Consider the following 51,982-nt stretch of genomic DNA (forward strand, 5'->3'; position numbering starts at 1 on the left):
AGTTTCCAGGGATTTAATTTTATGAAAAATTGGTTGAATAACTAATGGAAAAATTAAATAGTAATTCAACTTTCAAAGAAAAGCTGGAGATGGAAACTAGTTTTCCATCCTTGTACATGTTTAAGTTTATCGTGCCTAACGGCAAAGAAAACGAGATTGGTGCCTTGCTTCCTAATAATGAGATGGTCTTAAAATCATCCTCACAAGGGAAGTATGTTAGCGCTACCATCAAAGCAATGATGCGCGACAGCCAGTCTATTATCGACGTATATGAAAAAGCGTCAAAAATTAAAGGAGTAATCGCACTATAAAAATTACGATTTGTATGTGGAAAGAAGCAAATAATAAATTATCGAGAACCTTTGAATTTAAAGATTTTAGCGAAGCATTTGCCTTTATGACTAGGGTAGCCTTCCTCGCAGAGTCTCAACAGCACCATCCCAATTGGAGCAATGAATACAACAAAGTTCATATTGACCTTGCCACACATGATAAGGGAAACACTGTGACGGAGAAAGACCGTGATTTAGCTCAAGCCATAGACCGTTTAATTTAGTATGTCAATCGCCACAAACATTTGTTTATATTTAGTCCCAACACCAATTGGTAACCTTAAGGACATTACTTTAAGGGCCCTGGAAACCTTGCAGGCGGTTGATGTCATTTTAGCAGAGGATACCAGAACTTCGGGTAAGCTTCTTAAACATTATGAAATCAAGCGTCCCTTAGAAAGCTACCACATCCACAATGAGCACAAAAGTATAAGCAAGCTTATTGAGCGGATGGAGCAAGGAACTGTATTTGCACTCATCACCGATGCTGGTACTCCTGGGATATCTGATCCCGGTTTTCTCTTGGTACGTGAGGCCATAGCAGCCAATATTGAAATATGCAGTTTGCCTGGGGCTACTGCCATCATACCAGGACTTGTTAATTCAGGACTACCTAATGATAGGTTTGTTTTTGAAGGCTTTTTGCCGCATAAGAAAGGTAGGAAAACAAGGATAGAGGCATTGGAGGACGAACGAAGAACGATGGTTTTCTACGAATCCCCTTACAGGCTATTGAAAACCCTTAACCAATTGATGGAGGTCTTTGGTCCAGATAGGACAGCTTGTGTAAGCAGAGAGTTGACCAAACTCCATGAAGAAAATGTAAGGGGTAGCCTTTTGGAGCTTTTAAATTATTATACAGAAAACACCCTTAAAGGTGAAATAGTACTTACAGTAGCCGGAAAAAACTAATATGGAACTACAGGAAATCACCCGAAAAGTAGAAGTGCTTGCCAAGAAAGCAGGCAAATTTATCCGTGAGGAAAGCAAGAACTTTAATCTGGACAAAGTTGAACAAAAAGGTTTCAATGATCTAGTGTCCTATGTAGACAAAGGAGCCGAAGAAATAATAGTCAAGGAGCTTGCAGAGATTGTCCCGGAAGCTGGCTTTATCACAGAGGAAGGAACAAGGTCAGAGAGGGACAAAGAATATACCTGGATTGTAGACCCATTAGATGGTACCACTAACTTCGTTCATGGTATCCCGATGTATGCAGTGTCAATAGCCCTTGCGAGAGGCACAGAGATCGTCGTAGGGGTTGTTTATGAAATTAATCTTGATGAGAGTTTTGCCGCTTATGAAGGATCTCCGTCCACATGTAATGGGGTTCCTATAAAAGTAAGTGGGGTAAGTAAACTTTCCCATAGTTTGGTAGCCGCAGGTTTTCCTTATGATGATGGAGGGAAACTTGAAGAGTATTTACAGCTGTTGAAATATTTTATCAAAAATAGTCATGGTCTTCGAAGACTTGGCTCAGCGGCTGTTGATTTATGCTACGTTGCTTGTGGAAGAGTGGAAGGCTATTTGGAATATAATTTACAATCCTACGATGTAGCAGCCGGTACTCTCATCGTCAAGCAAGCGGGAGGGAAAGTCACTGATTTTAGTGGCGGTCAGGATTTCATTTTTGGCGGGCAAATTTTAGCTTCTAATGAGAAGTTACATGACACCTTTCAAATAGCTTTGTCTGAGAAATTTGTGTTTTAAGGAGATATAATTGTTTCCTATATATTGTGATTAACTACAAAAAACATAATTCAAAAAAATTAATTTCATATGTAAAAAAATAATTTGTATTTTCGCTATAATTGATTAGCTTTCAATCATTTAATAAAACAACCTGTTTTTCGGACTTATCACCCCCCGTTCATCTATTGTTGGGCATCGCGTATTTTACCGAAATGGGCTGTTTACTATTTAACAATTCGAATAAAATGAAAATAGGAATTTTAGGAGGTACGAATTTGGCAACTAACCTTGGCAACAAGTTTATTGCTAGAGGAATGGACGTAGCATTTGGTGTGAGGGAAGGGTTCAGTGCAAGGAAGGTTGAGTGGAAAATTCTTAAAATGCAAAATCACAATGTCTTAAATTACGCCGATGCTATCACTGACTCGGATGTAATTATTATTTGTTGTGAAAATGAATTTCTGCCCATAGTGTGTAATTACCTAAGAGAATTTGGTTCGCCAGACATGTTGTTTATCGATAGCACCAATGGAGTTAACGATGAAAGCGTAACCTGTAATACTACCCTTATTGGACAGGAGACTGGACATGAGCGTGTTTTTAAAGCATTTAACAATCTCGGAATTGATTACCCAAAATCCGATCCTTTAGCACTCATTAAAGAAACCTACTTCTGTGGGGACAATAATAAAGATAAATTGATTGTCAAAAAGCTGATTGAACTTATAGGTTTTAAGGCTATTGATGCAGGGACCATTAAAAATGCTTGCCTGCTAGAGGCTGTATATCACCTTAGTAAAGAAATCTCTACCACCAAATCGGGTGATTGTCACTTCAGACTAATGTCTGTCTAATTCTCTTTATGTTGTTTAATAACCTGTTTTTTTAAGATTCTATTTTTATCGGTATTGTTTTTGTTGTTTATAAATTAATTTGAACGACTTGCGTTTCAAATTATGTTTACCGAATTAGGTGCCCGCTTTTTAATACGTATTGAGATTACTATAAAGTCGGATTTTCGTTGCTATCAACCTGTTGATGGTGTATAACAAATTAAATTTGAATCGATTTATTGTAGCCTTTGTGCGCAATTTGAAGGAAGTAACCTAATTAAGATTTAATTCTTGAATTTTAATTTTTCTTTCAATACATACGCCATGAAAAAAATCGCTTATTTTATTTTTGCCTTTTTTGCTTTAGTCCTTTTGGCTCTGGTGGCAGTGCCCTACTTGTTTAAGGACAAAATCTTTGACAAGCTTGATCAGGAGCTAGCCAAGTCTGTAAATGCTACGGTCTATTATGACCGTGATAAAGTCAGCTTGAGTGTTTTCAGTAATTTCCCCAGCTTATCAGCCGGTCTAGGAGATTTTGGGGTTAAAGGCAATCCACCTTTCCAAAACGATACTTTGGTACATGTGGGAGAATTGCAGGTAGACTTAGATATTTGGTCCGTTATTTTTAGCGATACCCCAAGTTTAAAAGGAATTCGGCTTCAGGATGGCCAGTTTTATATTAAGGTATTAGCGGATGGAAAGGCCAATTATGATATCATGTTTGAAAGTGAGGAAGTTGAGCCTGTCGATACTACTTCTTCAAACTTTCAATTGGGCATAGATTTAATAGAAATAGAAAATCTTGACTTTATATATGACGACAGATCACTTGACTTCTTGATGGTGATGTCAGCCATGGACTTTGTAGGAAGTGGTGATCTGACCCTAGATGTGTATGATCTAATGATTAAAGGTGATGGCAATATTGTTAATGTTGCTTATGAAGGCGTAGAATACCTCTCAAATAAATCCCTTGCGATTGATTCTGAAATTAACGTCGACTTAAAAAACATGAAATTTGGGGTGAATGGAGCTTCCTTGAAGCTTAATGACTTCGGCTTTGGGATTGATGGATTTTTGGCTATGCCTGGTGATGACATAGAGTTGGACGCCAAATTCTATGGGGAAGATAATGACTTCAAAAGTGCGCTTTCTCTAGTTCCAGGAGTATATTCTGCCTCATTTGATGATTTGAAAACATCTGGAGAAATGGATTTTTCCGGCGCGCTCAAAGGAACCTATAGTGAGACTTCATTCCCAGCATTCCAATTTGGGCTTACCATAAACGAAGGGATGTTTCAATATCCGGATCTACCAAGACCCGTTCAGCATGTGAATATGGAATTAAAGGTTGTCAATGAATCAGGTGATTTGAATTATACCGCTATTGATCTGTCCAGGTTTTCTCTTGAGTTCGGAGATCAACCGGTTTCCGGAAGGTTTATGGTTAAGGATCTGATTAATTATGAAATGGATGGTCAGCTAAAAGGGAAGCTTGATCTATTGGAATTAACCTCTATATTCCCAATTGAAGACATGGAGTTGAAAGGGCAGTTGGCCATAGACGCTACCGCAAAAGGGCGATATGACAGTGTAGCCCAAATAATTCCTGTCATAAATGCAAAAATTGAACTGACCAATGGTCATGTTAAAAGTGCAGCCTATCCAGCGCCAATAGACAATATCAATGTTCGGGCGGTAGCGGATAATAAAACTGGGAAGATGAATGATTTTGCAATTAATGTTCCCACATTCGGTTTTGAACTGGAGGGTGAAAAAATCAATGGCTCTTTAAAATTGAATGACTTAACGGCCTTGAATTATGATTTTTCGGTGCATGGGGCTGTAGACTTAGGGAAAATAGCAGCCATCGTACCAATGGAAGATGTTTTGTTGGAGGGTAAGATTAAGGCAGATTTAGATGCCAAAGGAAGTTATGAAGCCATTGAAGCCAATCGTTTCGGGCAACTTGATACCAAAGGCGAATTGCTGGTCAATGATTTTTACTATGCAGATAAAGATTACCCTCAAGGCGTTAGGATTAATGAAGCTTCCGCTAATTTTAGTCCAAAGACCATAAATCTGGTGAAAATGGATGCTCGACTTGGGAAAAGCCCAGTTCAGGCAACTGGTACATTGTCCAATTACATGGCATTCTTACTTAGTGAAGAAGGTAGCAATGACCTTCAGGGGGATTTATCTATTTATTCTAGTAGTTTTGATGTCAATGAATGGATGACAGGGGTAGAAAGCACAAGTGAAGATACTACCGCAATGGAAGTAGTTGCCTTACCTGACAATATTGACTTTACCATGTCGGTAAAAGCGGATAAAATCTATTACGATAACCTTACATTAAACAATGCTTCGGGGAAATTATGGGTTAAAGATGCGGTACTTAAACTAGAAGGTTTTAAAACCGATATGTTGGGAGGCTCATTGGTATTTGACGGTACTTATAATAGCAAGGATGTTTCGAAACCTTCTTTTGACATGGTGCTAGATATCAGTAAGCTAGGAGTTCAGGATGCGTTCAAATCCTTTGTAACGGTCCAAACATTTGCCCCTATAGCCCAGCATGTAACAGGGATTTTTTCCACCAAATTTTCTTTTTCTGGTTTATTGGGTCAGGACATGATGCCAATTTTGTCAAGTCTTGATGGTTCAGGATTGATCCAATTGGCAGAGACAGCCTTAAAGGACAGTCCACTCGTTAAGGGAATTACCAGCCTAACCAAATTAGACGATACAGCTACCATTAGTTTAAAACCTATGAATATCACAGCCAGAATCGAAGACGGCATGTTGAATATTCCTCCCTTTGAATTGAAATTATGGGATTACCCTGCGAAAATTCAAGGAAGCACTGGCTTTGATGGAAGGATCAATTACTTGGTAAACATAGATGTGCCTGCAAGTAAATTTGGTTCAAAAATTAACGGTCTTGTCACAGGTTTGGTTGGAACAGATTTATCTGATACGAATGTTCCCCTGGCCTTTAATATTGGTGGTAGCTACGCCAGGCCGAATGTAGGAATGGCTTCTTCTGAAAGTTTGGAGGCTTATATTTCGAATGCACTGAAAAGCAAAATTTCCGGTCAGAAAGAAGATGTCAAAGAAAAAATTACTGCTGATTTTAAAGCGAAAGAAGACAGTTTAAAACAAGAGTTTAAAGAAAAATCAGAAGTTGCTAAAGACAGTGTCGTACAGGAAGCGACAAAATTGATAGATCAAACCAAAGAGAAAGCAGTGGATGAAGTTAAAAACCTCCTCAAAGGTTTTACCAATAAGAAAAAAACGACTGAAACTGAAAAGCCTACACCTGAATAATTGCAGGTGGTTGTGGTAATCGTATGAATAGTGGGTTTACAAAAACCGAAAAGTTGAAGCTCTTCTCACCTGGCAAGACCATATGGGAAGAGCTTCATTGGTTTTTCGTCTAACGGAAGTATTCTAAAATATAATACCACATTGTAAGTGTAACAACGGAAAGAGGTATGCCTACTCCGACAAGGAGAGAAGCAAGCTTGGGTCTGATGTTATAATTGGTGGCAATAATGGAGGAAGTGATCATGGGCGCCATAGCCGCTTCCATAACACTTACCTTAAAAATGAGATTCTGATCTGGATTGTCAGCTGGGATCCAATGGTAGATGCTATAGATCAATAGTGGGATAAGTAATAATTTATGGGTTAATCCATACCATAGGAAATTGTCCTTTATGTCCTCAAGTCTTATTTTTATTTGTAAGCCTACAGCTATCAACGCAATGGGGGTTAACGTTCCGGCGAAACTCTGAAGGACCTTCTCCGCCACGCCACTAATTTCTACCTTGAAAATATTAAGTAACAGCGCAATAATAAAAAAGATGAAAGGAGGGAAGAATAACATCTGTTTTGAGATGTCTCTTTTTCTCATTTTTTCGGACCCATACAATGAGGCCACAATTATTGCAAGGCTGCTCACTACTAAAAAAGAACCCGTTTGGTCTATCAATACAGCTATTTTTAAACCTTCGCCTCCATAAATCGCTTCGATTACAGGATAGCCTATAAAGCCAGTATTGGAAAGACCGCCACAAATTATCAAACAACCGATTGTTTTTTTGTTCCAACCAAATCGTTTACCCAGGTAGCCAAAGAGTAACCAGGTGATGGTGAAGATGATCCACCCTACCGAGATAGGCAAGAGCAAAGCTGGACCCAATTCCAATCTGGAAATGTGAAGGAGGGAAACGGCAGGTAATACTACATATATCAAATAAGCATTTAACGCCTTTGGTGCTTCAACAGGGAAGTTTTTAACTTTCTGTAAAATGATACCTATCAGGATGGAGGTAATGACGATGAGTATATTGGCCATGATAATAAATTCTTGGGACTAAGGTGATAGCGGACAACAGCATTTCGAAATTTGATTACCGTTTTCTTTAATCAAACGAATCCAAAGTGGTTTCTTTTTTGATCAAAATAATCTTTTAGCTGCGGGTAAAGCGTGCTTTCAGCAACAGGTATGCCCAAAAGGGTTTGGTTAATTGCGCCCATTTCACCTTTCTTTTCTACTTCCATGGATTCTATTAAAAGTATCAATTCCTGCAGTTGTAAAGGGCTTCTACTTTCATCAGGCTTGATGGAATACTCATTTCCATAGAAATCTACAATTTCATAAAGGTTTAATCCGTCAATTGTGGTGGCAAAAATGCAAATCTCCTCACCCCATTGACTTTCAGGGTAAGTAAGCTTTGCTATAAGTGCATTGGCACCTGTTCCATTGAAATACGTCTTTGGTTGATAGTCAAAATTCATATTCAGGCAAATATATGTCATTTAAGCGCTAATTTGAAATTAAAACCAAATCCCTTAAAATGGTATAAATAGTTAATCAAGACTGATGACCTTAAATGGTCTTGACAATGGCCTTTAAATCATCACTACAAACGCTTATAGGGAAGCAACTTCGGGGAAAGGGTATGGCAGTCGCTCCTTTTAGAGGGGTACACCCCATTTCCCCACCCAAATCCCTCTCCAAGCCGAAGTGGAATGATTTTTTAAAGAATTAGATAGTTCTCAAGTCAATAGGTCTCCAGGTAGGATTACCCAATAGAACTGGTTACATTATGAAAATTGACTTGAAATCAGCAAAGTTTAAGACAGCTTCACAATAAGCCAATTTTTGGTGATGGGATATTGCTAATAATTTGCCTTGCTTGTACCCTAATTCGCCCATCTGAGTGGTTGGAGCATCTTCCTTTTAGAAAAGCTACAAATTTATTGAATTTAGCAACAATCAAATTGAAAAGACAATTGGATTATACATTGTTTAAGAGTAATTTTGGCTTTCGAAATAGAAATAAGTCTGATTTCCATTTCTTTTACGTATGTTACGAGGAATGTAAATTCAGAGCAAAGAACAGATCATTACATGAAAAGAGATCAATTAATATTTGACCTGATAGGGAAGGAAGAGGATAGACAGAAAAGAGGGATAGAGCTGATCGCCTCTGAAAATTTCACTAGTAAGCAGGTTATGGAAGCAGCAGGAAGTGTGCTGACTAACAAATATGCCGAAGGTCTACCAAAAAAACGGTATTATGGTGGTTGTGAAGTAGTAGATGAAATTGAGCAAATTGCTATAGATCGCGCCAAAGCACTCTTTGGAGCATCATGGGCAAATGTTCAACCTCACTCTGGAGCACAAGCCAATGCAGCTGTATTTTTAGCTTGTCTAAATGCAGGTGATTCCATTTTAGGTTTTGATCTTTCTCACGGTGGACACCTTACACATGGTTCTCCTGTAAATTTCTCAGGTAAACTTTACGATCCTCACTTTTATGGGGTGGAACAAGAAACTGGTGTGATCGACTACGACAAAGTTGAAGAACAAGCTAAACTAGTTAATCCTAAATTATTGATCTGTGGCGCATCTGCTTACAGTCGTGATTGGGATTATGAAAGATTACGAGCCATTGCAGATGAAGTAGGTGCAATATTGCTTGCAGATATTTCTCATCCATCAGGGCTTATAGCCAGAGGTTTATTGAATGATCCTTTGGAGTTCTGTCATGTGGTTACTACTACAACGCATAAGACGCTTAGAGGTCCTCGAGGAGGGTTGATCCTTATGAGAGATGATTTCGATAATCCATTTGGCTTGAAAAATCCAAAAGGAGAATTGAGAAAAATGTCTGCTTTATTGGATTCTGGGGTTTTTCCTGGAACTCAGGGCGGTCCTTTGGAACACATAATTGCAGCTAAGGCCATAGCTTTTGAAGAAGCACTATCCGACGAATACATGGAATATGTAGTCCAGGTTAAGAAAAATGCGGCTGTAATGGCAGAAGCTTTTGTAGAAAAAGGCTACCAAATCATTTCTGGTGGTACGGACAATCACATGATGCTGATTGACCTTCGAAACAAAGAACTTACTGGCAAAATTGCCGAAAATACGCTTGGAAAAGTGGACATAACCATTAATAAAAACATGGTTCCATTCGATACCAAGTCTCCGTTTGTTACCTCTGGAATGCGTATCGGTACTGCAGCCATCACTACTCGTGGGCTAGTGGAAGCGGATATGTTGAAAATAGTAGAATTGATAGATCAGTCGCTTTCGAGCCATGAGGACGATGCGAAACTGGCAGAAATTAAGGCTACTGTTAACGACTGGATGGTACAATTTCCTTTATATTAAAATAAAAATAAGTGGCACTGGATCAATATAACGAAGAAGAAGAGGAAGAAGAGAATGGCATGTCCTTTCTGGACCATTTAGAACAGTTGAGATGGCATTTACTGCGATCGGTATCGGCTATTCTTGTTTTTATGGTTCTTGCATTTCTTTCCAAAGGATTTGTGTTTGGTCAGGTAATCCTTGGTCCTTCCAAAGTAGATTTTATTACCTATAGACTGCTTTGTCAGCTATCGGATATACTGTCACTTCCAGCCCTTTGCATTGATCAACTCCCTTTTATCATCCAAAGTAGGCAGATGACAGGGCAGTTTTCTATGCACGTCACCTCCAGTTTGGTGGTTGGGTTAATAGTTGCTTTCCCCTATGTCTTTTGGGAAGTGTGGAAATTTATCAGTCCAGGCTTGTACTCTAAGGAACGAAGTGCTGCAAGAGGAGCTGTTTTCTTTGTAAGTTTATTGTTCTTCTTAGGTGCCAGTTTCGGGTATTTTATTTTATCACCGCTTTCCATCAACTTCCTTTCAAACTATCAACTGGATCCGTCCATAGCGAATGAGTTTGATATTACCTCCTATGTTTCAACATTGGTAATGTTGGTTTTGGCTTCGGCAGTGATGTTTCAGCTTCCGGTAGTTATTTATTTCCTAACACAAGCAGGACTTGTTTCCTCTACGATGCTTAAGGCATATAGAAGACACTCAATTGTTGTGATCTTAGTGTTATCGGCAGTAATCACACCACCAGATGTGATCAGTCAGATCTTGATTGCGATGCCTATACTTGTGCTTTATGAAACAGGTATAATGATAGCAAAACGTTTGGAAAGAAAACGTAGAGAAGAAGAACTGGAAGACAAATAATAAATCAAAGGTATGTCAAAAATAATCGCAATAGGAGGAGACCATGCAGGATTCACCTATAAGCAAGAGTTAATAGAAGTGCTGCAGAAGAAAGGTTTCGAAGTAAAGGACTTTGGTCCTTATTCTGAGGGATCAGTTGATTATCCTGATTTTATCCATCCATTGTGTGATGCGATAACTTCTGGAGAAATTGAACGCGGTATAATTATTTGTGGCAGTGGGAATGGTGTTGCCATTACAGCGAATAAGCACCAGGGAATTAGGGCCGCTATTTGCTGGAATGAGGAATTGGCATCACTTTCCAGACAGCACAATGACGCTAACCTAATATCGATACCAGCCAGATTTGTTACTTTCGAGCTAGCAGAAAAAATGGTTGATATTTTCCTTGAAACAGAATTTGAAGGTGGAAGACATGCCCGAAGGGTAGATAAAATCGCCTGTAAATAATTAGAAATATAATTTCTACCAGGTTTATTCCTGTACTCCCCTATATATTAGTCCATTTTCGGATCTGGTATATAGGGGTTTTAATTTTGGTAGATCCTGGATCCAGGAGTCAAAAACAGCTGCTTCATCTATGATTATATCAGGGTTCTCTTTTTTCAAATCCTGATAGAATCTTGTTTTCCATTTCATTTCCCCCATTTTAGCAAAGTAGATTTCTGTAAGCCTAAAATTCAGGTATGGGCTTGCCATTACAGCGTTTTGGTAAGCGCTATGATTGTCCCCCAAAACCATTACTGTTTTGCCTTCGGGTATTTCATTCAGAGCCGTAGTTTCTTGTTTATAATTGTCAAAAGAAGCGTCATTTAACAAATAAAAGGTCCAACTGTACCCGATCAACGGGACAATTAGAAAATAACTGTAGCCGATAACATTTTGTGCCAGTTTATTTTTTGTGATAGTGAAAAAGTGGGTGATGAAATATGCCAATACCGGTATGGTACTTATAAACTGGAAGGGGCTTACCCTGTCCATTAAAAAAAACATGCCTATATTAAAGAGTAAGAAGAGGAAGAAAAGTTGATTTTGCTTTTGCTGGTTTACAGTCATTCTCCTTAGAACATTGTTTTTGAAATAACCTATGATGGCAATTGCAACTGGCAAAGTGAAGAGATAGCTGAGGTCTTTAAAATTGACATGATAGATTTTCTCTAATTTTAAAGCCAAAGTGAAATACATTTCTATGAAATTGGACAACCCGTCTTTCCAGAAATAAAACAAAGCACAAAAGACTACCGGTAAAAGGAATGCCGTAAGTATGAGCGAAAGTTGCTGAAAAGAAAATCCATTGATGAGTAATCCAGAGAAAATCAACAAGGGTAAAAACAATAAGTACGGAAAATGAAAACAAAATGCAATACCTGCAAAAAGCCCCATAAGTAGAATAGATGGAACGGTGTTGGTATTGACGGAAGTTTGGCTTAAAAGTCTTGAGAGTGCCAACAAAACAAAGGTGCTACCCATCAAGGCCGGAGAAAGTGTCATGAAGTCGAAAGACAGTTGAAACAAGACCATCATTACAAAAGCAGGGAGGTAGTTTGAATCATCATATGCATTATTTTGTATGAGCATGTGATTGGTATAAAACACCTGAAAAAATAGGATCAAGAAAGCGATGATTCTGAAGGAAAAAACTGAATTGGAAAACAGCAAGTCATTCACCCAATAGACCATGGCAGAAAATGGACCCGTATTGTCAATAATATCCACGTATAGGAGGTTTCCTTCAGCCATTTGTTGCCCTAAAAGCCTCCAGATTAGTTCTGGTTGCAATAGGGGAACGTGCATTAGATAGTAAGGAATCTGTAGCAGAATGAATAGGAAAAGAATTCCAATCATTCTTAGTGGGTCATTAATTTTGAAAAATTCCAGCAAGGTCTATATTTATTTTATAACTCAATTTACGAAATTAAAGGTTACCCGTATATTTCACTAAATTTGTGAAGATTAAATATTTTAAAATGGAGAGTAAACGACAACAAAAATATTCCAAACTGATCCAAAAGGAGTTGGGTGAAATATTTCAGAAGGAAGGACGAGCGATAGTTGGTCAGGCCATGGTTACAGTTACCAGGGTTTTAATGAGCCCAGATCTGGCCCTTGCAAAAATCAATTTGAGCTTCTTATTAGGCGAAAATACGGTTTTGTTTGATAAAGTTGATAGTAATAAAGGACAGATTCGAAAGTTTCTTGGAAGAAGAATAGGGAAATCTGTAAGGATCATTCCTGAGTTGGCTTTCTTCTTAGATGAATCAGCAGCTTATGCCCAGCATATGGATGGCGTCATTTCCAAACTCAATATCCCTGAGGCTCCTGAGCAAGAGGATGATGATGAGGAAGACGAAGATTAAAATCGAAATATGCAATAGGTGGAAAATTAGGTATCTAAATCCTTTTACGAGTTAGTTAAGGGAAATCCTATTGCATAATCCGAGTTAAACCTTTTAAAGGTTTTATTTAATACTAATTTTATAAAGTTAAAGAATAGCTATTGTATATTTCAGGTTAAGGCTAATTAGACAAAATTGAATCTCTCCTATTTTATAGCATCCAGGTATTTTAGAAGTAAAGCCAAGAAGAATTTTATAACCGTTCTTTCCAGAATATCGATGGTAGGAGTTGCTGTAGGGACAATGGCATTGGTCGTGGTGCTGTCGGTTTTTAATGGTTTGGAAGACTTGATAAAAGGACTGTATGCTTCCTTTGATGCTGACCTTAAAGTAATGCCTTATGAAGGGAAGTCTTTTGAAGTTGATGATGCCTTTTTAGCAGAGATTAACAAACTAGAAGGGATAGAGATTCTGACAGAAGTTATCGAAGATAACGCCTTGGTGAAGTACGGAGATCACCAGGTTGTCGCAACGTTGAAAGGCGTGTCGGGTAATTTCCTCGCTCAAGATAGGTTTAAAGATGGTTATCTCAATGGAGAATTGAGTTTAGGGGAGGAAAACCGGCCTCAGGCATTGATAGGTCGTGGGTTATCTTATTTTTTACTGCTCAACCTTGACAATGAATTTGATTTGATACAAGTTTTTTACCCAAAAGATCCCAAATCAGGAAGCATAGATCCATCAAGCATGTACAATAGGGAAGTCATTCAGCCCGCAGGGATTTTTAGCGTAGAAAAGCAAATTGATGATGAATTTCTTATTGTGCCCTTGGATTTTGCCTCCAAATTGTTGGAATATGGAAACAGAAGAACGGGCCTTGAAATTATGGTAGCGGAAGGGTATAATGTACAAACAGTGAAAGCTGAATTAAGAAGCTTGCTTGGAGAGGCTTTTATCGTTCAAGACAGTGATGAACAACACGCAAGTCTTTTGATGACAATTAGATTAGAGAAATTATTCGTGTTTTTAACGCTTACATTTATTTTGGCGGTTGCTTCCTTCAATATATTTTTCTCTTTAAGTATGCTGGCCATAGAAAAGAAAAAAGACATTGCTGTATTAATCGCTATGGGAGGGACAAAAAAACTAATCCGCTCCATCTATCTAAAGGAAGGTGCCATTATTGCTTTTACTGGTGCTTTGGTTGGTCTGGTTTTGGGTTTTTTGATTTGTTGGACGCAAGACACCTATGGACTTGTTTCACTAGGGGTAAGCTCATCTGTAATAGATGCCTACCCTGTCAAAATGCAATGGACAGATTTTTTATACACTAGTTTAAGTGTGGTAATTATCACAATGATAGCCTCTTATCGTCCTGCATTGATAGCCTCTCGAGTGAACACTACCGATCATTTGTAAGGTTTTAAATGTAGGATTTATTTAATTGTTTTAAATATTTCTGTAATTTGCAAACTGCCAATTTCTTAAAAAAGCACATTTTAGTTTAAATCTTGTTTTAATGAAAGTAGCTTCAGATAAGCCATTTGAAATCGTTTATTCCCTGTTTAACCATGAATTTTTAGGAATTCTATTTGAGTCCTTTGCCGTCCAACTTGACGAAAAGGGAAGATTGTCATTTGCTTATCAGAATATTTCCTATCAAAATGCCCGGGAGTTTGAGGAGAGGTTGGACGATACAGATTTGGAGCTGATCAAATTGATGGACAGCATGCAGCAGGAAGCCATTGTCAAGAAGTACAATGTGAAAAACAACAAACCCAAAGAATTCTTAAGGAAGGTCTTTGATAAAGAGCATTCAATTCAATCCCATAAGGAAGTACAAAAACTAATAGAAGCAAAATTAGAAATTACACGTGCTAAAATATTAGAGAAAATTCAGCAGAAGCGACTTTTTGAAATGGGTAATGATGGCAATCCTGTTTGGAAGGAAATTGCCGTAATGCCTGAAAAAGCCTCTGTTTTATTCCACTTTAGAAGGAATGAAGAAAACACGCATTATTTCCCAACAATTAAGTACCAGGGAGAGAAAATTGAATGGCAGTACAAAGGCAGTTATTTGATTTGTAACCAGCCAGCATGGTTGGTGGTAGACGCTATGCTGGTTAGTTTTGAAAAGGCCGTAGATGGTAAGAAATTATTGCCTTTCTTAAGTAAAAAATTCATCGTTATACCTCGTAAAGTTGAAGATAGCTATTACCGGAAATTTGTTACGCAGTTGGTTGCCTCATTTGATGTTTATGCCAAAGGCTTTGAAATAAAAGTAGCACGGGACAATCCAGAACCTGTACTTTACCTTGGTGAATTGCAAGGAAATCCTTCAGTGGATATGTTCGGCAAAAAGATATCTGCAGATGAAGAAGAGAAAATGGTTTTCGACCTAAGGTTTAAGTATGGCGATTATTCCTTTAAAGCAGATCAAGTCAAACCAACCAATGTAGAACTGGAGAAGATTGGAGATGAATACATCTTTTATAAGGTGGTAAGAGATTTGAAGAAGGAAAGCTTTTATGGCAATTATTTGAAGGAGAATGGTCTTTCAGTACGTACTGGGAGGCAGTCAATGCCCAAAAGAGAGGCCTATGAATGGATTATTAATCACCGGCCTGAATTGGATGATTTGGGCATTAAAATCCAGCAAACAGCTAACGAGAAAGGGAAAAATTACTTTATCGGGGCGGCTAAGATCACAGTTAGAATCAATGAGAAAATCGACTGGTTTGACGTAGAGGCCGTTGTTACATTTGGGGACTTTGAGATTTCTTTCCAAAAGTTCAGGAAATTACTGCTCAAAGGAAAGTCTGAAATAGAATTGCCTAACAAAGAAATAGGGATTATTCCTAAATCATGGTTTGTGAATTATGGTGAAATTTTCTCTTTTATCGAGGAGGAGCAAAATGAAGACGGTAATTTCAAATTAAAGAAGCACCATATTGCTTTGGCTCAAGAATTGGAAAAGGGAAACCTGCTTAAATTGGGGCTTAGCGAAAGGCTTAACAAGCTTAAAGATTTCTCTACCATTGATGACTATCCACTTTCCAATTTTTTTAAAGGAACCCTAAGGCCCTATCAAAAGGCTGGGTACAATTGGATGCGCTTTCTAAATGAATACAATTTTGGCGGTTGCCTGGCAGATGATATGGGGCTTGGTAAAACGGTTCAAACCCTTGCTTTGCTTGCCATGGAAAAGGAGCGCTCAGAAGGTACGACCTCCTTATTGGTAATGCCTACCTCCCTGATCTATAACTGGGAACTAGAAGCCAGAAAATTTACGCCGAAATTAAAAATTCTAATCTACACAGGAACACAACGAATCAAGGACTGTAGTCAATTTGGACGTTATGATTTGGTTTTGACTTCTTATGGCATTACCAGACTAGACATTGATATTCTCAAGGAATTTTATTTTAATTATATCATTCTTGATGAAAGCCAGGCCATAAAAAATCCGGACAGTATAATTTCAAAAGCAGTGGTTCAATTGAAAAGTAACCACAAATTAATACTTACAGGAACACCTGTGGAGAATGGTACAATGGACCTTTGGTCACAGATAAATTTTATCAACAGGGGGCTTTTAGGTGGACAGGCTGCATTCAAAAAACAGTTTCTTTTGCCCATTGAGAAGAAGAACGATAAGGATAAAATCCTGAAATTAAATGCGATGATCAAACCTTTTATTCTTAGAAGGCTTAAATCTCAAGTCGCAACTGATCTTCCAGAGAAGGTGATCAATGTCAAATATTCTACGATGACACCTGACCAGGAACAGGCTTATGAGGAAGTTAAAAATTATTTCAGAGAGAAAATAATTGATGAAGCAAGTCTGCCAGGTAAATCTCAAAAATCCCTAACGCTGTTACGTGGACTTACCCAATTAAGGCAAATGGCTAATCATCCTAAAATGGCCGATGAGAATTATAAAGGGGATTCCGGGAAATTGGAAGATATCTCACACATGGTGAAATCTACAGTAAGCGAAGGGCATAAAGTGTTGATTTTTAGTCAATTTGTTCGTCACTTAAGTATTGTAAAATCTTTTCTAAATGAAGAGAAAATACCCTTTGCCTATCTTGATGGAGCGACCGTAGATCGACAAAAACAAGTGGCTTCTTTTCAAGAAAATCCTGATATAAAAGTTTTCTTGATCTCTCTTAAAGCGGGGGGAGTAGGCCTTAATTTGACCAAGGCTGAATATGTTTTCCTTCTGGATCCATGGTGGAATCCAGCAGTAGAAGCCCAGGCAATAGATAGAGCGCATCGGATTGGGCAGAAAAATAAGGTTATCATCTACAAGTTCATCACCAGAAATTCTGTTGAAGAAAAAATAATGGCGCTTCAGGAGCGGAAAATGGCACTTGCAGGAGAATTGATAAGTACCGAAGAGAGCTTTATTAAAAGCCTAAACCAAGAAGATATAGCGGCATTGCTTGACTAATGACTCTCGGTATAATAATAAATGAAACATCTAAAAAATTTACCTTAAATATAAAATGCATACAGCAATTTTAATCGTACAATGCAAAGACAATAAAGGGATTGTAGCAGCAGTTTCCCAGTTTCTATATGAAAACAATGGGAATATCTTAGCAGTAGATCAGCATGTTGACGATGATTTAGGTGATTTTTTTATGAGGGCTGAGTGGGAATTGGATACATTTGATATTGATAAAGACCACATTTTGCAGGAATTTAAAGCGAAGGTGGGGCAGCAGTTTGAAATGGATTATTCGCTTTCATTCAACTTCCCTGTGCCAAGAATGGCTCTTTTTGTTTCAAAACTATCTCATTGTCTTTTTGATATTTTAAGCAGATACTATTCCGGTCAGTTTAACGTGGAAATTCCATTGGTGATTTCTAATCATCCAGATTTAGAACCTGTTGTGAAGGCATTTGGTATTCCTTTTTATCACTTACCCGTTACCAAGGAGAATAAAGCTGAACAAGAGAAAAAGCAGCTTGAATTAATGGTAGCACATAAGGTTGATTTTGTAGTACTTGCGAGGTATATGCAGATTTTGTCGGGAGATTTTGTGAAACACTTCCCCAACAATGTCATAAATATCCACCATTCCTTTTTACCAGCTTTTGTAGGAGCTAAGCCCTATCATGCGGCTTACAAGCGTGGGGTGAAGATCATTGGAGCAACTGCCCATTATGTAACCGAAGAGCTGGATGCAGGGCCTATAATTGAGCAGGATGTTGCCCGCGTTCGTCACCACAACACAGTAGAAGATCTGGTGCAAATAGGTCAAGACGTGGAGAAAGTAGTATTGTCCAAAGCCATCAAATATCATTTGGCACGGAAAGTACAAGTGGTCGGAAACCGAACGATAATTTTCAATTAGTCTATTGTTAAATAAGTAGCAAAAAGTACTAAATAGGAAAGCCCTATCTATTCAATCAACGGAAAAGATAGGGCTTTTTTGGCTCCACGCTTAAGGAGATTTGCTTTCCTTTTCATGTCTTGGATTTGGAGTTAAATTTGTTCCAATTCTATAAGGATATTGCCATTTTCATCTTGTAGTATTAAGTTTCCTGCATGGTAAGTGTATTGTTTGCTGGACTCAAGGTTGGATAGAAACCGTTGCTCAAGTTCATTGTACTCACATGAGCTGTTGTCTGAATAGAGGGTTGAAAATTTTATCTGTTCCTCATTATAGGTTGCCCCTCCTCTGTAATTATTGCATCCTGCAAAACCACCTATTTTTTATCTTCCTTGAAGATTAAAGAAAGTTTTGATAAATCTTTTTTGGTAGCAGCAGAGCCTGTAAGGTCGGTCACCTTCCAATCATGGTTTGATAGTTCAATAGGTTCTGAATTACAAGAAAAACAGAAAGCAATTAATAGAAGAATTAGGCTTGTTTTAAGGTCGAAATTCATTTTATTTCTTCGTTTAGTTTTACACATTGGATTGGTTTATCCTTCATTTATGTTAAACACCACAAACACTGTTCTAAAAATAGTTTGGATTGAATTTTTCTTCTTGGGTAACTTTAAATCAAGTAGTTAACAAATAAGAAAGCATTGGAAATCTTGGTAAAGAATGCACCAATCGCACCGAGCTAGCTAGGTCTTAAGTAAATAATATTTGACTTGAACCTATGAGGGATTTTAACCTAAAGTAAGCCTCTATCAAGTGATTTACGTGACGATTTTTCTCGGGATGTCGTTCGGAAGTCTGGTCAATAATTCGTAATTCACCTGTTGTGTTGATTCTCCAAATGAAGCAACAGTGATTTCATTTCTTTTTTGACGGCCGATGATGACCACTTCATCCCCTTTTTTGACATTCTTTAAGTCAGTGACATCTACCGAGATTGAATTCATGGTGACATTCCCCACTACAGACAATGTTTTTCCATGGATAAGCACTTTACCCAAGTTACTAAGGCTTCTACCAAAACCATGACAATAGCCAACAGGTACTTGGGCTATGGTCATGTCTCTAGCTGCCATGTAGCTGTTGCCATAGCCTATGAAATCTCCAATTTTAATTTTTTTAAGACTCATTATGCTACTCTTCCAACTGATCAGTCGCTTAAGGGGGTTTTTCTTATTGGGAGCCAATTGCTTAAATTTAAACATGTACGTTTCCTGACTTGGCCAAAAGCCATATTGAGCAATTCCAATCCTAACCATATCCATTATGGTTTCAGGATAACTAAATGAGGCTGCCGAACAAGCGGTGTGGTAGCGATCAAAATGAATTTCATTGTCATTGAACCAGTTTTTGAATTCATGATATCGCTTAATTTGATTCTGTATCCGAACATAATTGGCAACACTTTCAGCACCGGCATAATGCGTACATAGTCCGCACAATTGTAAGTGATTGCTGTTTTCTTTTAAGGATTCTAAAAGCATTTCTTTTTCGTCCCATTCATATCCTGTTCTATGAAAGCCTGTCTCTACTTCTATATGGATCATTGCTTTCTTTCCCAATTCTTTGCTTTTTTGAACGGCAGCCTCTAACCGGTCCATTTCGAACACATAGAAACTGATTTCATTCTCAATTAAATAGGGTAAATTTTCATTATCCACCATTCCCATGATCATTACCTGACTGTTTTTAGTGGAGGATTTTTGAACCCTGATCGCTTCATCCGTACTGAAAGCACTAAAATGTCGGATGCCCACACTTTCAGCAATTTTTACTGTATTTTCTATGCCGTGACCATAGGCATTGCCTTTAATGACTGAGGAGATGGTAACATTCTCACCTATTTGACTCTTTATAAACCTAATGTTATTGCTATAGGCACTTTTACTAATTTCTATGTAAGAGGTGTGCTCCATCTTTTTAGTGGTTTAGTTTCTCTATAATCGTATAAAACAAATCTACTCCGATGGGTAGCAATTCATCTGGGAAGTCATAACTATTTTCGTGCAATTGTGGGTGTGTTTTACCAGCTCCTAAACCAAAGAGCATGCTTTTGGTAGTGCTTGATAGGGCTCCAAAATCTTCTGACCATCGGAAGGGAGTTTGGGAAATCCGTTTATGAAGGCCTAGTTTAGTGACGGCATCATCTACTGGGTTATAGGCTTCAATATCATTCTCCACCACCTGGAATTCTTCTGTGAAACTAATACTACATTCCAAACCATGGAGGTCGGATATTTTTTGCGATAGGGACATGGCACTTTCCGTCAATGTGTTCATGACCTCATTGTCAAAAGTTCTTAGGGTGGCCATGACAGTGGCTGTCCCAGGAGTGGTGCCAAAGGCTACTTCTCCCAGTTGTGCATGAATTACTGTTACTAAGGAAAACTCCTGAATGTCCTCAGGTAATTTTTGGAGGCCTGAAATCAATTGACACATGGCATTGGCAGGGCTTATTGCATCCTCAGGGTGAGCAGCATGGCTGGTTCTTCCTTTTAGATTTATAATCATCCCTTTGGATGCTGCAGTGAAAGCTCCTTTTTTTAGTACTACCTCACCTAAATCATAACCGGGTAAATTATGCAAGGCAAAGGCAAAATCAGGCTTTATTTTTGGGAAATTAGGTGAGCTGATTACCTGTGCTGCTCCCATACCAGTTTCTTCTGATGGCTGAAATAACAATATAACCCTTCCGTATTTGGGTCTCTTTTTAGCTAATTTTAGTCCTACTCCACACAGGATAGCCATATGACCATCATGTCCACAAGAATGGGCAACGCCATTACTTTTGCTTTTGTAGGAAAAACTGTTGTTCTCTAAGATTGGTAAAGCATCAAGTTCAGCACGAATCAATGTGGTCGGTCCATTCTCCTGGCCATTGAAAACAATGGCCAAACCATGTTTACCTAAATCATCCACGATTTCATCTGGTGATAAATCCTCAAAAAACGCTCTAATTTGATCGGATGTTTTTTGTTCTTTTCCAGAGACCTCAGGCGCTTGGTGAAGCTGTTTTCGTAAAGTACTTATTTCTTTAATATTAGAATTCATCTTAAATTTTTCAATATATAATATCAGCTCGTATACCAAGCCATAAAGCCGGGTCTGGACAATTTGTTGCATACCGTTCTTTCTCTGAAGCAGAACAAACCCCTGGGTAATCACCTGAATTATCCCCCAGATTTCTTATCATTTGAAAGTGAAGATGGGCAGGCCAATTGCCATTTTCTAATGAAGATCCCAAGTGTCCTATTCTCTCTCCTCTTTTGATCCTTTGGCCAATTGTTAATTCTTTTAAATCCTTTATGCTCAAATGGCCATAAAGGCTGTAGATAATGCCGCCCTCTCGGGAATGTTCAAGAATAACGGTTGGTCCATAATTGCCAAAGCCCTTGTTATCCTGAAAGCTATGTACAACTCCTTCCTCCGGACAATAAACCGGGCTGTCAGAAAGCGCCCAAATGTCAATCCCTAGGTGAATGTTTCGGTATTTTGAATCGGCCGTTTCCTCAAAAACCTTGCTTCTTTGGTAAATATTGCGTTTTTCCAGGTAACCTCCGATTCCAAACCTTTTTTATTTTGCTTCAATAGAGCAGAAACGTATGCTTCAAAAGCTGGAGTGTCTAGCAGATCTATTTGCTTTAGCGCTAAATTGTTCTCGCTCATGTCCATCAAAATGGTATTGCTATCATTCAGACTTTCTCCCATTATGGGATGAAATTCCAGACCTTTGATTGACATATTGCTTAAATAAAATAAATGGGCAATTTGAAATTATTTTTCAAGATAGGGAATTTAGTTTGTAGCAAAAGGATAGACATCATTTTTCTTGTGATAAGTAAATCAACCAAATTTTATTGTCTATTGTTCAGATTATATGCAATTTTGGTATATGGAGACTCGCCCAAATATTTCATCTCAAAGTATAAGAGAGGCAAGAGAAAGAATCGATCACATGGTTCACCGAACGCCTGTATTACATTCCTCTGCGATAAACGAATTGGCAGGCTGTGATTTGTTTTTTAAGTGTGAAAACTTTCAGAAAGTAGGTGCTTTTAAAGCAAGAGGTGCTGCCAATGCCGTGCTTAAATTGTCTAAAAAGGACCGTGAAAATGGTGTTGCCACTCATTCGTCTGGAAACCATGCCGCTGCTCTGGCACGTGCCGCTCAGGTAGCAAAAATACCAGCCTATATTGTGATGCCATCAAATGCTCCTGAAGTGAAAAAGCAGGCGGTAAAGGGATATGGTGGAATAGTGATCGAATGTGAGCCGAATCTTCAGGCAAGGGAACAAGGATTGAAGGATGTGGTGAAGGAATTTGGGGCAATATTCATTCCTCCTTATGACCATCTTGATGTTATTGAAGGGCAAGCTACCTGCGCATTGGAAATTTTCGATGCTGGATATTCCCTTGATACCTTGTTGACACCTGTGGGTGGAGGTGGATTATTGGCAGGTACTGCTTTGGCTGCAAGTTTTTATTCTCCTAACACCAAAGTCATTGGTGCGGAACCTGAAGGGGCAGATGATGCCAGAAGGTCTTTTGTCGCAGGGTATAGAATACCTATGGAAAAGCCGAATACGATTGCTGATGGTCTTTTGACTTCTCTTGGGGAAATAAATTTTAATATCATCTCTAATCATGTTCAAGACATACTAACCGTGAGTGATGCCCAAATTATATCGGCAATGCGGCTGATCTATGAGCGAATGAAAATTGTGATAGAACCGAGTTGTGCTGTCCCATTGGCAGTGGTTCTAAAAAACAAAAGCTTGTTTGAAGGGCAAAAGGTGGGGATTATTTTATCTGGAGGAAATGTAGACTTGTCAAAGTTGCCTTTTAAAACCAGAACATTCAATAGTGTTTCCCGCAATCACTCATCAGGAAGTTATTTTGTCGGGTTATAGAATTTGTGGCTTCAATCAGGCGGTTACTAAGCCTGGTACAAGCCAGCTAATATTTTCACCACATGATCTATTTCAGCCTTGGTATTGAATCTGCTGAGTGAAAACCTGACGTTTTCTCTAGATGGGTCTGCTTCAAGCGCATTAAGTACATGTGAGCCAAGACGGGCGCCACTCGAACATGCAGAGCCTCCTGAAGCTGAGATTCCTTCCAGGTCAAGATGAAATAATAACATGCCTTGATTGTTTTCTGAGGGAGGGAAACTTACATTAAGAACCGTATATAAGCTTTTATCAAGATTTCCAGAGAGTCCGTTAAAAGTGACACCAGGAATGTTCTTTTCTATTTGACTTTTAAGATAGGTTTTTAGTTGCAGAATTTCCTCAGCATGTGAAGCTTGGTCGTCGAAGGCCAATTCAAGTGCTTTGGCCATTGCGATTATCCCAGCAATGTTTTCAGTACCACCTCTATTGTTTCTTTCTTGCCCACCACCCAGCATCAATGGGTTTATCTTTTTGGTTTTATTAATATAAATAAAACCAACTCCTTTAGGGCCATGAAACTTATGCGCAGATCCAGATAAGGAATGAATGGGAAGGGCTTTCAAGTCTATAGGGTAATGCCCCATTGTCTGAACAGTATCAGAATGAAAATAGCTGCCATGCTGTTTACACAAAGCAGCTATTCTTTCAATATCGTTTAAGTTTCCTATTTCATTATTGCCATGCATTAAGCTGACCAAACTATTAGGCTCTTTTTCTAACAGTAAGGCAAGCTGATCCATGTTTAGATTGCCTTCAGCATCACATTCAAGCAAACTTAGCCGAATGTTTTTTTCTTTTACCTCATGCTCTACCACATGCAAAACCGCATGATGCTCTATAGGAGAGGTGATGATATGCTTTATGCCATATGTTTCAATAGCGCCACATATAGCTGTATTATCTGCTTCAGTACCACCTGAGGTGAAAATAATTTCCCCAGGGCTGGTATTTAGCAGGCTTGCTATTTTTTTTCTGGCTTTTTCTAAGGTTTCCCTAGCATTTCGGCCATGACTATGGACAGAAGAAGGGTTGCCGAAATTATTTTTAAAATAAGGCAACATCTCTTCCAGCACCCGCTCATCCATAGGAGTAGTTGCGGCATTGTCAAAATATATTGGTGCTGATTTCATGGTCATGCCGATTAAAATAATCTTAGCTTATTACTCTGAGATTATTTCTTTGATGTCTAAAATGATTTTATTTGCCAAATGATCGGCCGTAGCAGATGTTCCTGATTCTGAATAAATACGAATAATAGGTTCGGTATTTGATTTTCTAAGATGAACCCATTCTTTCTCAAATTCTATTTTTACACCATCTATTGTATTGACAGGGTAATTTTGATATTTGCGTTGAATCTTGTCCAGAATACTATCTACATTGATAGAAGGAGTAAGTTCAATTTTATTTTTTGAGATGAAATAACCAGGATAGGTAGCCCTTAATCTACTGGCTGACTTACCGAATTTAGCCAAATGGGTAAGGAATAATCCAATGCCTACCAATGCATCCCTTCCATAATGAGACTCCGGATAGATGACTCCTCCATTGCCTTCACCACCTATAATGGCATTCGTCTCTTTCATTTTGGTAACTACATTTACCTCACCCACAGCAGAGGCATGATATTCTCCTCCATGGCGTTCAGTTACATCCCTCAAAGCCCTGGTTGAGCTAAGATTAGAAACGGTGTTTCCTTTCTGATTGGCCAATACATAGTCAGCTACAGCAACAAGGGTATATTCCTCTCCGAAAAAGCTACCATCTTCATTTAAAAATGCAAGTCGGTCAACATCCGGGTCCACGACGATTCCGAGATCGAAATTGCCATTTTCCAACTTCAAGGAAATATCCCGGAGGTGAGCAGGCAAAGGTTCAGGATTGTGAGGGAAATCACCATTTGGTTCGCAATACATTTCCTCAATTACTTCCACTCCCAGGGCAGTGAGTAATTTTGGAACTACAAGCCCCCCTGATGAATTCACACAATCAATAACTACTTTGAATTTTCTAGCAGCAATGGCTTCTTTGTCCACTAATGCTAAATCAAGCACATGTTGAATGTGGATGTCAAGATAATCTTCTCTTTGGGTATATTTCCCAAGTTTGCGCACTTCAGCAAAAGTGAAATCTTCTTTCTCAGCTTTGTCTAGTACTTCTTTACCTTCACTGTCCGAAATAAATTCCCCTTGAGCGTTCAGTAGCTTAAGTGCATTCCATTGGATAGGGTTATGGCTGGCTGTAATGATGATGCCACCACCTGCATTTTCTCTTGGTACAGCTAATTCCACTGTAGGGGTAGTGCTTAGTCCCAGGTCAATTACATGTAGTCCTAAACCCTGAAGGGTGCTGGCTACCAATTGTGAAACCATTTCTCCAGAGATTCTGGCATCTCTGCCAAGAACGATTGTCTTATTGGGTGAGTTTTCTAAAACCCATGCCCCGTAAGCTGCTGAAAATTTCACTATGTCCAAAGGAGAAAGTCCTTCACCAGGTTTTCCGCCAATAGTTCCTCTAATACCGGAAATCGATTTAATTAATGCCATTTAAAGAATTTAATGGAAGGTTATAAAAATTAGGATTAAGGGATATGGTTATTTGAATTTTGCCATCACCTTGTCAACTTCATTGTCAGGATTGCCGCAAGAACTTGCGTCATCTACTTTTTTACCACAATAGCCACAAGTTTCGCCAGTCTTATTAAGATAGGGGTTTTGAGAGGCGCATGTTCCTTTGAATTGTCCGTTTTTTAGGAAAATTAACCTTACAGACATCAAAATGAAAAATAATGCCACGAATGCCAATGTTAAATATACGGTTGTCATATCAATTTTATTTCTGCAAATTTACGTATTACTTTCAAAACGTTCATACCGAAATTTAAGTTTCCTCTCTTTTTATGATTAATCCAGACAAAAGAAAAAAGCAACTTGCAGCTTTTGACCAACTATTGACGATCATGGATGAGCTCCGTGAAAAATGCCCGTGGGACAAAAAACAAACCATTGAGAGTTTAAGGCATCTTACGATTGAAGAAACGTTTGAGCTTTCGGATGCTATACTGGACAATGATCTGGAAGAAATTAGTAAAGAACTTGGAGACATTTTATTGCATATCGTTTTTTATGCGCGTATAGGAGATGAAAAAGGTGCTTTTGATATTGCGAAGGTAATCGAGCAGCTAAATGAAAAATTGATTAGAAGACATCCTCATATTTATGGAGATACGAATGTTGAAGATGAAGAAGAGGTAAAGCAAAATTGGGAGAAAATTAAGCTTAAAGAAAAAGGAAACACGAGCGTGCTTGGAGGAGTGCCAAAGTCATTGCCAGCTTTGATTAAAGCCATGCGTATCCAGGAAAAAGCCAGGGGAGTAGGATTCGATTGGGAGGAAAAGCACCAGGTTTGGGAAAAGGTGGAAGAAGAATTGGCAGAGTTTCGGGAAAATTTCGATGCCACTAATGAACAGCCTGTAAATAAGGAAGAAGCTACGAAAGAATTTGGAGACCTGATGTTTTCCTTGATTAATTATTCAAGGTTCATTGGGGTTAATCCGGAGGATGCATTGGAGAGGACAAATAGGAAATTTATCTTTAGATTTCAATACCTGGAAAAAGAGGCGAAATCATCAGGTAAAACCTTGTCTGAAATGAGTTTGGAAGAAATGGATGCTTACTGGGAAGCAGCAAAAAGTAAGGAGTAAACTGGGTGTTTTAAAAGAAAATTCTGAACATAGGGTTATCCACCTTTTAGACTTAGATTATTTTGTAAAAAATATTGTTTTTTCAAGTTTTCCACAATTTAGCGGTTTTTTTATAAGGTTTAATTAATTCGTAATCAATCACTTAAGCGTAAATTCTTGAGGCCTGTGGATAACATGTCCGAAATGTGGATAAATATTCCTTGCTTTTTTCATTCCTCAAATGCGATAAGTAAAGGCTGTTTTTGACCGTAATTCAGGAAGTTTTAATGATTTACAGCCATTTGTTTTTCGCTTCGATTTAACCCGAAAATAGAATCTTATTTGGTTTATTCAAGCATGGGCACTAGCAGCATTTTATAAGGTGAAAATTATGGTTAAATCAGTAACTTTTTTTGTTTGATCTGTAACTACCTGTGCCTTATAAGCCAATCTTTAATCCGGATTTTAAGCTGTCGAGAAAGCAAATTTGGAATAAATTTTGAAAATGATTTTTGACCTGATTTTAAAGGTTATTAAGCAATGACAATGTAGAATTGCAACTGAATTTAACATAACCTACGGTTTTTTATCCGCCGTTATTTTGTTTAACTCAGGTAATTCAATGGAACTTCATTACACTTTTTAGAGAATGCTCTTTTTCCCAGATAGAACAGCAATTCATTTAAGGGTTTATAGAAACTTCAAGATTTCATCTATGTGTTCCCTGTTGTTGGAAAGTCTTGGGACTTTGTTTTGGCCACCCAAGCGCCCCTTTGATTTGAGCCACTTTTCAAATATTCCTTCGGAAGCAAAATGAAGAATCGGTAGTTTCAAGACCATGTCCTTGTATCGTTTGGCTTCATAGTCGGAATTTACATTTTTTAATTCCTGATCTAACCTTTGGAGAAAATCGTCCTTATTAGTGGGTAGCTTAACGAACTCAATAATCCATTCATGGGTGCCTTGCTCGTGATTTTCATCAAAGTATACAGGTGCTGCTGTAAAGTTGCTGATGGTGGCACCGGTAGCTTTACAGGTGATTTCCATCGCTTTTTCAGCATTCTCTACGATCAGCTCTTCTCCAAAGGCATTGATAAAATGTTTGGTTCGCCCACTGATTTTAATTCTATAAGGATTTGTAGAGGTGAACTTCACCGTGTCACCGATTTTATACCTCCAAAGGCCTGCATTAGTAGATATCAACAAGGCATAGTTTTTACCTTCCTTGACCTTGTCAAGGGGTATAATATTAGGGTGTTCGCTTTCTATGTCTTCCATTGGGATAAATTCATAAAAAATCCCATAGTCTAGCATTAAAAGCAATTCATCTGAATCCTTTTGGTCTTTTATGCCGAAAAAACCTTCAGAGGCATTATAAGTTTCCATATAATGCATATTGGGAGAAGGAATAAGGCTCTCAAAGATGTTTTTATAAGGGCCAAAAGCTACGGCACCATGAAAGAAGACTTCCAGGTTTGGCCAAACTTCTAAAATATTTTTGCTATTGGTTTTTTCGAGGACTTTTTTAATCAGTACCATCGTCCATGTAGGGACTCCTGTCAGGCTGGTGACATTTTCTTTTATGGACTCGTCAGCCATTCTGTCTATTTTATTCTCCCACTCACTCATCAAGGCCACCTCAAGACTAGGTGTTCTTGCCATTTGGGCCCATTTGGGAAGGTTTTTCATGATGACAGCAGAGATGTCCCCAGAGAAACTATTGTCATTATAATCAAGATTGTTAGTTTGAAGGCTTCCTCCAATCGTCAGGCTCTTACCTGTAAATAATTTTGTCTCAGGATAATTGTTGATGTATAAAGAAAGCATGTCTTTACCACCCTTCAAGTGACAATCTTCCAGGCTTTCGGGAGAAACAGGTATGAATTTGCTTCTTGAAGAAGTGGTGCCAGAGGATTTGGAGAACCAATGAATAGGGGTTGGCCAAATGACATTCTGCTGGCCTTTCATGGTTTGTTCTATATACGGCTTTAGGGCTTCATAGTCATGTACGGGTACCCATTGATTGTAATCTTCGTAAGCGGAAATTTTCTCAAAATTGTACTTTTTCCCAAATTCGGTTTTTTTGGCTGTATGTATCAGCTTGAAAAGAATTTCTCTTTGGGTTTCTAGCGGGTTATTTTTGAATTTTTCGATCTGGCCTATACGATTCTTTAGGATCCAGGTCATGAAAGTATTGATTAATTCCATAGTGGAGGTTCGGTCCGTTTTAAATTTTCCTTTTCAGCTCGAAATTTTTACCCAGATAAACTTTTCTTACTTGCTCATCTGCAGCGAGCTCTTCTGCTGTTCCTGCCTTTAAGAGTTTCCCCTCAAACATTAGGTATGCACGGTCGGTAATAGATAAGGTTTCATTCACATTGTGGTCAGTGATGAGAATGCCTATGTTTTTGTTTTAAGTTTGGCGACAATGGTTTGTATCTCTTCCACAGCAATAGGGTCTACTCCCGCAAATGGTTCGTCGAGTAATACAAATTTCGGATCTACAGATAAAGCTCTGGCAATTTCTGTTCTCCTTCTTTCACCACCCGATAGCACCATTCCTAAATTTTTTCTCACATGAGTAAGACTAAACTCTTCAAGTAATTCTTCTACCTTTTCCTTCTGCTCTTTTTTAGGAATATTACTCATTTCCAAAACAGCCATTATATTTTCTTCCACGGTTAGCTTTCTGAAAACAGACGCTTCTTGAGCAAGGTACCCTATACCTAACTTCGCTCTTTTGTACATGGGTAGTGGCGTGATGTCCTGGTTGTCCAGAAAAACGGTGCCTCCATTTGGTTTTACTAGGCCCACTATCATGTAAAATGAGGTGGTTTTTCCAGCACCATTTGGTCCCAATAGACCTACGATTTCTCCCTGACCTACTTCAACGGAAATATCGTTTACTACTTTCTTTTTCTTGTATATTTTAATTAAATGCTCTGCCTTTAATATCATGGTTAGTCAAATTTGATATCCTTTACGTAAAGCTGCAAACTGCTGGTGTTTCTAAACGTGTTTTCCCTAATCTCAAATGCGATATTAAAACGCATTTTACTATTTAACAACTCGTAATACTCTGCAAATCCGAAGCCAATACAAACTGGTCTAGTGCTTTGGCCATCTTGAATGAGTTCAAATCGAAGGTGTTTGTCTTTTAAAACACGCACATTTTCTGCATAAACTTGGTTAGCGCAAAAAACGGGCTCAGGATTTCCTGGACCAAAAGGAGTCATTTGCTTCAATATATTGTAAAATTTATAATTGATTTGATCCAGGATCAATTCATCGTCTACTTCCAGAATAGGCTTCATGTGTATTTCACTCACCCTTTCACTCACCACCGCTTCAAACTTTGCCTGGAAGGCGGGAACATTTTCAACCGAAAGTGTTAGCCCTGCCGCATATTTGTGTCCACCAAACTGCTCCAATAAGTCACTACATTCCTCTATGGCATCATAGATATTGAAATCAATTACGGAACGAGCACTTCCAGTAGCTTTGTTGTTTGACTCAGTGAGTATGATAGTGGGTCTATAGTACTTTTCTATGCATCTAGAGGCCACAATGCCTATTACTCCTTTGTGCCAGTCCTCCTTAAATAAAACAGTGCTTTTGAAATCTCCTTCCAATTCCCTGTTTTCAATCATTTCCAATGCTTCCCTGGTAATGTTTTCATCGAAATTTTTTCGAGCGGCATTTACATCCTCTACCAGTTCTGCTCGTCTGACTGCTTCGTCTAGATCCTTTGAAATCAGCAATTCTACAGAAGCTTTGGCATGTTCTAACCTTCCCGAAGCATTTATTCTAGGACCAATTTTGAAAACAATATCTGTAATGGTAATGTCTTTTTCTAATTTCCCTTTAAGTATCAGGGCTTTAATTCCTGGTCTTGGTTTATTGTTCAATCTTTCAAGCCCAAAATAGGCGAGAATTCTGTTTTCCCCTGAGATGGGAACAATGTCAGAAGCAATACTTATCACCAAGAGGTCAAGGAAAGCATATAGGTTAACTTCTTTTTTATCAGAAAAAGTAGTGTAAGCCTGGACAAGCTTGAAACCCACTCCGCAACCGCTTAATTCTTTAAAGGGATAGAGACAATCTTTCTTTTTGGGTCTAAAACGGCAATGGCTTTGGGGAGTATTTCACCGGGGGTATGGTGGTCGCAAATAATAAAATCTACACCTAATTCATTGGCCAATGCGATTTTTTTCATGGCTTTGATTCCGCAGTCTAATGATACGACAAGGCCGAAATTGTTTTCTGCAGCAAAATGAACCCCTTTTTCAGAAATGCCATAACCTTCTTTATACCTGTCAGGAATATAAAAAGCTACATTGTCATAAAATGATTTAATAAAACTGTAAAATAAGGCAACTGAAGTAGTGCCATCAACATCGTAATCGCCATAAACAAGGATTTTCTCGTTGTTCTCTATGGCTTGGTGTAGTCTCTGCACAGCTGCATCCATGTCCTTCATTAGGAAAGGATCATGTAGCTTATCCAGATCTGGACGGAAAAAATCTTTTGCCTGTTGGAAATCACCAATACCGCGATTTACCAATACATTTGCCAATGTTGGGTTAACGTTGATTTCATTGCTAAGGTGTTCAACTAATTCGGGATTTGCCTTGTTTTTATGTTTCCATCTAAAGTCCATGGGGTGTAAATTACAAAACAAACAGGCGATTCAACTAAAAACGCACCTTAATAATTCTAATAAAAATTGAATGATTTACTTAAAGTCCATGCATTGAGTTCCTTACCGTTTAGTCGATTGCCTCGGAGAGAACTTCTTTAAGTGCTACCCTCTTGCCATCCTTGTAAGGAACAATCCAAGCTTCTTTTACACCTATTCTTCTTAACTTTTTCTTAAACTGATCGGCCATTTTATAGTCTCTGAACTGACCCAAAACGTACTTTATGTACCCCTCTTCATCGATTATTTTCAGGTCACTTCCATTTTCAGTCAGGTCTCTTAAGTCCAATTCATCGAAAGCAGCCAACTGTACTTTAAATACTACGCCACTTTGCCATTCATCGGTGATGGATTCTAAATTCCCATTAGAAGCTTGATTTCTTTGGGTACTTAAGTCCATTACCTGTCGTGCCAATCGATCAATTTCGCCTTCTTTACTGGTGATTTTCTGTTCAAGGTGAGCAGATTTTTCTGTGAGAGTGGCGTTTTCTTGTACCAGTTTAGCCCTTTCCTCTACTAAAGCCTTGAAAGCTTCAATACTCATTTCCTTTTTCTGCTGTTTCCAAGATTTGTACTCCTCCTTAGTAAGTCCACCAAGTGTTTTAGAGGAACAGTTGAAAAATACTGCGGAGATTATTACTAATAGTAATGATTTGGTAAAAGTCATTTTAATGCAGGTTTAAAATCCAATTTATTGGTAAGTTATAAACACTCAAAAGATACAAAAAATAAGCCATTTTCCTTTTCATACCTAAAAAAATCATAACTCACGGCCAAATCATATGCATTTAGCCGTGAGCTTACTAAAAGATAGAACGTTAAACGTTAACATGTCTCTCTGCGTGATAGGAGGATCTAACGAGAGGTCCTGATTCTACATATTTTAAACCTCTTTTCAGTCCTTCTTCCCTATAGGCATCAAATTGGTCTGGATGTATAAATTCAGCAACTTCGATGTGCATTTTAGTAGGTTGAAGGTATTGACCCAAGGTTAAAATATCACAACCGTGAGCGGCTAAATCATCCATGGCTTTAAGTACTTCATCCTGCGTCTCTCCCAGTCCGAGCATTATACCCGTCTTGGTGCGTTTGCCATACTCCTTGGTCAGCTTGATTTGCTCCAGAGATCGGTTGTATTTGGCTTGTGGACGCACTCTTCTATAGAGCCTTTCAACAGTTTCTACATTGTGAGAAACCACTTCTTGTCCCGCACTTATCATCCGGTACAATGCTTCCCAATTACTTTTTACATCTGGGATGAGCGTTTCTATAGTCGTTTCAGGAGAGCTTTTTTTAGTTTCAGCAACTGTTCTATACCAGATGTCTGCTCCTTTATCTTTAAGCTCATCTCTATTGACAGAAGTGATTACAGCATGTTTTACCTGCATCAGTTTTATTGCCTCAGCTACTCTTCTAGGTTCGTCTTCATCGTACTCTGGTGGTCTACCTGTAGCCACAGCACAGAAAGAGCATGACCTTGTACAAACATTTCCTAAAATCATAAAAGTGGCAGTGCCAGCTCCCCAGCATTCTCCCATATTGGGACAATTGCCACTCTCACAAATGGTATGCAGCTTGTGCTCGTCCACCAATTTTCGGACATGCGCATATTCTTTGCCAACAGGTAGTTTTACCCTTAACCAGTTGGGTTTTTTCTTTTGGTCTGTTCTTCAGAAATTACCGGTAATTCTATCATATCGGGTTTTTAAGTCCGTTCAAAATTAGTCATTAATATGAGTTAACCCAAATGAGTACCTAACTCTCTACCTTCTAAACCCATAGTAAAGGGTGACATAGGCAGATTGGAAGATCTGCCTGTTCTCGGTAGTAGGCATTAAGGGAATCTCTTTGGTAAAACCCTCAAATTGGTACCCTAGTTCCAGACCTGTTACGTTTGACTTTAAAAAACCAAACTCAAAATTAATAGCAGCTTTGGCATTTGCACCAAAAGCAATTTCAGATTCACCAATACCTTCGAATAGCCTTCCGGGACCTAGAATGTTGAATATGCTTTGATGCACGGAAGGATCATACTGCTCACGCATGGTCTCAGTACGGCTAGTCGCATATTCTATGTAATAAGGTGCTAGAAGACCTATGGTGGGGCCAATGGCGGTTAAGAAGGAAATTTGCACCCCTTGATGTGGTGCTTTTTTAAAGGCTATTATTTCCCGGCCATATTGAGGCCGGATTGCGTAGAGATAATTGGATTTTCCGAAAATATAAGTGTTACCCAATGGGGTTGGATACCTGACTTCTTTAGGGTTTTTAACATTGGCCAATTCTAAATTGAAAAACTGAAATAGATTGTCATCTATTCTTGAGCCAATTTTCAAACTAATGCCGCCAATTAACCCTCCATTGGTGTTTTTATTAATACCAAAAAGAACTTCTTTGTCATAGTCGTAGTCTCCAGATTCTTCTTCTTGCGCCAATAAAGGGAAAGAACTGCCTAAAAGAAAAACGAGCAATAGGAAATATTTCATTTCTTTAGTCATAAATGATCAGCAATTTAAACGCTAAATTTACATTTATTGTTATTTATTAGGTATTAAAAATAGACAGATTAAGTTTATCATGCAAAAGGACTTTGGATTGTTCCTGAATTGGATGAATATTTATATGGCTTGAGGGGGTACATCGACTCCACTTAGCCGACGCATAAATAGTCGGAATCCCATAAGTAACACAGCTGCAAAATGAGACAGGTCCATGTTTAGCTGGGCTAGGTGGGTCGAAATAAGTAAAGAAGCCCAAAAGCCTAACCGGTTCCTGAGCCGAGCCGAAGAAAAAGGTAAAATTAATACACGCCTTAGCCATTAATTATTTTCAATTTTCCCATGCAATTCAATGTGATAACGCTCTAATTTTTAACGTAAACAGTACGCTTAAAAAGGTTAATATTTCATCAGTTCTTAAAATGTAAGACATGATTTCTAGATAAATAATCGGAATTAAATAAAATTTCAGCAAGTATTGTAGCGTTTTTTGATTTGGTAACGTATGGGTTTTGAATCTACCCAGTAAAACAGAAGCTTTTGGAGAAAGATCTCATACAAGAAGCACAAAAGCGAGATAAAAAATCTCTTGAAAGGCTTTATAGGCACTTTTATGGCTATGCTATGAGTATTGCGCTAAGGTATTCGGGTAATAGAGAGGAAGCATGCGAAATCGTAAATGATAGTTACATGAAGGCTTTTGATAAACTGGATCAATTTTGCTTAGACAATTCCTTCAAGGCGTGGTTCCGTAGGATTATAATAAATACCTCCGTCGACTATTACCGAAAAAATCTTAAGCATCAGGTGTTAATGGACATTGATAAGGCACATGCCGAGACTTATGATCCTGATATTATTGATGAGTTATCTAAGGATGATATCTTGAAATGCCTCGAGGAGTTACCTGATATTTTGAGAGTGATTTTCAATATGTATGAAATAGAAGGGTTCAAACATGCCGAAATTAGTGAGAAACTAGGGATACCATCAAGTACCTGTAGGACTTATTTGGCCAGAGCGAAGGAGAAATTGAGAGAAAAAATTATTGCATTAAATCAGATAAAAAATGAAGGAGCAGTTCGATAAGAAACTGGCGGAGAAGATTAAAGCCTCCTTCAGCAAACATGAGGAGCCTTTTGACCCAAAAGAATGGGAGAAATTTTCTGATGCTTATTTTAAACCAAAAAGAAAGCCTGGCTTATTTTTTGGCCTTTTATGACTGCAGGGATAGCGGCAAGTTTGTTGTTCTTTTTCTTTTATTTTCCTAAACATGTAGAAATTGACCAAAAAGTGAAGTCAATAGCCGATGCTGTGATTAGTGAGGAAGCGCCGTTTTTTAAAAAGGAAGAAAAGCAACAAATTAAAGAGACTATAATACCAGAAATCAAGTCAAAAGCTATTGCAGGAGCTGAACAAGCAGATAAACCGAGCCTATCGACTGATAAATCGACAGGAGATAGGCAAAGTGGATTAAATAGGATTCCTGTTTTAACAATTCCTGAAAAAGATAAAAACTTAACACCATCATTTGTAAAGGCCTTTACCTATAAATGGGATAAATTTCAGGCTGATATTGTTAAGCATTTCAATGATTTTGAAGGAGGAACGGATATAGAGAAGGGATGGACTTCCGAGAAATCCATAGCCATGTCTCAGACAGATGCCCAAAATTTGGTGGATGCGTGGAAGTCCTCAAATGCTGAAAAAGAATCCAAACAAGTATCTGAAACACCAAAGTCCTTTAAGTTAGGGGTGATGGTGAGCCCTCAGTCAAGTTCAAATCCTGTATCTGGGATGAATTTGGGTGCTGGAATTATGTCAGAGATTTCATTGAGCAGAAGGCTAAAATTAGATGTTGGATTGGCATACGCTAACCAAAGTATGGGTGCACAAAATAACCAAAGTATGAACCTGATGATGGATGCTGCCCCAGCTTCAGAAAATCAAAAAACCAATAGTAATATTATTGATACCGATTACCAGCTTAATTTTGCCTCTCTGGATATTCCGGTTAATTTAAAATACAAGATTTATGATAAGAAGCAGACAGGCTTGTATTTGATTACAGGTTTGTCAAGCATGGTGTATTTAAAACAAAATACTGTAGAATCTTATCAGGCACAGTCCTTATTCAATGCAAACAGTATTAATGGCGCTTTAGAATATACGCCTTCAATTCAGAGCTTTAGTAATGTGTTCACTCCTGAAACCGGGCAAAGCAATACCGATGTAGCTGGACTTCTAAACCTTTCATTTGGCTATGAGTATCAGTTAAATAAAGAGTTTTATCTTTCCTTTGAGCCTTTCTATAAATTGCCGTTGGGAGGCCTTACTTTTGCAGACCAGCAGTTTTCAATCGGAGGAGTTAACCTTAGAATGAACTTCAACTTTAAAAATAAATAACAAACCAAATTTTAATTAACTATTGACCATGATTTTAACGAACAAGTTTACCTGGCTACTTGGCCTGATTATTTTGATGACTTCTTGTATTGATGAGTCTCCATCTGAGATAGAATTGGCGATGGAAAGAGATGACCTTATTTTAGAACAATACATTGCCTCTAATAACATTGTTGCGACCAAGTCCCAATCAGGATATTATTACACCAAAACAGTAGAAAAACCAGATGCCGAACAATTTGAAAATGCCGATTATATAGGCGTATATTATGAAATTAAAAGCTTAGATGGGCAATTGATAGATTCCTATATGGATGAAACCAAGGAGCCAAAGATATTTAAATACAGTCAAGATGGATTGTGGCCTATAGCCATTACTTATGCTTCTGGTCTTGCTAACGTAGGAGAAGAATTAACGGTTTATTCTCCTTCCTACCTCGCATTCGGTAATTATAGCTATGAGGCCTTAATTCTCCAGTCATCTAATTTGGTGATTAAATTAAAGTATGCTGCTAAATATACTATAGAGGATCTGATGCAACGTGAAGAGGCCATGATCGCTGATTATATCGCAGCCGAACAATTAGAGGGTTTTATAGAGGTCGCAGATGGTGTTTATGTGAGAACGATAACTGCGGGTGATGATACAAAAACGGAGTCTAAATTGGGTAGCAACGTTTCGGTAGATTTTGAGCTATTTGAATTGGGTAGCGATGATCCTGTTTACGAGTCTTATACTAATAATACGCCTACCTCTGTTGTTGTTGGGAATTCCGGCTTAGAATTTTTGAATGAGTCTTTATTTGAAGTTTTGCCTGATCAGAAGATTGAAGTGTTGTCTACTTCTTTCAATGCCTATGATGAATCAATTCAAATTTTCCCAGCTGTTATTCGAGAAGATTTGGTAAACATGGGAGAGCAAATAGACCTCATAAAGCCATTTACACCTATACGCTTTGAGGCAGAGGTGCTTTCTGTAAATTAATATATGACATAAAAAAAGGGCTTGAATTTCAAGCCCTTTTTTTATGTCAATAAATTCTTCAAGAAAGGTATTTTTAATAGTTCCTCTATACTTAATCCGAAAGCAAAGGCCCATACCAAAGCGCTTACAAACATGGTTAAAAGGATTTTTTTCTTTGCTATGCCAAATGATGTGAGCACTACTGTTCCACCAATTGGTGTCAGAATAAGAGGAGTTAGTAAGGCTATTCCCCAGATGCCAAATTTTTTCCACACCTTGATGACATTTCTCGTTCTTTTAGTAAACCTTTTAGGCTTTTTACTAATCAGGACGTTCCAATTTCGCATAAACCAATCTCCTAAATAGGTGAATAATACCACTGAGGTCATCATGCCAGACACAGTTACCACTACTATTTCAAGTAAACTATAGCCAGCAGCCGCTCCTAAAAGAGGCCCTGCAACAAATTTAAAAAGGCATAGGAAGTAAATTCCTGCAAACGTAATGAGGTACTCAATCATGAGATGATGAAATAAATATAAAGCAAATAACCTAGAATTAGAGCGACACCGTTTAACCTGGATATTTTGTAATCGATACGCATGATAGGTAAGAGGAAGACAGTAAACCCTAGCATCCAAACAAAATCAGTGTAAATAAAATCTGTGGCTACATCAATTGGTTTGATCAGTGCTGTGATCCCAATAATGGAGAAGACGTTCATTATATTACTCCCCAAAATGTTTCCCAAGGCCATTTCAGTTTCTTTTTTTAATGCCGCAAGGACTGAGGTAACCAATTCAGGCAAACTTGTACCTATTGCTATAATAGTTACGCCGATTATCCTTTCGCTTACGCCGAAATTTCTTGCGATCAATGAAGCATTTCCAACTACTAATTCTGAACCAAAGTACAAACCGGCGGCACCTCCCAGTAGCTGTAGTACAGCTAACCAGGGGGATTGTTTTTTCATCAGGATGGCTTCCTCCTCAGAAAACTCTACCCGTTCTATTGTTTTGAAAAAATACCAGTTAAGAGCGACGAAACAAGTGAATAAAATAATCCCCTCATAAAATGTAATAAGCCCGTTGAATGCCATGATATAGAACATGACTGAACTAATTAAAGTAAAAGGGTAATCCAGTTTAAGTGTGCTTTTCTGAATATAGATGGGGAAAATTATAGCACTAATACCTAAGACGAGTGTGATATTGGAAATATTACTACCTATAACATTTCCAATAGCGATATCACTAGAGCCCTTTAATGCTGCTGTTACGCTCACCAATAACTCTGGAGCAGAAGTTCCGAAAGCAACAATGGTAAGTCCAATCAATCCAGGGCTTAAACCTAACCTTGCAGCAATAGCAGAAGCACCGTCGACAAGGAATTTCCCACCTAACAACAGGATAAGAAAGCCTCCGGCTAATATTAAATAGCTCATTTTAAAAGAATATATTAAATTTTAGAACCAAAAGCGAGGTCACCCGCATCCCCTAATCCAGGGATAATGTAAGATTGTTGATTAAGTTTATCGTCTACGGCCCCAATCCAGAAACGATGTGGGAGGTCTAGGTTGTCTTGGATATGCTTTATTCCCTCTGGAGCAGCGATGGCACTTACCACCTCAATTTGTTTAGGAATGCCATTTTTCTTTAGGGCCTGTATACTTTTTAAAAAAGACTTTCCTGTAGCCAGCATTGGGTCTACCATAATTACCGTTTTTCCCGTTAGGTCAGGTGCAGCCATATAGTTTAAGGTGATCTCAATTTCATCCTCCGCCTCATTTCTATACGCTCCAATAAAGCCACTGTCTGATTGGTCGAATAGATTTAAAACACCCTGATAGAAGGGGACTGCAGCTCTTAATACTGCAATGATTATAGGTTGATCTTTAATCAGTGGGGTTTCTACTTTACCAAAAGGGCTGGAAACGGATGCAGAGGAATAGGGGAGTTGCTTAGAAACTTCATAAGCCAAAATTTCACCTAACCTTTCCAGATTTTTTCTAAAACGCATCCTGTCCTTTTGAACATGGATGTCTCGAAGTTCAGCCAGATAATGATTGGCTATGGAGTTATTTTGGTTGAGAATAAACATAGTAAGACAAAGTTAAAACAAAAAAACCCGATCTTTTAAGATCGGGTTTTAATTATTATGTAAGATGCCTATTTACTGGATCTCAAAACTTACTCTTCTTGCCATTTGTCTGGCATCTGTAGAAGATTTGTCTACGCTAGTATCTTCACCATATCCTTTGTAAGAAAGTCTAGATGCATCAACTCCTGTAGAGATAAGCAGATCATAAACAGATTTAGCTCTTTTCTCAGAAAGTTTCATGTTATAGTTCTCAGGTCCTAACTCATCAGCATAACCTTTGATTTCTACCTGAACACCAGGGTTTCTCTTCATGAAGTTAGCAACATAGTTGGCTGAAGAAGCAGAATATCCAAGTGGTTTAGAACTGTCAAAAGCAAAATAAACGTTTACATATTGATCGTTTATAGATTTTGCTAAGTAATCAACCTCGTCAGTGTCTTCAGGTGCACAACCTTCAAGAGATGCTGGACCTGGAACGAATGGACATTTGTCCAAATGATCAGGAAGACCATCGCCATCTGAATCCATTGTTACACCGTGAGAATTAACTCTTGCACCTGCTGGAGTGTTAGGCTCTTGATCTAAATAATCAGGAACGCCGTCTCCATCAGAGTCTTTCAGCATGTCTTTGATCTCACCGATCTGAGTAGCCAATTCGTCTTTAGTAGCGTATTTGCTCTCTCTGATGTACCAATCAGCATGAGTATCATTTCCACCTAGGTAGAAAGTAAGACCCAAAGTACCAGTCCACCATACAGAATTCATTCCGTAATAGCCATTGTCAGTTGCTGGTGTAATGTCAGATGCTCCATCAAAAGCTACAGATTGACGACCTGAAACAAAATTAGATACATCTCCAGTAAGTGCAATTCGATCACTCAATTTAACTTGTAAAGTCATTCCAGTAATCATATTGTACTGTTTGTCTTTTACATCAGCAAACTGATTCTCTTGAGGGGTAAGTTGTGACATTCCGCCACCAAAGTGACCCAATAGGTTGAAAGTTTGAGAAAATGTTTCCCAATTCATTATTCTGCCAATATTGGCAACTCCTTGTAGGTTCAAACGGTAATAATTTGTAGAAAAATCAGGAGTATCAGCAGCATTTTTAAAGCTACCGAAACCAAAATCTAATTTGGTTCCAAATTTTTCATTAAACATATACCTGACCCCAAGATCGGCATGTCCAAGGTTTAACGTAGGAGAGAAGTAACCAGGCGTCATTGGAGCCATTGGTTTATTGAACCCTCCGTTAACCTCTACAGACCATTTGTTGAAGTCGTCTTGAGCATTAGCACCTACAGCTAAAGCACCAACTAGTAGTGTTGATAGTATTATTTTTTTCATGATAAAAAATTTTTTACAACATTCAGTGTTTTAAATGATTTTGATTGCTATTAGATTTTTACTCGGTTTATGATACAAATGTATATTAATTTACGGGAACTTTAAACATCTATCTCAATTGTTTCAATAAAAACTAATTTGATCCCGAAATTTAAAAAATAATTAACATAAACTATGCCATTCACAAAATTATTAAAAGAAATTCTTCACTTAGATAGTGTCTCAGGTGATGAATCTAGGATTTCAGCTTTTATCCTCCAATATATAGTAGAACATAAATCCTCTTGGAAAGTCATTCCCGAAATCCATTATGGAGAAGGTTTTCATGACAATATTATTCTTGTTTTTGGTAAGCCTAGAACAGCTGTGTTTGCGCACATGGATACAGTCGGTTTTACAGCAAGGTATGAAAATCAACTTGTGCCTATCGGTGGCCCGGAACTTCTGGATGGTGTGTGGTTGGTTGGTAGGGATGAAGCAGGTCCTATAAGGTGTATGGCCAAGGAAATTAATGGAAACGTTTTTCACGATTTCCCAAGAAAAATTCAAACGGGAACCGTGCTCTCATTTGAACAAGACATTATAATAGAAGATGGTTTTCTTCAGGCAGCATATTTGGACAATAGAATGGGGATATACACCTTATTAAGGTTATGTGAAACTTTGGAGGACGGCGTTCTGGTTTTCAGCACTTACGAAGAGCATGGCGGCGGTTCAGTTCCTTTTCTTATTAAATATATATATGAAAATTGGCAGGTAAAAAATGCCTTAATAGCTGACGTTACCTGGGTCACGGAAGGAGTTCACTTTGACGATGGTGCCGTTATTTCAATGAGGGATAGTTTCATACCCCGAAAAACGTTTGTAAATAAAATTGTAGATTTTGCCAGAGATGCCGGGATTCCTTTTCAGTTGGAAGTAGAGGCTTATGGGGGAAGTGATGGGAGAGAGATTCAAATGAGTCCGTATCCTATTGATTGGTGTTTCATAGGGATGCCGCAGGAAAATCCACATACGCCTATTGAGAAGGTGGCTATTTCAGATATGGAGAGTATGTTTAAATTGTATCAATATTTATTGCAATATTTGTAAGGGATTTGATTTTTCACTTATTTGGAGGGCAATTATTTTTAATCGTTGTCCACCATCTGGGAAACTTACTTGTAAGAATGATTAAGTTAAAACACTTATTTTTTGAACCGTATCTTAGTGAAAAAATCATTTTGAATAGAGTGAAGGAACTGTCTATCTCTATAAATCGTGATTATCAGGCAAAAAAACCCATCTTTTTAGCTGTTTTAAACGGTAGTTTTATGTTTATGTCTGATATTTGTAAGGAGATTTCAATGGACATGTCTATCAGTTTTATTAAAATAGCTTCCTATTCTGGATTGAAATCTGATGGTAAAGTAAGGGAATTGATCGGTTTGGATGAATCTCTTAAAGATAGAGATGTCATAATTGTGGAAGATATTGTGGATACGGGGGTAAGTATGGCTCACCTACTGGGAATAATTAATAAGGAGGAACCACGCAGTGTAGAAGTTGTCAGCCTCCTATTGAAACCAGATGCATTGAAAGAGCCAATAAAGGTAAAATATATAGGTTTCGAAATCCCTGATCTTTTTGTAGTGGGTTATGGATTGGATTATCAGGGCCTAGGCAGAAACCTGAAAGACATTTACCAAATTGTTGAGAAAAATTAATACTTAATTTATATTAAAATTACACTTATGTTAAATATCGTTTTGTTTGGCCCTCCCGGAGCAGGTAAAGGGACCCAAAGTGAAAAGTTGATAGAAAAATACAATATTGAACACATATCCACTGGAGACTTATTCAGGAAACATTTGGGTGAAGGTACAGCATTAGGAAAGTTGGCCCGCAAATACATGGATGAAGGGAATCTTGTGCCAGACGAGGTAGTAATTGGAATGGTAGAAGACAAGATCAACCATTCATTGGACGCAAATGGGGTTATTTTTGATGGATTCCCTCGTACTGTGGCGCAAGCTGAAGCATTAGACGATCTGTTGGCAAAGAAAGGAGTGGCAATTTCTGGCATGATAGCATTAGAAGTTCCTGAAGAAGAATTGAAAAATCGCCTTAAAGAAAGAGGGAAAACTTCAGGAAGGGCAGATGATCAGGATGAAGAAAAATTAAAAATAGGATTAAGGTATATAATGAAGAGACCTTACCAGTTGCCAACTTCTATGAAAATCAGGGTAAGTTATCCGGAATTCATGGTGTTGGTGCCATAGATGAAATCTTCGAAAAAATTAGTGCTGTGGTAGATAAGTATTAATCACTATCTTTGCATAATAATTTTATGGCTGAGCTTACAAGCTTGGCCATTTTCTTTTCATCCAAAAGTTGAATGTTAAGGGATGAAAAATTAAGCACTTAATATTAAACTGTAAAAGTAGTGGCAGGATCCAATTTTATTGATTACGTGAAGTTTTGCTCCCGATCAGGAGCAGGGGGAAGTGGGTCAGTACATTTCAGAAGAGAAAAACATGTCCCTAAAGGGGGACCTGATGGTGGCGATGGTGGAAGAGGAGGGCATATTATTCTGAGAGGAAATTCCCAACTATGGACATTACTTCATCTCAAATACAAAAAACATGTCATTGCGGACAAGGGGAATAATGGTGAAGGTGGAAGAAGAAAAGGTTCGGACGGGCATGATGTCGTATTGGAGGTCCCCATCGGTACTGTTGCTAAAGTAGCAGAAACTGGTGAGTTCAGGTGCGAAATCACAGAACATGGCCAAGAATATATACTGACAAAAGGAGGTAGAGGAGGTCAGGGAAATGATCATTTCAAAACCTCAACCAATCAAACGCCTCATTATGCTCAGCCTGGAGAGGAGGGCATAGAGGAATGGATTGTCATGGAATTGAAGCTTTTGGCAGATGTAGGCTTAGTTGGTTTTCCCAATGCAGGGAAATCCACTTTATTGGCTAGTGTATCTGCTGCCAAGCCTGAAATTGCTGATTATGCCTTTACTACACTCATACCTAATTTAGGAGTAGTTGACTACAGGGACGGAAAATCTTTTGTTATGGCAGATATCCCTGGGATAATTGAAGGAGCTGCTGAAGGCAAAGGGCTGGGACTACGTTTTCTTAGGCATATAGAAAGAAACTCTATTCTTCTGTTCTTGGTGCCTGCAGATGCAGAGCATATTGGTGAACAATACGCCATATTATTGGATGAAATCAAACGTTACAACCCTGAGCTTTTAGATAAAAGGCGAATTCTGGCCATCTCTAAAGCAGATTTACTCGATGATGAGCTCATGGAGGCATTGAAACCTGAAATACCTCAGGGAATTCCATATCTTTATTTTTCTTCGGTTACAGGTTTTCAGTTACCTGCTCTTAAAGATTTGATTTGGAAGGCATTGCAGTAAATGTGTCAGAATGTCATATTTCTATAGTATGGCAAGTTAATTGTTTAGGAGAGATTGATTGTTGATAAACGAATTGAATAATGACAGATAAAGTGAACGAAGAAAAGGAACAAGGTCTGGATCAGACAGATTCAGTTGAAAACCTTAAAAATGAAGACGATCTGAACAAAGAATCCCAAGGTGAGGTAAAGGACGAAGAAGTGGAGGGAGTTGAGACTGCATCGGACAGTTTGGCAAAGGAAAACCTGGAACTGAAAGATAAATATGTCAGGTTATACTCTGAATTTGATAATTTTCGGAGAAGAACAGCAAAGGAAAAGCTGGAAATGATAAGTACAGCTTCTATGAGCCTTATTCAAGAGATTTTACCGGTATTAGATGATTTTGAAAGGTCGTTTAAAATAGAAGGTAATGACCAAGAAGGAAGCTTGCTGATTTATAATAAATTGAGTAAAACATTATCGTCTAGAGGTTTGGAGCCTATGGATGATTTGGTAGGAAAGAAATTTGACGCAGAATATCACGAGGCAATCACTCAAATTCCTGCTCCATCTGATGACCTAAAAGGGAAAATTGTAGATGTTGTGGAGAAAGGATACATGCTTTCAGGAAAAGTAGTCCGATTTGCAAAAGTGGTAATAGGAAATTAAAAACTTATGGCTAAGAGAGATTATTACGAAGTGCTGGGGATAGCAAAAAGTGCCAGCCCTGAAGAAATAAAGAAGGCTTACAGAAAATTGGCCATTAAATTTCATCCAGATAAAAATCCGGATGATCCGACTTCTGAGGATAAATTTAAGGAAGGTGCGGAAGCATATGAGGTATTAAGTAATCCGGAGAAGAAACAACGTTACGATAAATTTGGTCATCAAGGTGTCAGTGGCAATGGTGGCTACGGTGGCGGAGGAATGAATATGGATGACATATTCTCTCAGTTTGGTGATATCTTCGGCAGTGGCGGCGGTGGCGGCTTTGATTCATTTTTTGGTGGTGGTGGACGAAGTTCCAGGCGTACCAGAAAGGGAACAAACCTTCGCGTTAAATTAAAGCTTAACCTAAAAGAACTCGCTAATGGAGTGGAGAAGAAAATTAAGGTGAAGCGTCACATGATTGCAGACGGTGTTACGTTCAAAACTTGTTCTACATGTCAGGGACAAGGACAAATAAAGAAAGTGGTCAATACCATGCTGGGTCAGATGGTTTCAGCAAGCACCTGTCCAACATGTGAAGGAAGTGGGCAGATTGTTGATAAAAGACCACCAAATGCCAATGCCAATGGATTGGTATTGAAAGAAGAAATAATCCCAATAAATATTCCAGCGGGAGTTTCAGAAGGCATGCAACTAAGTTTGTCTAGCAAAGGGAATGAAATCCCTGGTGGGGTACCTGGCGATTTATTGATTCTCATAGAAGAAATTGAGGACAGTGAATTGGTGAGAGACGGCAACAATGTGGTCTATGATTTATACCTGAGCTTTATTGATGTTGCCCTTGGTGCTTCTTTAGAAGTGCCTACTATAGATGGTAAAGTCAAAATAAAAATTGATGCTGGTACTCAAGCAGGTAAAATCCTTAGACTGAAAGGTAAAGGGATTAAAGAACTTAATGGGTATGGAAAAGGTGATCAACTAATACATATAAATGTATGGACACCTAAGGAAGTGAGTGCAGAAGAAAGAGAAAAATTGGAGTCACTTAGGGATTCCGAGAATTTTAAACCGAATCCAGGGAATTCTGAGAAAAGTATATTTGATAAAGTTAAAGAATTTTTCTAAAAAGAGATGGCCTACTTCCGGCCATTTCTTTTTAATAACCTTTTCAGTCTTCAATCGTATTAATTCCCTATGTTTAAGGAATTAAATATATCGATATGTTTAATCATTTTTGTTGCCATTTCTTCTGAAGCGCAAATACGGCGTCATTTTGAAGTTACGGAACAAGATGGTATTAATTTGGTGAGTCTTAATTTCTCCAGTTATAAAGGAGCGGCACATATAAACCGTTCCTATCATGGCGTTCCGTTGTTTGTAGATGCAGAATTAGGTAAGGTCAATATACTACCTTCTTTTTCGCACAGCTTAATAGATGGAGTACTTCATGCCTCACTTGAACATAAGAATGTAGAATCTGAAAGTTTAAGCAAAAACCTATCCTACAGGCTTTTTTCCAGTGGAGATGATGATTTTGACCACAAATGGGATGTAGGACTAGATCCCAACTATCTTTACGATCTTCATCTTCAATTTGGAATAGGTAAAGCCTGGCTAGATTTTTCAAATCTTCCGGTCTCAAATTGCATTATCAAAACAGCCTCAGCCGACGTTTTTTTAGATTATGCCAGTCAGGTATCCAATACTGTAAGTATGGATACCCTAGGTGTTGCAATTAATATGGGCTCGGTATATGCCAATGACCTGCAATTTTCCAATGCTCGTTTGCTGATGTTTGATGTTAACTATGGTTCTGTTAATTTAACTTTTAATGATACCATGGCAGGCCCCTCTCAAATCCATACTATGGTGGGAGCTGGAACAGTAAATATAAAACTGCCACCAAAGGATTTGCCTTATCTGGTAAAGATCAAATCAACTGCCATGTGTAGGACGAAGGTGCCTTTTAGTATGAAAAAAAATAGGGGAAAAAACCTACGTGAGTAAAGGATATAGTAAAGGTGCTGAAAACCTCATGGTCTTTCTAATAGATGTTTCGGTCGGTTCCGTATCTTTAGAATAGTTAAATTTTTGGATGGTGATCTCTGTTCATTATAATGTTTCAAACCAGTTGTTAAACTTTTGTTCATTTGGAAATACTAAGCATTCGATCATTAAATAAATCCTATGGATCACATGTTGCACTAAAAGATTTTGACCTTTCAGTAAGTCAGGGGAAGATTTTTGGATTGTTGGGCCCCAACGGTGCAGGTAAAACAACACTCATTAGGATTGTTAATCAAATTATAGACAGGGATTCCGGTGATATTTTTATCAACGAGCAACCCCTGAAGATGGACCATGTTCGTAACATCGGTTACCTTCCAGAGGAAAGAGGCCTCTATAAGGGGATGAAAGTGAAGGAGCAGTTGTTGTATTTTGCTCAAATAAAAGGGATTAAGAAGACTGAGGCCAAACAAAAAATCACTGATTGGCTTGAAAAACTTAACCTTACCCAATGGAAAGACAAAAAGATCCAGGACTTGTCCAAAGGAATGGCACAGAAAGTTCAATTCATAGCTACCGTCATCCACCGTCCTGATTTACTTATATTGGATGAACCCTTTTCTGGTTTTGATCCTGTAAATGCTGAGATCATCAAAAATGAAATACTTGAGTTGAGAAATCAAGGGGTGACCATTTTGTTGTCTACGCATAGGATGGAATCTGTAGAGTTACTTTGCGATGAAATAGCTATGGTCAACAGGTCCAGAAAAATACTAGACGGTACCGTAAAGTCCATCAAAGAAGAAGCAAAAACAAATATTTTTCGAGTTAAAATGATTCCTCAAAATGTGGATTTTGTTCCACCAGGAGAAGGATTGCTTAGGCAGGACGGAATTCTGGAGTTTAAGTTGAGTTTGAAGGATCAGAAGCCAAATGATTTACTGAGAGCGCTTATGGCTGAAGGCGAGATTCTTGGCTTTGAAGAAATTGTGCCAAGCATTGAGGAGATATTCATTCAAAAAATTAATGAAAGTCATGGCGAATAAAATCTTCTTAGTTATCCAAAGAGAATATTTGGCAAGAGTAAAAAAAACGTTCATTTCTCCTCGCTACACTTATTACCCCATTGGTTTTCCCAACCATCTTAGGTTTGTTTTTATGGATAGGCCTGTCTGATGCTACTACTAGTGAGAACAGAAAGGTAATAGAAGTGGTGGATGAGAACAACTCATTTTTTTTAGAAAGCGATGAATTGTATTCCTTTTCCTATGGCGAGCTAGGGCAGGAAAACGCTAAATTGTTGGTTCAGGAAGGTGCAAGGTTTGGGTTTTTGTACATTCCTGATTTGGATGTGACAAATCCTGATGGGGTCATTTTTTATAGTGAGGAAACACCGCCCATTTCGATGATTACCAGTTTGCAATTGTTACTGCAAAGAAAAATAGAAGCCTTTAGACTGGAAGCTTCAGGAATTGACCCCATGATTTTGTCTTCTTATAAGACGAATGTGGACATACAAACGATTATTCTTAGTGAGGCTGGAGGAGAACGTGTTTCAAACTCAGTCGTGAATTATGCCATTGGTTTTCTTGCTGGAATCCTTATTTACACCTTTATTTTTGTGTATGGTAACCAGGTCATGCAAGGAGTGATCGAAGAGAAGTCTAGTAGGATTATTGAAATTTTGGTTTCCTCTCTAAAGCCGTTTCAATTGATGATGGGCAAAATTATAGGTATCGGAGCTGTTGGGCTAACACAATTTCTAATTTGGATACTATTGATTACCGTAGTGTCCTCCGTGGTCATGGGGTATTTCGGTATGAAAATGCCCCAACAGCAAATGCTAGAAATGTCTAGCCAACAAGAGCTTTTCTCGACAGTAGATAATCCTGAGTTATTAGAAGTCTTGCAGATGGTGCAGGGGTTAGATTTTGCACAAGTAACCCTTACTTTTTTAGTTTATTTTGTAGGTGGTTTTCTATTGTATGGCGCATTCTTCGCAGCAATTGGGGCAGCAGTGGACAGTCCTTCAGATGCCCAACAATTTATGTTTCCTGTGACTATTCCATTGTTGGTAGCCTATATGGGGCTGTTTATTTTTGTCTTAGATGACCCAAATAGTAATGTATCCTTTTGGCTTTCTATCATTCCTTTTACTTCCCCTGTAGCAATGATGGGTCGGGTTAGCTTTGGGGTGCCCTGGCAAGAATTGGCGCTTTCTATAGCACTTTTGGTGGCGGGTTTTTTATCTACCACCTGGCTTGCTGGGAAAATCTACCGCATAGGAATATTGGTGCATGGATCCAAGGTAAACTATAAGGTGTTGTGGAAATGGTTGAAGCAAAACTAGCGACGACCTATTAAAAGGCAAGCATTAATTGATTAATAGTTATAGAATTTTCTCCCTTTCTAGGCAATAATGCGTGGTTTATATTGTTTCTCATTATGAACTTACTTAAGTTCGGGAACACCAAATTTTGCAATGAAGAGAAAACTCCAAGACCTAGCATCCTTAGATCTTTATCAAAATAGGGAGAAAGTAAAGTGGGCCATATTTATTTTTCCTTTGTCATAGGTTTGGGGTCAATCTATTATACCAACACCCTGGTAGAGGAGCTTAAGATTCGAGAAAAACGACAGGTTGATTTGTACGCTGAAGCCTTGGAATATGCCTCCGTAAACTCAGACAATTTAACGTTTGTCTTTCAGGTGATAATCCAAGAGAATAAATCCATACCAGTAATTACTGTAAACCCTAGTGGAGAGCCTATTGAGTATAAAAACATCAACTTTCCACCGAACAGTTCAGAGGAAGAGATAAGGCTATATTTGTTGGAGGAATTGGAATCCATGAAAGCGCTTTATGAACCCATTAGCCTCTCTGATGATGTTTTTATCTATTACAGAAATTCCGACCTTCTCACTCGACTACAGTATTATCCTTATGTTCAACTTTCTGTAATATTGGTTTTTGGCCTTTTGGCTTATGCCTTTTTTAACCAAAGTAAAGTAGCGGAACAAAACAGGTTATGGGCCGGCCTGACAAAGGAAACAGCCCATCAATTGGGCACCCCATTGGCTTCTCTTATGGCCTGGATAGACTATCTCAAAAACTCTCCCGTTTATGATGAAAATCAAGAAGTCATTCTGGAAATAGAAAAGGACATCAATAAACTGACCATGGTTACTGAGCGGTTTAGTAATATAGGCAGTACGCCTGTAATTAAACCTGAGAATGTTTACCAAATAGTTGGAGATGCTATCAGTTATTTAAGGCCCAGGATCTCAAATAAAGTTAGTATTGAGCTTAATTCTCATGCTGAAAATATATACGCTCAAATGAACAGGTCTTTGTTTGAATGGGTAATTGAAAATGTTTGTAAAAATGCGGTTGATGCCATGAAGGGGCAAGGTGCCATTCGGATCAATATTGTCAAAGAAAGTGAGCAATTCGTATTTGTTGATATTTCTGATACAGGAAAGGGTATTGAAAAGAAGATGTTCGCCAAGGTTTTTAACCCTGGGTTTACCACAAGGAAAAGAGGCTGGGGTTTAGGATTGACACTGGCCAAAAGAATTATGGAAGGATATCACAATGGAAGAATATTTGTCAATACTTCTGAATTAGGGAAGGGAACCACTTTTAGGATTGTATTGCATGGTGTCAAAGAACAGGATGAAATAGATTAATCATTTAAAAACATTTTTTATGAAAGGAGTAAAGCAGATTCTGGCATTGTCTTTTATTTTATTACTCGGATTCTCCTGCCAAAACAAAGTTAAGGAGCAGACTGTTGCAGAGACTACTACTTTTAGTGACTATAATGAGCCTTTCAGGCCTCAGTATCATTTCAGCCCGCCTGCCAATTGGATGAACGATCCCAATGGCATGGTTTTTCACAAAGGAGAATACCATCTTTTTTACCAATACTATCCAGATAGCAATGTCTGGGGCCCCATGCATTGGGGACATGCAACCTCTAAAAACCTTATTGAATGGAAAAACTTACCTGTTGCTATAGCGCCAGATAGTCTTGGATGGATTTTCTCTGGTTCTGCTGTTCTTGATAGCGAAAATAGCAGTGGCTTGGGTACAGCCGAAAACCCACCTTTAGTTGCCATCTACACTTATCATAATAATGTAAAAGGTGATGCCGGAAGGATTGATTTTCAGACCCAGGGAATTGCCTACAGCCTGGATGATGGTGTTTCGTGGGAGAAGTTCAGCGGAAACCCGGTTCTTGCCAATCCTGGGATTAGAGATTTCAGGGATCCCAAGGTGACTAAGGTGGAGGTTGATGGCAAGGCAATGTGGGTAATGTCATTGGCTGTAAAAGATAAAATAAGTTTTTATTCTTCCTCAAACCTTTTGGAATGGGAACATGAAAGCGATTTTAACCCTGCTTGGGCGGCTTATGGTGGGGTTTGGGAATGTCCAGACTTATTTCCTTTGCAATCGCCAAATGGAGAGCAAAAATGGGTTTTATTGGTGAGCATTAATCCAGGTGGACCGAATGGAGGTTCAGCAACACAGTATTTTGTCGGTGATTTTGATGGGGAAACTTTTACCACTAATCAAGAAGAGGTAAAATGGTTAGACCATGGGACAGACAATTATGCCGGGGTGACCTGGTCCAATGTTCCTGATGCAGATGGGCGTACAATATTTATTGGTTGGATGAGCAATTGGGATTATGCACAAGTAGTGCCCACCGAAGTTTGGCGTTCCGCAATGACCTTACCTAGGGAATTGTCCCTTTATGATGAAGGAGAAGAGCTATGGGTAGCGTCGAACCCTGTAAAGGAGGTTGAGCAATTAAGGGATGAGGCCTTAACTATTGAAGGCGAAGAAGTAGCCCTGGAAAATGAATTGCTTGAGTTTTCCCTCAAACCAAAAGCAGGTGATTTCTCGGGTACTTTTGAAAATGAATTTGGAGAAATTCTGGTTATCGGAAAAAGAGAGGATGCGTTATTTATTGACAGAACCAACTCAGGACTTACCAACTTCAAAGAAGGTTTTGCTTCGGTCATGACGGCCCCATCAATGGACTTGAGATAAATGAGGTCAGGATAATGTTGGACAGGTCCTCCGTTGAAGTATTTATCAATGACGGTGCCTTGGC

General features: G+C 38.4%; 47 protein-coding genes and 5 pseudogenes. 31 read left to right on the forward strand and 21 right to left on the reverse strand.

Annotation, left to right across the window (positions count from 1 at the left end; genetic code table 11):
• The first annotated feature begins 89 nt into the window (after window positions 1–89).
• From ADICYQ_RS08465 to ADICYQ_RS08490, 6 genes are all read left to right on the forward strand, one after another.
• The gene (locus ADICYQ_RS08465) at window positions 90–311 is read left to right on the forward strand and encodes a DUF493 family protein (protein ID WP_235114510.1); all 222 of its coding nucleotides are present in this window, start codon (window positions 90–92) and stop codon (window positions 309–311) included.
• Between the two features lie 14 nt (window positions 312–325).
• Window positions 326–556, forward strand: coding sequence for a 4a-hydroxytetrahydrobiopterin dehydratase (locus ADICYQ_RS08470; protein ID WP_020893158.1), 231 nt, complete (start codon window positions 326–328; stop codon window positions 554–556).
• A 1-nt stretch (window position 557) separates the two neighbouring features.
• Window positions 558–1,244 (forward strand): 16S rRNA (cytidine(1402)-2'-O)-methyltransferase, encoded by a 687-nt coding sequence (gene rsmI / locus ADICYQ_RS08475; RefSeq protein ID WP_020893159.1) that lies wholly within the window; start codon window positions 558–560, stop codon window positions 1,242–1,244.
• Window position 1,245: 1 nt separating this feature from the next.
• A complete protein-coding gene (locus ADICYQ_RS08480) occupies window positions 1,246–2,040 on the forward strand; it encodes an inositol monophosphatase family protein (protein WP_020893160.1) in 795 nt (264 codons plus the stop codon).
• Window positions 2,041–2,267: 227 nt separating this feature from the next.
• A complete protein-coding gene (locus ADICYQ_RS08485) occupies window positions 2,268–2,876 on the forward strand; it encodes an NADPH-dependent F420 reductase (RefSeq protein WP_040415256.1) in 609 nt (202 codons plus the stop codon).
• 303 nt (window positions 2,877–3,179) lie between these two features.
• Window positions 3,180–6,185: an AsmA-like C-terminal region-containing protein gene (locus ADICYQ_RS08490; RefSeq protein WP_020893162.1), complete on the forward strand. Its 3,006-nt coding sequence runs from the start codon at window positions 3,180–3,182 to the stop codon at window positions 6,183–6,185.
• A 109-nt stretch (window positions 6,186–6,294) separates the two neighbouring features.
• On the opposite strand, the gene ADICYQ_RS08495 is transcribed toward ADICYQ_RS08490, so the two are convergent.
• Complete coding sequence (locus tag ADICYQ_RS08495) at window positions 6,295–7,218, reverse strand: AEC family transporter (protein ID WP_020893163.1); 924 nt, start codon at window positions 7,216–7,218, stop codon at window positions 6,295–6,297.
• 71 nt (window positions 7,219–7,289) lie between these two features.
• A complete protein-coding gene (locus ADICYQ_RS08500; RefSeq protein ID WP_235114511.1) occupies window positions 7,290–7,682 on the reverse strand; it encodes a UDP-glucuronosyltransferase in 393 nt (130 codons plus the stop codon).
• A 595-nt stretch (window positions 7,683–8,277) separates the two neighbouring features.
• Between ADICYQ_RS08500 and glyA the strand changes: the two genes are divergently transcribed.
• Genes glyA through rpiB form a run of 3 tightly spaced genes read left to right on the forward strand, consistent with a single transcriptional unit; the run spans window position 8,278 to window position 10,853 of the window.
• Complete coding sequence (gene glyA / locus ADICYQ_RS08505; protein ID WP_040415290.1) at window positions 8,278–9,546, forward strand: serine hydroxymethyltransferase; 1,269 nt, start codon at window positions 8,278–8,280, stop codon at window positions 9,544–9,546.
• 11 nt (window positions 9,547–9,557) lie between these two features.
• The gene (gene tatC / locus ADICYQ_RS08510) at window positions 9,558–10,403 is read left to right on the forward strand and encodes a twin-arginine translocase subunit TatC (RefSeq protein ID WP_020893168.1); all 846 of its coding nucleotides are present in this window, start codon (window positions 9,558–9,560) and stop codon (window positions 10,401–10,403) included.
• A gap of 12 nt (window positions 10,404–10,415) precedes the next feature.
• Window positions 10,416–10,853, forward strand: coding sequence for a ribose 5-phosphate isomerase B (rpiB, locus tag ADICYQ_RS08515; RefSeq protein ID WP_020893169.1), 438 nt, complete (start codon window positions 10,416–10,418; stop codon window positions 10,851–10,853).
• Window positions 10,854–10,877: 24 nt separating this feature from the next.
• On the opposite strand, the gene ADICYQ_RS08520 is transcribed toward rpiB, so the two are convergent.
• Window positions 10,878–12,248 carry a hypothetical protein gene (locus tag ADICYQ_RS08520; RefSeq protein WP_020893170.1) on the reverse strand — a complete coding sequence of 457 codons (1,371 nt, stop codon included), beginning with the start codon at window positions 12,246–12,248 and terminating at the stop codon, window positions 10,878–10,880.
• A 122-nt stretch (window positions 12,249–12,370) separates the two neighbouring features.
• On the opposite strand from ADICYQ_RS08520, the gene rbfA reads away from it, so the two are divergent.
• From rbfA to purU, 4 genes are all read left to right on the forward strand, one after another.
• Window positions 12,371–12,760 carry a 30S ribosome-binding factor RbfA gene (rbfA, locus tag ADICYQ_RS08525; RefSeq protein ID WP_040415263.1) on the forward strand — a complete coding sequence of 130 codons (390 nt, stop codon included), beginning with the start codon at window positions 12,371–12,373 and terminating at the stop codon, window positions 12,758–12,760.
• Window positions 12,761–12,934: 174 nt separating this feature from the next.
• Window positions 12,935–14,158: an FtsX-like permease family protein gene (locus tag ADICYQ_RS08530; protein WP_020893172.1), complete on the forward strand. Its 1,224-nt coding sequence runs from the start codon at window positions 12,935–12,937 to the stop codon at window positions 14,156–14,158.
• A gap of 100 nt (window positions 14,159–14,258) precedes the next feature.
• Window positions 14,259–17,195 carry a DEAD/DEAH box helicase gene (locus ADICYQ_RS08535; RefSeq protein ID WP_020893173.1) on the forward strand — a complete coding sequence of 979 codons (2,937 nt, stop codon included), beginning with the start codon at window positions 14,259–14,261 and terminating at the stop codon, window positions 17,193–17,195.
• Between the two features lie 55 nt (window positions 17,196–17,250).
• On the forward strand, window positions 17,251–18,105 hold the full coding sequence (gene purU / locus ADICYQ_RS08540; RefSeq protein ID WP_020893174.1) for a formyltetrahydrofolate deformylase: 855 nt from the start codon (window positions 17,251–17,253) through the stop codon (window positions 18,103–18,105).
• Window positions 18,106–18,236: 131 nt separating this feature from the next.
• On the opposite strand, the gene ADICYQ_RS28425 is transcribed toward purU, so the two are convergent.
• The 5 genes from ADICYQ_RS28425 to ADICYQ_RS28435 form a co-directional block, all read right to left on the reverse strand.
• Window positions 18,237–18,464, reverse strand: coding sequence for an META domain-containing protein (locus tag ADICYQ_RS28425; protein ID WP_316929279.1), 228 nt, complete (start codon window positions 18,462–18,464; stop codon window positions 18,237–18,239).
• 437 nt (window positions 18,465–18,901) lie between these two features.
• Complete coding sequence (alr, locus tag ADICYQ_RS08550; protein ID WP_020893176.1) at window positions 18,902–20,056, reverse strand: alanine racemase; 1,155 nt, start codon at window positions 20,054–20,056, stop codon at window positions 18,902–18,904.
• Window positions 20,057–20,060: 4 nt separating this feature from the next.
• Entirely contained in the window at window positions 20,061–21,191 is a 1,131-nt protein-coding gene (locus ADICYQ_RS08555; protein WP_020893177.1) for an amidohydrolase, read from the reverse strand.
• 10 nt (window positions 21,192–21,201) lie between these two features.
• Window positions 21,202–21,702, reverse strand: a complete 501-nt coding sequence (locus ADICYQ_RS28430) for a peptidoglycan DD-metalloendopeptidase family protein (RefSeq protein WP_316929280.1) — start codon at window positions 21,700–21,702, stop codon at window positions 21,202–21,204.
• The gene (locus tag ADICYQ_RS28435; RefSeq protein WP_020893179.1) at window positions 21,612–21,881 is read right to left on the reverse strand and encodes a hypothetical protein; all 270 of its coding nucleotides are present in this window, start codon (window positions 21,879–21,881) and stop codon (window positions 21,612–21,614) included. Before ADICYQ_RS28435 ends, ADICYQ_RS28430 begins: the two co-directional genes overlap by 91 nt.
• Window positions 21,882–22,032: 151 nt before the next feature.
• Between ADICYQ_RS28435 and ADICYQ_RS08570 the strand changes: the two genes are divergently transcribed.
• Complete coding sequence (locus tag ADICYQ_RS08570) at window positions 22,033–23,049, forward strand: pyridoxal-phosphate dependent enzyme (RefSeq protein ID WP_020893180.1); 1,017 nt, start codon at window positions 22,033–22,035, stop codon at window positions 23,047–23,049.
• 26 nt (window positions 23,050–23,075) lie between these two features.
• Here ADICYQ_RS08570 and ADICYQ_RS08575 read toward each other — a convergent pair whose 3' ends face one another.
• Genes ADICYQ_RS08575 through ADICYQ_RS08585 form a run of 3 tightly spaced genes read right to left on the reverse strand, consistent with a single transcriptional unit; the run spans window position 23,076 to window position 25,916 of the window.
• Window positions 23,076–24,221, reverse strand: a complete 1,146-nt coding sequence (locus ADICYQ_RS08575; RefSeq protein ID WP_373866574.1) for a cysteine desulfurase family protein — start codon at window positions 24,219–24,221, stop codon at window positions 23,076–23,078.
• 30 nt (window positions 24,222–24,251) lie between these two features.
• Complete coding sequence (gene glmM / locus ADICYQ_RS08580) at window positions 24,252–25,637, reverse strand: phosphoglucosamine mutase (protein ID WP_020893182.1); 1,386 nt, start codon at window positions 25,635–25,637, stop codon at window positions 24,252–24,254.
• Window positions 25,638–25,685: 48 nt separating this feature from the next.
• The gene (locus ADICYQ_RS08585) at window positions 25,686–25,916 is read right to left on the reverse strand and encodes a hypothetical protein (RefSeq protein WP_040415269.1); all 231 of its coding nucleotides are present in this window, start codon (window positions 25,914–25,916) and stop codon (window positions 25,686–25,688) included.
• 74 nt (window positions 25,917–25,990) lie between these two features.
• Between ADICYQ_RS08585 and mazG the strand changes: the two genes are divergently transcribed.
• Window positions 25,991–26,794, forward strand: coding sequence for a nucleoside triphosphate pyrophosphohydrolase (gene mazG, locus ADICYQ_RS08590; protein ID WP_020893184.1), 804 nt, complete (start codon window positions 25,991–25,993; stop codon window positions 26,792–26,794).
• 669 nt (window positions 26,795–27,463) lie between these two features.
• Here mazG and ADICYQ_RS08595 read toward each other — a convergent pair.
• The 6 genes and pseudogenes from ADICYQ_RS08595 to ADICYQ_RS08620 form a co-directional block, all read right to left on the reverse strand.
• Complete coding sequence (locus tag ADICYQ_RS08595) at window positions 27,464–28,981, reverse strand: GH3 auxin-responsive promoter family protein (RefSeq protein ID WP_040415273.1); 1,518 nt, start codon at window positions 28,979–28,981, stop codon at window positions 27,464–27,466.
• A 19-nt stretch (window positions 28,982–29,000) separates the two neighbouring features.
• Window positions 29,001–29,731 (reverse strand): annotated as a pseudogene (gene lptB / locus ADICYQ_RS08600) (LPS export ABC transporter ATP-binding protein).
• Window positions 29,732–29,733: 2 nt separating this feature from the next.
• Window positions 29,734–31,433 (reverse strand): annotated as a pseudogene (recJ, locus tag ADICYQ_RS08605) (single-stranded-DNA-specific exonuclease RecJ).
• 109 nt (window positions 31,434–31,542) lie between these two features.
• A complete protein-coding gene (locus tag ADICYQ_RS08610) occupies window positions 31,543–32,139 on the reverse strand; it encodes an SPOR domain-containing protein (RefSeq protein WP_040415276.1) in 597 nt (198 codons plus the stop codon).
• A 151-nt stretch (window positions 32,140–32,290) separates the two neighbouring features.
• Window positions 32,291–33,168, reverse strand: a pseudogene (gene lipA / locus ADICYQ_RS08615) (lipoyl synthase).
• A gap of 67 nt (window positions 33,169–33,235) precedes the next feature.
• Window positions 33,236–33,970, reverse strand: coding sequence for a hypothetical protein (locus ADICYQ_RS08620; protein ID WP_020893192.1), 735 nt, complete (start codon window positions 33,968–33,970; stop codon window positions 33,236–33,238).
• Window positions 33,971–34,510: 540 nt separating this feature from the next.
• Here ADICYQ_RS08620 and ADICYQ_RS08625 point away from each other — a divergent pair.
• Genes ADICYQ_RS08625 through ADICYQ_RS08635 form a run of 4 tightly spaced genes read left to right on the forward strand, consistent with a single transcriptional unit; the run spans window position 34,511 to window position 37,361 of the window.
• Window positions 34,511–35,059, forward strand: coding sequence for an RNA polymerase sigma factor (locus tag ADICYQ_RS08625; protein ID WP_020893193.1), 549 nt, complete (start codon window positions 34,511–34,513; stop codon window positions 35,057–35,059).
• Window positions 35,040–35,192, forward strand: coding sequence for a hypothetical protein (locus ADICYQ_RS27390; protein ID WP_020893194.1), 153 nt, complete (start codon window positions 35,040–35,042; stop codon window positions 35,190–35,192). The genes ADICYQ_RS08625 and ADICYQ_RS27390 overlap by 20 nt, the downstream gene beginning before the upstream one ends.
• Entirely contained in the window at window positions 35,189–36,376 is a 1,188-nt protein-coding gene (locus ADICYQ_RS08630) for an outer membrane beta-barrel protein (protein WP_020893195.1), read from the forward strand. The genes ADICYQ_RS27390 and ADICYQ_RS08630 overlap by 4 nt, the downstream gene beginning before the upstream one ends.
• Before the next feature lie 28 nt (window positions 36,377–36,404).
• Window positions 36,405–37,361, forward strand: a complete 957-nt coding sequence (locus ADICYQ_RS08635; RefSeq protein ID WP_020893196.1) for an FKBP-type peptidyl-prolyl cis-trans isomerase — start codon at window positions 36,405–36,407, stop codon at window positions 37,359–37,361.
• A 41-nt stretch (window positions 37,362–37,402) separates the two neighbouring features.
• On the opposite strand, the gene ADICYQ_RS08640 is transcribed toward ADICYQ_RS08635, so the two are convergent.
• From ADICYQ_RS08640 to ADICYQ_RS08655, 4 genes are all read right to left on the reverse strand, one after another.
• Complete coding sequence (locus ADICYQ_RS08640) at window positions 37,403–37,861, reverse strand: hypothetical protein (RefSeq protein ID WP_020893197.1); 459 nt, start codon at window positions 37,859–37,861, stop codon at window positions 37,403–37,405.
• The gene (locus ADICYQ_RS08645) at window positions 37,858–38,784 is read right to left on the reverse strand and encodes a calcium/sodium antiporter (protein WP_020893198.1); all 927 of its coding nucleotides are present in this window, start codon (window positions 38,782–38,784) and stop codon (window positions 37,858–37,860) included. The genes ADICYQ_RS08640 and ADICYQ_RS08645 overlap by 4 nt, the downstream gene beginning before the upstream one ends.
• Before the next feature lie 14 nt (window positions 38,785–38,798).
• Entirely contained in the window at window positions 38,799–39,440 is a 642-nt protein-coding gene (gene upp / locus ADICYQ_RS08650; protein ID WP_020893199.1) for a uracil phosphoribosyltransferase, read from the reverse strand.
• A 72-nt stretch (window positions 39,441–39,512) separates the two neighbouring features.
• Window positions 39,513–40,787, reverse strand: coding sequence for an OmpA family protein (locus tag ADICYQ_RS08655; RefSeq protein WP_040415280.1), 1,275 nt, complete (start codon window positions 40,785–40,787; stop codon window positions 39,513–39,515).
• Between the two features lie 174 nt (window positions 40,788–40,961).
• On the opposite strand from ADICYQ_RS08655, the gene ADICYQ_RS08660 reads away from it, so the two are divergent.
• The 12 genes and pseudogenes from ADICYQ_RS08660 to ADICYQ_RS29615 form a co-directional block, all read left to right on the forward strand.
• Entirely contained in the window at window positions 40,962–41,879 is a 918-nt protein-coding gene (locus ADICYQ_RS08660; RefSeq protein ID WP_020893201.1) for a M20/M25/M40 family metallo-hydrolase, read from the forward strand.
• A 77-nt stretch (window positions 41,880–41,956) separates the two neighbouring features.
• On the forward strand, window positions 41,957–42,493 hold the full coding sequence (hpt, locus tag ADICYQ_RS08665; RefSeq protein WP_040415283.1) for a hypoxanthine phosphoribosyltransferase: 537 nt from the start codon (window positions 41,957–41,959) through the stop codon (window positions 42,491–42,493).
• Between the two features lie 27 nt (window positions 42,494–42,520).
• A pseudogene (locus ADICYQ_RS08670) lies at window positions 42,521–43,092 on the forward strand (adenylate kinase).
• A gap of 120 nt (window positions 43,093–43,212) precedes the next feature.
• The gene (gene obgE, locus ADICYQ_RS08675) at window positions 43,213–44,202 is read left to right on the forward strand and encodes a GTPase ObgE (protein WP_020893204.1); all 990 of its coding nucleotides are present in this window, start codon (window positions 43,213–43,215) and stop codon (window positions 44,200–44,202) included.
• A gap of 80 nt (window positions 44,203–44,282) precedes the next feature.
• Window positions 44,283–44,852 (forward strand): nucleotide exchange factor GrpE, encoded by a 570-nt coding sequence (locus ADICYQ_RS08680; protein WP_020893205.1) that lies wholly within the window; start codon window positions 44,283–44,285, stop codon window positions 44,850–44,852.
• A gap of 6 nt (window positions 44,853–44,858) precedes the next feature.
• A complete protein-coding gene (dnaJ, locus tag ADICYQ_RS08685; RefSeq protein ID WP_020893206.1) occupies window positions 44,859–45,977 on the forward strand; it encodes a molecular chaperone DnaJ in 1,119 nt (372 codons plus the stop codon).
• 69 nt (window positions 45,978–46,046) lie between these two features.
• Entirely contained in the window at window positions 46,047–46,859 is an 813-nt protein-coding gene (locus ADICYQ_RS08690) for a hypothetical protein (protein ID WP_020893207.1), read from the forward strand.
• Between the two features lie 143 nt (window positions 46,860–47,002).
• The gene (locus tag ADICYQ_RS08695; RefSeq protein WP_020893208.1) at window positions 47,003–47,905 is read left to right on the forward strand and encodes an ABC transporter ATP-binding protein; all 903 of its coding nucleotides are present in this window, start codon (window positions 47,003–47,005) and stop codon (window positions 47,903–47,905) included.
• Between the two features lie 104 nt (window positions 47,906–48,009).
• The gene (locus ADICYQ_RS08700; RefSeq protein WP_316929278.1) at window positions 48,010–49,209 is read left to right on the forward strand and encodes an ABC transporter permease; all 1,200 of its coding nucleotides are present in this window, start codon (window positions 48,010–48,012) and stop codon (window positions 49,207–49,209) included.
• Window positions 49,210–49,341: 132 nt separating this feature from the next.
• A pseudogene (locus ADICYQ_RS08705) lies at window positions 49,342–50,549 on the forward strand (sensor histidine kinase).
• 19 nt (window positions 50,550–50,568) lie between these two features.
• Window positions 50,569–51,918 (forward strand): glycoside hydrolase family 32 protein, encoded by a 1,350-nt coding sequence (locus tag ADICYQ_RS08710; protein ID WP_020893211.1) that lies wholly within the window; start codon window positions 50,569–50,571, stop codon window positions 51,916–51,918.
• An 11-nt stretch (window positions 51,919–51,929) separates the two neighbouring features.
• A partial coding sequence (locus tag ADICYQ_RS29615) for a hypothetical protein (protein WP_498366128.1) occupies window positions 51,930–51,982 on the forward strand: 53 nt, incomplete at its 3' end.

Origin of the sequence: Cyclobacterium qasimii M12-11B (assembly GCF_000427295.1) — a bacterium.
In the GTDB taxonomy this organism is placed as follows: Bacteria; Bacteroidota; Bacteroidia; order Cytophagales; family Cyclobacteriaceae; genus Cyclobacterium; species Cyclobacterium qasimii.

What these genes read in the sequence shown, in the direction of transcription:
- ADICYQ_RS08500 (WP_235114511.1), bottom strand. Translation starts at nt 7,682, where the DNA reads ATGACATATATTTGCCTGAATATGAATTTTGACTATCAACCAAAGACG.
- ADICYQ_RS08585 (WP_040415269.1), bottom strand. Translation starts at nt 25,916, where the DNA reads ATGACAACCGTATATTTAACATTGGCATTCGTGGCATTATTTTTCATT.
- ADICYQ_RS08490 (WP_020893162.1), top strand. Translation starts at nt 3,180, where the DNA reads ATGAAAAAAATCGCTTATTTTATTTTTGCCTTTTTTGCTTTAGTCCTT.
- ADICYQ_RS08465 (WP_235114510.1), top strand. Translation starts at nt 90, where the DNA reads ATGGAAACTAGTTTTCCATCCTTGTACATGTTTAAGTTTATCGTGCCT.
- mazG (WP_020893184.1), top strand. Translation starts at nt 25,991, where the DNA reads ATGATTAATCCAGACAAAAGAAAAAAGCAACTTGCAGCTTTTGACCAA.
- hpt (WP_040415283.1), top strand. Translation starts at nt 41,957, where the DNA reads ATGATTAAGTTAAAACACTTATTTTTTGAACCGTATCTTAGTGAAAAA.
- purU (WP_020893174.1), top strand. Translation starts at nt 17,251, where the DNA reads ATGCATACAGCAATTTTAATCGTACAATGCAAAGACAATAAAGGGATT.
- glyA (WP_040415290.1), top strand. Translation starts at nt 8,278, where the DNA reads ATGAAAAGAGATCAATTAATATTTGACCTGATAGGGAAGGAAGAGGAT.
- ADICYQ_RS08595 (WP_040415273.1), bottom strand. Translation starts at nt 28,981, where the DNA reads ATGGAATTAATCAATACTTTCATGACCTGGATCCTAAAGAATCGTATA.
- rpiB (WP_020893169.1), top strand. Translation starts at nt 10,416, where the DNA reads ATGTCAAAAATAATCGCAATAGGAGGAGACCATGCAGGATTCACCTAT.
- ADICYQ_RS08630 (WP_020893195.1), top strand. Translation starts at nt 35,189, where the DNA reads ATGACTGCAGGGATAGCGGCAAGTTTGTTGTTCTTTTTCTTTTATTTT.
- ADICYQ_RS08575 (WP_373866574.1), bottom strand. Translation starts at nt 24,221, where the DNA reads ATGAAATCAGCACCAATATATTTTGACAATGCCGCAACTACTCCTATG.
- rsmI (WP_020893159.1), top strand. Translation starts at nt 558, where the DNA reads ATGTCAATCGCCACAAACATTTGTTTATATTTAGTCCCAACACCAATT.
- ADICYQ_RS08640 (WP_020893197.1), bottom strand. Translation starts at nt 37,861, where the DNA reads ATGATTGAGTACCTCATTACGTTTGCAGGAATTTACTTCCTATGCCTT.
- glmM (WP_020893182.1), bottom strand. Translation starts at nt 25,637, where the DNA reads ATGGCATTAATTAAATCGATTTCCGGTATTAGAGGAACTATTGGCGGA.
- ADICYQ_RS08655 (WP_040415280.1), bottom strand. Translation starts at nt 40,787, where the DNA reads ATGAAAAAAATAATACTATCAACACTACTAGTTGGTGCTTTAGCTGTA.
- ADICYQ_RS08555 (WP_020893177.1), bottom strand. Translation starts at nt 21,191, where the DNA reads ATGAATTCTAATATTAAAGAAATAAGTACTTTACGAAAACAGCTTCAC.
- ADICYQ_RS08535 (WP_020893173.1), top strand. Translation starts at nt 14,259, where the DNA reads ATGAAAGTAGCTTCAGATAAGCCATTTGAAATCGTTTATTCCCTGTTT.
- ADICYQ_RS08645 (WP_020893198.1), bottom strand. Translation starts at nt 38,784, where the DNA reads ATGAGCTATTTAATATTAGCCGGAGGCTTTCTTATCCTGTTGTTAGGT.
- ADICYQ_RS08680 (WP_020893205.1), top strand. Translation starts at nt 44,283, where the DNA reads ATGACAGATAAAGTGAACGAAGAAAAGGAACAAGGTCTGGATCAGACA.
- ADICYQ_RS08570 (WP_020893180.1), top strand. Translation starts at nt 22,033, where the DNA reads ATGGAGACTCGCCCAAATATTTCATCTCAAAGTATAAGAGAGGCAAGA.
- rbfA (WP_040415263.1), top strand. Translation starts at nt 12,371, where the DNA reads ATGGAGAGTAAACGACAACAAAAATATTCCAAACTGATCCAAAAGGAG.
- dnaJ (WP_020893206.1), top strand. Translation starts at nt 44,859, where the DNA reads ATGGCTAAGAGAGATTATTACGAAGTGCTGGGGATAGCAAAAAGTGCC.
- upp (WP_020893199.1), bottom strand. Translation starts at nt 39,440, where the DNA reads ATGTTTATTCTCAACCAAAATAACTCCATAGCCAATCATTATCTGGCT.
- ADICYQ_RS27390 (WP_020893194.1), top strand. Translation starts at nt 35,040, where the DNA reads ATGAAGGAGCAGTTCGATAAGAAACTGGCGGAGAAGATTAAAGCCTCC.
- ADICYQ_RS08470 (WP_020893158.1), top strand. Translation starts at nt 326, where the DNA reads ATGTGGAAAGAAGCAAATAATAAATTATCGAGAACCTTTGAATTTAAA.
- ADICYQ_RS28435 (WP_020893179.1), bottom strand. Translation starts at nt 21,881, where the DNA reads ATGTCAATCAAAGGTCTGGAATTTCATCCCATAATGGGAGAAAGTCTG.
- ADICYQ_RS08635 (WP_020893196.1), top strand. Translation starts at nt 36,405, where the DNA reads ATGATTTTAACGAACAAGTTTACCTGGCTACTTGGCCTGATTATTTTG.
- ADICYQ_RS08660 (WP_020893201.1), top strand. Translation starts at nt 40,962, where the DNA reads ATGCCATTCACAAAATTATTAAAAGAAATTCTTCACTTAGATAGTGTC.
- ADICYQ_RS08620 (WP_020893192.1), bottom strand. Translation starts at nt 33,970, where the DNA reads ATGACTAAAGAAATGAAATATTTCCTATTGCTCGTTTTTCTTTTAGGC.
- ADICYQ_RS08520 (WP_020893170.1), bottom strand. Translation starts at nt 12,248, where the DNA reads ATGATTGGAATTCTTTTCCTATTCATTCTGCTACAGATTCCTTACTAT.
- alr (WP_020893176.1), bottom strand. Translation starts at nt 20,056, where the DNA reads ATGGAGCACACCTCTTACATAGAAATTAGTAAAAGTGCCTATAGCAAT.
- ADICYQ_RS08495 (WP_020893163.1), bottom strand. Translation starts at nt 7,218, where the DNA reads ATGGCCAATATACTCATCGTCATTACCTCCATCCTGATAGGTATCATT.
- ADICYQ_RS08610 (WP_040415276.1), bottom strand. Translation starts at nt 32,139, where the DNA reads ATGACTTTTACCAAATCATTACTATTAGTAATAATCTCCGCAGTATTT.
- ADICYQ_RS08485 (WP_040415256.1), top strand. Translation starts at nt 2,268, where the DNA reads ATGAAAATAGGAATTTTAGGAGGTACGAATTTGGCAACTAACCTTGGC.
- ADICYQ_RS08710 (WP_020893211.1), top strand. Translation starts at nt 50,569, where the DNA reads ATGAAAGGAGTAAAGCAGATTCTGGCATTGTCTTTTATTTTATTACTC.
- ADICYQ_RS08690 (WP_020893207.1), top strand. Translation starts at nt 46,047, where the DNA reads ATGTTTAAGGAATTAAATATATCGATATGTTTAATCATTTTTGTTGCC.
- ADICYQ_RS08480 (WP_020893160.1), top strand. Translation starts at nt 1,246, where the DNA reads ATGGAACTACAGGAAATCACCCGAAAAGTAGAAGTGCTTGCCAAGAAA.